A 43,362-nucleotide genomic window follows, 5' to 3' on the forward strand; every position below is an offset into this window, starting at 1 on the left:
TGTGGGTGTTGTGTGGTTTTTGGGTGGTGTGGTGGTTTGGGGGGGGGTGGGGGGGGGGGGGGGGGGGGGGGGGGGGGGGCCCCCCCCCGGGGGGGGGGGGGGGGGGGGGGGGGGGGGGGCGGGGGGGGGGGGGGGGGGGGTGGGGGGGGGGGGGGGGGGGGGGGGGGGGGGCGGGGGGGGGGGGGGGGGGGGGGGGGGGGGGCCCCGGGGGGGGGGGGGGGGGGGGGGGGGCCCCCCCCCCACAACGAAGCGCAGGCTCAGCGCTCGCTGCGCAGCATCTCCTTGGGCACGTACTTGCCGATCTCGAACTTGCCGATGGCCGCGCGGTGCACTTCGTCCGGGCCGTCGGCCAGGCGCAGGGTGCGCTGCATCGCGTACATGTAGGCCAGCGGGAAGTCGTTCGACACCCCGGCCCCGCCGTGGATCTGGATCGCCCGGTCGATCACCCGCAGCGCGACGTTCGGCGCCACGACCTTGATCTGCGCGATCTCGCTCTTGGCCACCTTGTTGCCGACGGTGTCCATCATGTACGCCGCCTTCAGCGTCAGCAGGCGAGCCATGTCGATCTCCATGCGCGAGTCGGCGATCTTGTCGACGTTGCCGCCCAGGCGCGCCAGCGGCTTGCCGAACGCGGTGCGGCTCACCGAGCGTTTGCACATCAGTTCCAGCGCGCGTTCGGCCATGCCGATCGAACGCATGCAGTGGTGGATCCGGCCCGGGCCGAGACGGCCCTGGGCGATCTCGAAGCCGCGCCCTTCGCCCAGCAGCACGTTTTCGTAGGGCACCCGCACATTGTCGAACAGCACCTCGGCATGGCCGTGGGGCGCGTCGTCGTAACCGAACACCGGCAGCGGACGGACGATCTTCACGCCAGGGGTGTCCACCGGCACCAGAATCATCGAGTGCTGGGCGTGACGCGGCGCATCCGGGTTGCTCAGGCCCATGAAGATCAGGATCTTGCAGCGCGGGTCGCAGGCGCCGGAGGTCCACCACTTCTTGCCGTTGATCACCCACTCGTCGCCGTCGCGCACGGCCCGGGCGGCCATGTTGGTGGCGTCGGAGGACGCGACGTCCGGTTCGGTCATGGCGAACGCCGAGCGGATCTCGCCGCGCAGCAGCGGTTCGAGCCAGCGCCGTTTCTGCTCTTCGTTGGCGTAGCGCACCAGCACTTCCATGTTGCCGGTGTCCGGCGCCGAGCAGTTGAAGGGCTCGGGGCCCAGCAGCGAACGGCCCATGATCTCCGCCAGCGGCGCGTATTCGAGGTTGGTCAGGCCGGCGCCCAGTTCCGATTCCGGCAGGAACAGGTTCCACAGGCCTTCGGCCCGGGCCTTGGCCTTGAGCTCTTCCATGATCGCCGTCGGCTGCCAGCGGTCGCCTTCGGCCACCTGGCGCTCGAACACGGCTTCGGCGGGGTAAACGTAAGTGTCCATGAACGCGGTCACGCGCTCACGCAGTTCCTGAACCTTGGGCGAATAAGCGAAATCCATGGGCACTACCTTTTGGTGAGAGGTTGTTCAGATCATGCATTCGATGCTAGAACAGCGCTGATAATTTACCTAGCCTATTCTCGGCATGTATAAACATTCATCACCGATATATGATCGGTTGATTTTCCGGGCCATCTACATAACAAGAGAAGCCGCGCAATGAATCTGAGCAAGGTCGACCTCAACCTTTTCATCGTCTTCGACGCGATCTACACCGAAGCGAACCTGACCCGCGCCGGGCAGATCGTCGGCATCACTCAGCCGGCGGTGTCCAACGCCCTGGCCCGCCTGCGCGAGACCTTCAACGACCCGCTCTTCGTGCGCACCGCCCAGGGCATGGTGCCCACGCCCATGGCGCAGAACATCATCGGCCCGGTGCGCAACGCGCTCTCGCTGCTGCGGGTGTCGGTGCAGGAAAGCCGGATCTTCAACCCGGCCCAGGCCGTCAAGACCTACCGCATCAGCATGACCGACCTCACAGAGGCCGTGATCCTGCCGCCGCTGTTCCAGCGCCTGCGGCGCCTGGCGCCGACGGTGGTCATCGAGAGCTTCTTGTCCAAGCGCCGGGAAACCACCAAGGAACTGGCGGCCGGACGCCTGGACTTCGCCGTCGACGCCCCGCTCAACACCGACCCGCAGGTGCGCCACGTCAAGCTGATGGAGGACCGTTACGTGTGCGCCATGCGCAAGGGCCACCCGCTGGCGGGCAAGGAAAAGGTCACCCTCGACGACTACCTGGGGCTGACCCACATCCACATCTCCAGCCGCCGCAACGGGCTGGGCTATGTGGACCTGGCGCTGGGCAAGATGGGCATCCAGCGCAAGATCGCCCTGCGTTCCCAGCATTACCTGATGGCATCCCAGGTTCTGCAGCAGACCGACATGGTCATGACCGTCCCGGAGCGCTTCGCCCGCCGCCATGACCTGCTGACGTTCAACCTGCCGGTCAACGATGTGCCGCCAGTGGAGACCCACCTGTACTGGCACGAAAGCACCGACCAGGATCCGGCCAACCGCTGGATGCGCGAGCAGATGATCGAGCTGTGCCAGCAGGTGACGGCGCAGGAGAAGAAGCTGGACAGCGTGTAGGGCTTTTCTGCGCGTCATCGTTCATCGCCAGCAGGCTGGCTCCCACATGGGCCTGTGTTGCGCACATGGCTGTGGGAGCCAGCCTGCTGGCGATGGGGCCGGGAAAGACACCGCACGAACCGCCCCTTGACGTATACGTCAACCTGCCATTAGCTTAGCGCCAAGTACCCCTTTTCGAGCGCTTCCATGAGCAGCCAGACCTACAGCATCTCCGACCTCGCCCGCGAGCTGGACATCACCACCCGGGCGATCCGCTTCTATGAAGAGCAAGGCCTGCTCAGCCCCGAGCGTCGAGGCCAGGAACGCATCTACTCGCCGCGCGACAAGGTCAGCCTGAAACTGATCCTGCGCGGCAAGCGCATCGGATTCTCCCTGGCCGAATGCCGCGAACTGATCGAGCTTTACGATCCCTCCAGCGGCAACACCAAACAGCTCAACAGCATGCTGGCGAAAATCAGCGAACGCCGCGCGCAGCTCGAGCAGCAACTGCTGGACATCGAACAGATGAAGCTGGAACTCGACACCGCCGAGGAACGCTGCGTGCAGGCGCTGGAGCAGACGCTCAAGAGTCAGCAGGCCGTTCAATAGCCCCATCCTATCCCCTGTAGGAGCCAGCCTGCTGGCGATGGCGGTGCGTCAGGCGACATTGACGTGGCTGAACCACCGCAATCGCCAGCAGGCTGGCGCCTACAAGGACTCTCGTAGACGCCAGACACAACCAACAGGTCAACGCCATGTCCCTCCCCTCCCAAGTACGCCTGATCGAAGTCGGCCCGCGCGATGGCCTGCAGAACGAAGCCCAGCCCATTAGCGTCGCCGATAAGGTGCAACTGGTCGACGCGCTCAGCGCCGCCGGCCTTGGCTATATAGAAGTCGGCAGTTTCGTGTCGCCCAAGTGGGTGCCGCAGATGGCCGGCTCCGCCGAGGTGTTCGCCCAGATCCGGCGCACGCCGGGCGTGACCTACGGCGCGTTGGCGCCGAACCTGCGCGGCTTCGAGGACGCCGTGGCGGCCGGGGTCAAGGAAGTCGCGGTGTTCGCCGCCGCGTCCGAAGCTTTCTCCCAGCGCAACATCAATTGCTCGATCAGCGAAAGCCTGGCGCGGTTCGCACCGGTCATGGAGTCGGCCAAACAGCATGGCGTGACCGTGCGCGGTTACGTGTCCTGCGTGCTGGGCTGCCCCTATGAGGGCGCGGTGGCACCGGAGCAGGTCGCGGCGGTCGCCCGTGAGCTGTACGCGATGGGCTGCTACGAAGTCTCCCTCGGCGACACCATCGGCACCGGCACGGCGGGCGCGACCCGCAGGCTGTTCGAGGTGGTGTCCGCCCAGGTGCCGCGGGAGAAGCTCGCCGGCCACTTCCATGACACCTACGGCCAGGCCATGGCCAACATCTACGCCAGCCTGCTCGAAGGCATCAACGTGTTCGACAGTTCCATCGCCGGCCTCGGCGGCTGCCCCTACGCCAAGGGCGCCAGCGGTAACGTCGCCACCGAAGACGTGGTGTACCTGCTCAACGGCCTGGGCATCGAGACCGGCATCGACCTGGACGCCTTGATTGCCGCGGGCCTGCAGATCAGTGCCGTGCTGGGCCGCCCGACCGGTTCGCGCGTGGCCAAGGCCCGCAGCGCACAGTGAGGGGCCACGGTGTTACCGCTGCGGCCCGGAATGCGGGCACGAGCGAGTAACACGGAAACAAATTGTCTGGCTTTGCCTGAGGGAAAAATCCTTCAAAAAATCTAAATCATTGAATTTAAAGTATTTTTAAAAGTTGGCACGGCAACTGCTATCTCTATGGCATAACAAGAATAAAAAAGTGGCAAACCAATAAAAACAAGACGAAACGACTCTGACATAACAAAAACAACACGGCAGAGACGCAGCTAACAGATTTTTTTGGAGAAGGTGTGCTTTTCAGGGTGCTCTTCGGAGTGACCCGCAACCGGGCAGAGAACAATAAAACTACCTTCAGGTAGCTCCCGTATCGGTTGGATCGCTTGGCGAGAAAGCAGATCAGCGCTCAAAAAAATACGTTTGCTCTTGATCCCGGATGGGGATCGCCAAAAAACGCAGCAAAGGGCCACGGTCACCAAAAACAACAACAGACCGCCCCTCAATAATAAAAAAGAGCACGCGACGACAAAATTAAAGGGGAGCTTCGGCTCCCCTTTGTGCTGTCTGCGATCCTGAAAACACCCCCGACGACCGATCCCCGCGCTCCCACACGGCGATGCGCGAAACAACGCCTGTGGGAGCCAGCCTGCCGGCGATGGCGTCAGCCCTGCCTCTCGCGCAACTCCTCGATGCTGATCTCGCGCATGCGGAACTTCTGGATCTTGCCCGTCACCGTCATCGGGAACTCCTCGACGAACCGGAAGTAACGCGGCGTCTTGAAGTGGGCGATGCGTTCCTTGCACCACGCCTGCAGCTCCTGCTCGGTGGCGCTGTGGCCGGGGTGGAACTTGATCCAGGCGACGATTTCCTCGCCGTAGCGCGAACACGGAATGCCGATGACCTGCACGTCCGCCACCGCCGGATGGGTGAAGAAAAACTCTTCGAGCTCGCGGGGGTAAATGTTCTCGCCGCCGCGGATGATCATGTCCTTGTTGCGCCCGGCGATACACACGTAGCCTTCGTCGTTCATGCTGGCCAGGTCGCCGGTGTGCATCCAGCCGGCGGAATCGATGGCTTCGGCGGTCGCCTGCGGGTTGTTCCAGTAGCCGAGCATCACGCTGTAGCCACGGGTGCACAGTTCGCCGATGGTGCCGCGCGGCACCGGGTTGCCCGCCTCGTCGATGATCTTGCTTTCGAGCTGCGGCTGGGTGCGGCCGACGGTGGTGACGCGCAGCTCCAGTTCGTCCGAGGGCCCGGTCTGCAACGACACCGGACTGGTCTCGGTCATGCCGTAGGCGATCTGCACCTCGCTCATGTGCAGGTCGCTGATCACCCGGCGCATCACTTCGATCGGGCAGGTGGCGCCGGCCATGATCCCGGTGCGCAGGGCCGACAGGTCGAGCTCCGTGCGCTGCGGCTGATCGAGCATGGCGATGAACATGGTCGGCACGCCGTACAGCGCCGTGGCTTTCTCTTCGGCGGCGGTGCTCAGCGTCAGCAGCGGGTCGAACGCATCGTTGGGGTAGATCATCGTGCTGGCGTGGGTGACGCAACCGAGGTTGCCCATGACCATGCCGAAGCAGTGGTACAGCGGCACCGGGATCACCAGCCGGTCGGCGGCGGTCAGGCCCAGGCTTTCGCCGACCATGTAGCCGTTGTTGAGGATGTTGTAGTGACTGAGGGTCGCGCCCTTGGGGAAACCGGTGGTGCCGGAGGTGTACTGGATGTTCACCGGCTGGTCGAAGTGCAGGCTGTCGCCGCGCTCGCGCAGTTGCTGCGCCGTGACCCCGCCGGCCAGGTCCGCCAGTTGCGACCACGGCAGGAACCCCGACGGCGGCTGCGCATCCAGGCTGATCAGCCCGCGCAGGTCCGGCAGGCGTTCGCTGCGCAACTGGCCGATGGACTGTTCGGCCAGCTCCGGCAGCAGGCCTTGCAGCATGCCGTGGTAGTCGGAGCTCTTGAACGCGCCGGCGCACACCAGCCATTGGCAGCCGGATTGCTTGAGCACGTATTCCAGTTCGCTGCTGCGGTAAGCCGGGTTGATGTTGACCAGGATCACACCGATCTTCGCCGTGGCGAACTGGGTGATGCACCACTGCGCGCAGTTCGGCGCCCAGATGCCGAGCCGGTCGCCGGCCTCAAGCCCCAGCGCCAGCAGGGCCCTGGCATGCAGATCCACCTCATCGGCCAGTTGCCGCCAGGTGTAGCGCCGCTGCTGATGGCGCACCACCAGCGCCTCGCCGTCCGGGTGATGCGCGACGGTTTCGTCGAACTTCTGACCGATGGTCATCGCCAGCAAGGCTTTGTCCTGGGAACCGCGGGTGTAGCTGCGCTGCGGGTTTGCACTGGGTTGATCCATGACGACCCCTATTGTCTTTTTTGTAGGAGCGTGGCGCTGGTGGCGAGAGGCTTGCGCAGCAGTCGCTAAACCAGCAGGCCAGCGATGCCAGACGCACCGCACAGCCTGCGATTTTGCGACCGCTTCGCGCTCGGGCGGGAGCAAGCTCCCTCACCACAAAGAGCGACGCCGGTCTTTCAGAACTGGCCCTACTCTCGCTCAAGTTGACGTTAACGTAAAGGGTGATTGACAGCCATTCGTCACAGGCTTACGTTAACGTAAAGGTGAGAGCCGATCCGCCGCCCTCCCCACCCGACAAAAAAGCCAAAAGGTGACCCATGAGCTATCCAACCCTGAACTTTGCCCTCGGTGAAACCATCGACATGCTGCGCGATCAGGTTCAGTCCTTCGTCGCTGACCAGCTCGCCCCGCGCGCCGCCCAGATCGACAGCGACAACCTGTTCCCCGCCGACATGTGGCGCAAGTTCGGCGACATGGGCCTGCTCGGCATCACCGTGCCGGAAGAGTACGGCGGCGCCGGCCTGGGTTACCTGGCGCACGTGGTGGCCATGGAAGAGATCAGCCGCGGCTCGGCGTCGGTGGCGCTGTCCTACGGCGCCCATTCCAACCTCTGCGTCAACCAGATCAACCGCAACGGCAACCACGAACAGAAGAGCAAATACCTGCCCAAACTGATCAGCGGCGAACACGTCGGCGCCCTGGCCATGAGCGAACCGAACGCCGGCTCCGACGTGGTCTCGATGAAACTGCGCGCCGACAAGCGCGGCGACCGCTTCGTCCTCAACGGCAGCAAGACCTGGATCACCAACGGCCCCGACGCCAACACCTATGTGATCTACGCCAAGACCGACCTGGAAAAGGGTCCCCACGGCATCACCGCCTTCATCGTCGAGCGCGACTGGAAAGGCTTCAGCCGCAGCAACAAGTTCGACAAGCTCGGCATGCGCGGCTCCAACACCTGCGAGCTGTTCTTCGATGACGTCGAAGTGCCGGAAGAGAACATCCTCGGCGTGCTCAACGGCGGCGTGAAGGTGCTGATGAGCGGCCTCGACTACGAGCGCGTCGTGCTCTCCGGCGGCCCGACCGGGATCATGCAGGCGTGCATGGACTTGATCGTGCCGTACATCCACGACCGCAAGCAGTTCGGCCAGAGCATCGGCGAGTTCCAGCTGATCCAGGGCAAGGTCGCCGACATGTACACCCAGCTCAACGCCAGCCGCGCCTACCTCTACGCCGTGGCCCAGGCCTGCGAGCGCAACGAGACCACCCGCAAGGACGCCGCCGGGGTGATCCTCTACACCGCCGAACGCGCCACGCAGATGGCACTGGACGCGATCCAGATCCTCGGCGGCAACGGCTACATCAACGAATTCCCGGCGGGCCGCCTGCTGCGTGACGCCAAGCTGTACGAAATCGGCGCCGGCACCAGTGAGATCCGCCGCATGCTGATCGGTCGCGAACTGTTCAACGAAACCCGCTAAACGGAGCTGTCCATGGCAATCCTGCATACCCAGCTCAATCCCCGTTCAGCGGAGTTCGCCGCCAACAGCGCGGCGATGCTCAAGCAGGTGGACGCCCTGCACACCCTGCTGGCCCAAGTGGCCCAGGGCGGCGGCGCGAAAGCCCAGGAACGCCACACCTCGCGCGGCAAGCTGCTGCCGCGCGAGCGGATCAACCGCTTGCTCGATCCGGGCTCGCCCTTCCTTGAGATCAGCCAACTGGCCGCCCACGCGGTGTACGGCGAAGACGTGCCCGCCGCCGGGGTGATCGCCGGGATCGGCCGGGTCGAAGGCGTCGAATGCATGATCGTCGCCAACGACGCCACGGTGAAAGGCGGCTCGTACTACCCGCTGACCGTGAAGAAACACCTGCGCGCCCAGGCCATCGCCCAACAGAACCGTCTGCCGTGCATCTACCTGGTGGACTCCGGCGGCGCCAACCTGCCGCGCCAGGACGAGGTGTTCCCGGACCGCGAACACTTCGGGCGGATCTTCTTCAACCAGGCCAACATGAGCGCCATGGGCATTCCGCAGATCGCCGTGGTCATGGGCTCATGCACCGCCGGCGGCGCCTATGTGCCGGCGATGGCGGACGAAGCGATCATGGTGCGCCAGCAGGCGACCATCTTCCTCGCCGGCCCGCCGCTGGTGAAGGCCGCCACCGGTGAAGTGGTCAGCGCCGAAGAACTGGGCGGGGCCGATGTGCACTGCAAGGTCTCCGGGGTGGCCGACCACTACGCCGAAAGCGACGAACACGCCCTCGCCCTCGCCCGCCGCAGCGTGGCCAACCTCAACTGGCGCAAGCTCGGCGAGGTGCAGCAACGCGCGCCGATCGCCCCGCTCTACGGCAGCGACGAGTTGTACGGCGTGGTGTCCGCCGACGCCAAGCAGCCGTTCGATGTGCGCGAAGTCATTGCGCGCCTGGTCGACGGCTCGGTGTTCGATGAATTCAAGGCCCTGTTCGGCACCACGCTGGTGTGCGGTTTCGCTCACCTGCACGGCTACCCGATCGCGATCCTGGCCAACAACGGCATCCTGTTCGCCGAGGCCGCGCAGAAAGGCGCGCACTTCATCGAACTGGCCTGCCAGCGCGGCATTCCGCTGCTGTTCCTGCAGAACATCACCGGGTTCATGGTCGGCCAGAAGTACGAGGCCGGCGGCATCGCCAAGCACGGCGCCAAACTGGTGACTGCCGTAGCCTGCGCCAAGGTGCCGAAGTTCACCGTGATCATCGGCGGCAGCTTCGGCGCCGGCAACTACGGCATGTGCGGCCGGGCCTACGACCCGCGTTTCCTGTGGATGTGGCCGAACGCGCGGATCGGCGTGATGGGCGCCGAACAGGCCGCCGGCGTGCTGGTGCAGGTCAAGCGCGAGCAGGCCGAACGCAGCGGCCAGGGCTTCAGCGCCGAGCAGGAAGCGGAGATCAAGCAGCCGATCCTCGACCAGTATGAAGAGCAAGGCCACCCCTACTACTCCAGCGCACGGTTGTGGGACGACGGCGTCATCGACCCGGCGCAGACCCGCGACGTGCTGGCCCTGGCCTTGTCCGCGTCGCTGAACGCGCCTATCGAACCGAGCCGCTTCGGCGTGTTCCGGATGTGATCGGGAGAACCTCATGAGCGACTTCAACACCCTCGAACTGCAGAGCGACCCGCGGGGTTTCGCGACCCTGTGGCTCAGCCGCGAAGAGAAGAACAACGCGTTCAACGCCGAAATGATCCGCGAGCTGATCCTGGCACTCGACAAGATCACCAGCGACGCCAGCCTGCGTTTTCTGCTGGTGCGCGGCCGCGGCAAACATTTCAGCGCCGGGGCGGATCTGGCCTGGATGCAGCAATCGGCCGAACTGGATTACCACACCAACCTCGACGACGCCCGGGAACTGGCGGAGCTGATGTACAACCTCGCCAAGCTGAAGATCCCGACGCTGGCCGTCGTGCAAGGCGCGGCGTTCGGCGGCGCGCTGGGCCTGATCAGTTGCTGCGACATGGCCATCGGCGCCGACGACGCGCAGTTCTGCCTGTCCGAAGTGCGCATCGGCCTGGCCCCGGCGGTGATCAGCCCGTTCGTGGTGCAAGCCATCGGCGAGCGTGCGGCGCGGCGCTACGCCCTGACCGCCGAACGCTTCGGCGGCCAGCGGGCCCGGGAGATCGGTCTGCTGTCCGAGAGTTACCCGGCCGGCGAGCTTGAGCAAAAGGTCGGACAGTGGGTCGACAACCTGCTGCTCAACAGCCCCGCCGCCCTGCGCGCCAGCAAGGATCTGCTGCGCGAGGTAGGCAACGGCGCGCTGACGCCGGCCCTGCGCCGCTACACCGAAAACGCCATCGCCCGCATCCGTGTCAGCCCTGAGGGTCAGGAAGGCTTGCGCGCCTTTCTGCAGAAACGTCCACCGAGCTGGCAAGCCGCAACCACCACCAAGGAGCCGCGTTGATGAGCGCACCTGTTCTCACCACCCTGCTGGTGGCCAACCGCGGCGAGATCGCTTGCCGGGTCATGCGCACCGCCAAGGCCCTGGGCCTGACCACCGTCGCCGTGCACAGCGCCACCGACCGCGAAGCCCGGCACAGCCGGGAAGCGGACATCCGCGTCGACCTGGGCGGCAGCAAGGCGGCCGACAGCTACCTGCAGATCGACAAACTGATCGCGGCGGCCAAGGCCAGCGGCGCCCAGGCGATTCATCCCGGCTACGGATTCCTTTCGGAGAACGCCGGGTTCGCCCGCGCCATCGAAGACGCCGGCCTGATTTTCCTCGGCCCGCCCGCCGCCGCCATCGACGCCATGGGCAGCAAGTCCGCCGCCAAGGCCTTGATGGAAACCGCCGGCGTGCCGCTGGTGCCGGGCTATCACGGCGAGGCGCAGGACCTGGACACCTTCCGCGAGGCCTGCGGGCGCATCGGCTATCCGGTGCTGCTCAAGGCCACGGCCGGCGGCGGCGGCAAAGGCATGAAAGTGGTCGAGGACGTCAGCCAGTTGGCCGAAGCCCTGGCCTCGGCCCAGCGTGAGGCGCAATCGTCGTTCGGCGACTCGCGGATGCTAGTGGAGAAGTACCTGCTCAAGCCGCGTCACGTGGAAATCCAGGTGTTCGCCGACCGCCACGGCAACTGCCTGTACCTGAACGAGCGCGACTGCTCGATCCAGCGCCGGCACCAGAAAGTCGTCGAAGAAGCCCCCGCTCCAGGCCTGAGCCCCGAGCTGCGCCGGGCCATGGGTGAAGCGGCGGTGCGTTCGGCGAAGGCCATCGGCTATGTCGGCGCGGGCACGGTGGAGTTCCTGCTGGATGCCCGCGGCGAGTTCTTCTTCATGGAAATGAACACCCGGCTGCAGGTGGAGCACCCGGTCACCGAAGCCATCACCGGGCTGGACCTGGTGGCCTGGCAGATCCGCGTCGCGCGGGGCGAAGCGCTGCCGATCACCCAGGACCAGGTACCGCTGAACGGCCATGCCATTGAAGTGCGGCTGTACGCGGAAGACCCTGCCAACGACTTCCTGCCGGCCACCGGTCGACTGGCGCTGTACCGCGAATCGGCTGAAGGGCCGGGGCGCCGCGTGGACAGCGGCGTCGAGGAAGGCGACGAGATTTCGCCGTTCTACGACCCGATGCTGGGCAAGCTGATCGCCTGGGGCGAAGACCGTGAACAGGCGCGGCTGCGCTTGCTGAGCATGCTCGATGAGTTCGCCATCGGTGGCCTGAAGACCAACATCGGTTTCCTGCGGCGGATCATCGCTCATCCGGCCTTCGCGGCGGCGGAGCTGGATACCGGGTTCATTCCGCGCTACCAGGAACAACTGCTGCCGGCGCCTTGCCCGTTGAGCGACGCGTTCTGGAGCGCGGCGGCGCAGGCATTCGCGCAAAGCCTGCCGGGCGCGGCACGGGCGGATGACCCGGCATCACCGTGGGCCTTGCACAGCGGTCTGCGGGCGGGCTTGCCGCAGGAGATCACTTTGCACTTGAGCTGCGAGGGGCAGGATCGGGCATTGACCCTCGGCGCCGCTGGCGACGCCAGGCTGACCGGTGAACAGCTGTCGATCGAGCGCGACGGCCTGCGCCGTCAGCACCGGGCAATTCGGCGTGGGAATGCGCTGTATCTGCAGTGGGACGGTGAACTGCGGCATATCGAAACCTACGACCCGATCAGCGCCGTCGAGGCCAGTCACAGCCATCACGGCGGCCTGACCGCGCCCATGAACGGCAGCATCGTGCGCGTGCTGGTCGAGGCCGGGCAAACGGTCGAGGCCGGCGCTCAACTGGTGGTGCTGGAGGCGATGAAGATGGAGCACAGCATCCGCGCGCCCCACGCCGGCGTGATCAAGGCGCTGTATTGCCAGGAAGGCGAGATGGTCGGCGAAGGCAGCGCGCTGGTCGAGTTGGAGGAGGCGTGAAATGAGGATCGATCCTACGCCTTGCGAGGATCGATCCGACTAGAACCTGACCGTTGCCTGAACCACGACCCCGATGATTCGGCACTCGTCAGTGAACAGGGCCTTCGGCCAAGTCGGATTGAGCGGCAGCAGGTAACGCTGGCCGCCCTCTTCGATCAGTTTGCGGAAGATCGCTTCGTCGCTGTCCGACCACTGGGCGATCACCAATTTACCGGGCACCGCCTCCAGGGCAGGGTCCACCAGGATCAGCATGCCTTCGGCAATGCTCGGCCCGCTGGGCGCCGTCATCGAGTCCCCTGACACCTTCAGCCAGAACGCAGCGCCGCAAGCGTGGTAGTCCGTCAGCTCGAAGCGGCGTTCGTCCTGGACGCCGGCATACGCGGGCCCCGCTTCGCGCACCTGCATCGGCTCCTGCCAGTCATTGACGGGATAGCGGAAGTAAGGGTTGTACTTTTGCGCCAGCGGCATTTCACCGTCGGCGTCCGGTTGCGGTTCGCGGATCACCAGCGCCACTTCGAGAAACTCCATTCCCAGCGCCTTGAGCACCCTGTTCATCTCGTTGACGCCCGGCTCCCGACGCTTGTTCAGCCAATGGCCGATACCGCCCTGGGACATGCCGACGCGCTCTCCGAGTTCGACTTGAGTGACCTTGAGCTCACTCATTTTGGCCTTGACCAATTCAATCCATTTATCCATGTGCGGCACCATACGTGGACGCCTTCGGCCGGCAAAACACATATTGTAGTATTTAAATTCTGGTCACAAATACGCGAGGTATTATGCTGGATCCACGGATTCGAAACGAACAGGGAGTGACCTCGCACCATGAACATCACCAGCAAAGACCTGCCCGATCTGCAGATCGACACCACGCTCACTTCACCTCAAGGGTGTGCCGCTGCGCAACGCGCATTGGACTACTACTTGAAACCGACTGTGTCGGAGCCGGACACCGAGGATCGTTTTTTCGGCGTCAACCGCAACCTCAGCACTGAGGAATCCCTGGTGCACGCGTCCGACCTCTTGCGCTGTGCGGCCGCCACGGCGATCAAGGCCACGGAAGGATTGCAGGGCATGAGCCGGGATCTGGCGTTTTCGGTGGTTCACATGGTGGACATGGCGCGGGCGATGGTCGATCACTCGCTCGATGGCGAAGGTCGCTGAGGAACGGCGTCCGGACGGACAGGAAAGAAATTTCCGATCGCGCAGATAAAATCATTTGACTTGCAAATGATAATGATTATTATTGGACGCAGCTGGTCGCGAGATCAGTCGATGGGCCAGAGACCTTAGGTCGGTCTTCTGGACTATCTCCTCATCAGGCTAATCACGGTTTTTGACCCGGCTTTTTGCCGGGTCTTTTTTTTGCCAGTTTTCTGGCTTGTGGCTTCAGGCTAATGAAGTCTTTGGGTGCTGCTAATTCGATGGCGCGGATAATATCAAAAGAACATCGATTAGCAAGCCGAACCCGGCTCCACCGGGCTTAAACAAAGACATTTAGCACTTGAGAATCAATCGCACAGCCACTAAGCTGCCTGCGCGTCATGGAGGACGCCCCCACCCGCAGACCCCGCAATTTCCCTCGGTCTCACCCCAGTCTTACGTGTAAAGTAGCCGCCATAAGAATCATATTCAGGAACCGATTATGACCGTGGCCAAATCCTCGTTCGACATCAGCGCCAACTTCGACAGCGGCAACATCCAGGTTATCGACATCAGCAACCCGCTCAATCCGGTTCTGGCGATCCGTCCGGACACCCGCAGCGCCCATTTCCAGTGGTTCCATTTCAAGGCCAGCGGCCTGCACGTCCACCAGGAGCACTGGTTCCGCCTGGTCAACGCCAGCCAATCCTCCTACAACAAGGCCTGGACCGGCTATCAGGCGGTCGCTTCCTACGACCACGTCAACTGGTTCCGCATTCCCACCCAATTCGAAGGCGACAGCTTGCGCTTCTGCCTCGAAGCCGAGCAGACCCACGCCTGGTTCGCCTACTTCGAACCCTACAGCCGCGGTCGTCACGACTGGCTGATCGACCAGGCCCTGACCAAGGCCGGTACCGAACTGCTGGCCACCGGCAAGAGCGTCGAAGGCCGCGACATCCAGTTGCTGCGCAAGGGAAACGGCGGCGAAGGCCGGCGCAAGATCTGGATCATCGCCCAGCAGCACCCCGGCGAGCACATGGCCGAATGGTTCATGGAAGGCGTGATCGAGCGTCTGGAGCGCCATGACGATCCGGTATTGAACGAACTGCTGGCCAAGGCCGATCTGTACCTGGTGCCGAACATGAACCCCGACGGGGCGTTCCATGGTCACCTGCGCACCAACGCCATGGGCCAGGACCTGAACCGCGCCTGGCAGAACGCCAGTCAGGAAATCAGCCCGGAAGTCCTGTTCGTGCAGCACCAGATGGAAAAGCATGGCGTCGACCTGTTCCTCGACATCCACGGCGACGAGGAAATCCCGCACGTGTTCACCGCCGGCTGCGAAGGCAACCCCGGCTTCACGCCGCGCCTGGAAAAGCTGGAGGAGGACTTCCGCAGTCACCTCAAGCGCACCACCAAAGACTTCCAGACCAAGTACGGCTACACCCGCGACGAACCGGGCCAGGCCAACATGACCCTGGCGTGCAACAGCGTAGGCCAGCGTTTCGACTGCCTGGCGCAGACCCTGGAAATGCCGTTCAAGGATCACGACGACAACCCGAACGCCCTCACCGGCTGGTCGGGCAAGCGCTCCAAGCAACTGGGCAAGGACGTGCTGACCGCCATCGCCGGGATCGTCGACGGCCTGCGCTGAGCCCCCTCCCCTTGCGCCAAAAAAAAGATCGCAGCCTGTCTGCGATCTTTTGCTTTCTGCCGCTTGCGCTCAACCGCGCCCGCGTCCACGCAGCATGCTGTCGAGCACGCCGTCGCGGCGCACCCAGCCGTGAAAGAGCGCGGCCGCCAGATGCACCAGCACCGTCAGGAACAACAGGTAAGCCAGATAGCCGTGGGCCTTGCGCAACAGCGCGAACACCTGCGCATCGGCCGGCAGGATCGAAGGCAGTTGCAGCGAGCGGCCCAGCATCACCGGATCGCCCGCGGCGCTGATCATCGCCCAGCCCAACAGCGGCAACACCAGCATCAGTCCGTACAGCAGGACATGGGACGCCTTGGCCGCCATCACCTGCCAGCCCGGCAGGTCTTCCGGCAACGGTGGCTGGCGGGTCGAGAACCGCACCAAGAGCCGCACCACCGCCAACGCCAGAATCGCGATGCCCAACGGCTTGTGCAGATGGATCAGCCACTCATGCCGCTGCGACACCGAAGCGACCATGCCCGCGCCGATGAACAGCATTGCGATGATCATCAGCGCCATCAGCCAGTGCAGCAGCCGCGCCAGAAACGCGAAATGGGTCGGTTGCTTGCTCATGGACGAGCCTCCTGTCGGGTGGCGGGCAATTGGCTGACTTCGCTGGTGCGGCGCAGGTAGGAATCGGCGTAGCCGGCCGAGCGGGCGGCCAGCAGCGGATCGTCGGAACCTTCGATGCCGGCGGGCAGCACCAACGGGTCGTAGTTGATGTCACGGCATTCGCCGCTCAGTTGCGGCTGCGTCTTCTCCAGCACCAGCGTGCCGGCGTTCAACACCTTGCGGCCGGCGGGCCAGGCCTTGCTCGCGTCGTTCACCGGGTCGGCCGGGTCGGCCAGCGTGATGTTCAATTGAAAGCGCAACGGCCCGGCGGCCAGGCGCTGCACCAGATCCTTCTCCAGAAAGTCCGCCCCCTCCGGAGCGGAGGCGCCGGCGGCGTCCTGGGCCTGCGGCGCCATGCTCCAGCGCACCGCCTGTTTCTTCCCGCCGGCATCGACCAGGTAGAACGCGTTGACGCTGTTGTAGGTTTCCGTGGCATAGCTGGCCGACGGCTTGGCCGTCTTCACCCAGGTCAGGAACGGCACCGTTTCCGGGTGGGCGGCAAAGAATGCCGGCACTTTCGAAGGGTCAGGCTTGCCGGTCGCCGGATCCGGCGACTGCGCCTGCAGCAACTGGTAGAACGCCTCGGGCGTGCCCACCGGGAACACCGGCATGCTGTTCATCCCGGTGCGCCATTGCTGACCGTTGGCCTGCTTGAAACGCAGGGCCAGGCTGCGGATCGGCACACTGCCGTCCGGCGCATAGGGGCTGCCCGCCGGCAGCGCGAAACGTCCGACCACAGGCGTGACCGGTTCGTTGAACACCTGCGCGGCGGAGAACGCCCGCGCTTCGCCGCTGCTTTCGAAATGTCCGATCACGCATACGCCCTTGGCGTGGTTGCGACGAAAGCCAGGATGGGTGCCGTTGTTCTTCTCCAGCACATCGACCAACGCCTTGGGCGTCAGGCGCTGCGGGTCGAAGCTGCCGTGCACGTAGGCAAACGCCCCGGCCACGGCGGCGACCACCACGGCGATGCCGGTCAAGCGCACCAGCAGGCTTGCGGCCCCCAACGGCGCACGTTGCGGCACGCCGGGTGGTGAAATGTCGGGTGAGCGGTCCGGCGAGTTGCGATCAACCATGAAAGGCTCCAGGGCCAGCGGCCACGAGTAGGAAGAATCAGCAAGACGCACCCCGTCGGGATTTATTCCACGACCCGGTTTTTATTTTTCCGGGCGTGGAATAACCTCCAGTCCCGGGCGTCTCCCTAGTCCACAGCGTAGCGACTAGCCAAACTTCATGAGTGACATCGACGAACAACTGCGAGAAATCATTCCCCGATTGCGACGTTTCGCCCTGTCGTTGACGCACAACGCCAGCAGCGCCGACGACCTGGTGCAGGCCAGCCTGGAGCGGGCCCTGTCGGGCTGGCGGGACAAGCGCCCGGACGGCGACCTGCGCGCCTGGCTGTTCGCGATCCTCTACCGTCAGTTTCTCGATGCCCACCGGCGTTCGCGGCGCTATGCCCGCATGCTCGAATTCTTCACCGGCCGCGACGACGCCGAACCTTCGGTGGAGCGCACGGTGATCGCCCGCTCCACCCTGCAGGCCTTCGACCGCCTGCCCGCCGAGCAGCGCGCCCTGCTGCTGATGGTGTCGGTGGAGGGCTTGAGCTACAAGGAGGCCGCCGAAGTCCTCGACGTCCCCATCGGCACCGTGATGTCACGCCTGTCCCGCGCCCGCCAGGCCTTGCGCCAGCTCAGCGACGGCGAAATCAGCAGCCCTTCCCTGCGGATACTCAAATGATCAGTCTGCCCCCCAGCGAGCGTGACCTTCACGCTTATGTCGACCGCCAGCTCAGCGACGCCGACCGGCAACAGATGGAAACCTGGCTCGCCAGCCATCCGGACGAAGCCGCACAAGTCCGCGCCTGGCAAACGGATGCCCAGCACCTGCGGGCGGCCCTGAGCGGCGCGCTGCGGCAACCGGCCAATGCGCAGCTCGATCCGTTGGCCGTCCGCCAGCGGCTCAAGCGCAACGCCCAGCGCCGCTGGGCCAGTGCCGCCGTCTTAATGCTCGCCGTGGGTGTAGGCGGCTTCGGCGGCTGGCAGGCCCGGCAAATGACCCTCGCCTACGTGCCCGCCCCCATGACCGACGCCTTGCAGGCCTATCGCCTGATCGCCCAGCAAGGCCTGCTGCCGGCGGACTACACCGTGGCCGGCGACGGCGGCATGCAGCAATGGCTCGACCGCTACTTCACCCGGGCCAATCGCCTGCCTGATCTGTCGGCGGCCGGTTTCCGGCCGGTCAGCGGCCGCTTGCTCAGTACCGACGAAGGCCCGGCGGCGATGGTGATGTACGAGGACGGCAGCGGTCACAAGGTGAGCTTCTACCTGCGTCCGCCAGGCCCGAAAAACACCTTCCTGCCCCGCGGCAGCCGCGACGACGGAGACCTGCGGGCCGACTACTGGTCCGGCGGCGGCTACAACTACGCGATGGTCAGCCCGACCGACACCCCGGCGGCACCGTTGCTCAAGCAGTCGCTGCCCTTCTGAGCCGAGCCCGGCGGCGTCTTGACCGGCGCCATCGCCAGCAGGCTGGCTCCCACAGGGATCGGTGGTGTCTGAGGAAATGGCAGATCACCGCAAATCCTGTGGGAGCCAGCCTGCTGGCGATCAGGCCGACACCGCAGCACCTGCCCCATCGCCGGCCAGCCCCCACAGAATCCCCCGCCTCAGAACCCCACATCCAGCACCACGTTGTCCAGATAGGTCCCGGCCGGCGGCGTGGTCTGGTCGGTGTAGATCTTCGCGTTGTAGTTGAAGACCTGGCTGCCGGTGCCCAGCCCGTTGCCGGGGTTGACCTCGGCATCGCTGCTGGCCCGGCGGGCGGCGCCGACGCTGCCCCAGCGGGTGGTGCCGGCGCTCTTGAAAATGTCGTAGGCCAGGTAGTTGCCGCTGGAGACCATCCGCCGCCGTCCGCCGACGCTGACCGGGTTCTGCCCGTCGCTCAGGCCCACGGTGTAGGCGCTGCCCTTGGTGCAGGCCAGGTTGATGGTCTGCCCGGTCACCGCGGCGAAGGCGCTGACCACCGGCGCGCTGCCGAAGGCGATGTTCGGCGCGGTGATGGTGCAGTCGTTGGCCACGGTGAGGTTCACCGTCAGCGTCGTGGTGCCGCTGGCGATGTCGCGCCCCAGGCAGAGGCCGCCGATGCCGATGCCGGAGCAGTAGTTCCAGTTCCAGAAGATGCTCAGGGTTTCGCTGTATGTCCCCGCCGCGACATTGCTGCCGATCGTGGTGCCGAAATACAACGGCACGGTCTTGGGTGTCGTCCCGTTGAGCAGGCCGAGGGCGTCGATGATGCCGTTGCGGGCGAAATCGTAGGCGGTTCCGCGGGTCAGCGGGTAACTGGTGCTGTTGTTGGCGTAGATCGTGTAGCCGATGACATCGCCGGTGGGCCCGAGCAGGCCGCTCTGGGTCGAGGTGACCGTGGCCCAGAAGTGGTCGTTGCTGGCCAGCAGCGACAGCAGGGATCCGGTGCAGCTCAGACCACCGTTCAACGTGGAGCCCGGCTGCGAGGTGGTGCGCACCGCGATCGAACTGACCGTGCCGAACGCCACCGGCGTGGTGCTGACCACCGAACACAGGGCATGGGCCATGCCCGGCAGCATCAGCGCCAGCCACAGGCCGATCCGCGCGCCGCTCATTGGCACACCAGCGGGCCGATCAACGGCACCTGTTCCTGATTCATGTCCACGCTGAACCGCACACGGCAGGCCTTGCCGTCCGCCAGCGTCACTTGCAGCGAGTTCTCTGCCGCCAGATTCTCCAGGTACACCAGCCCGTCCCAACCGACCACCGTACGGGCGCCGCTCTGCTCATGCAGCACACCGCTGCCCAGCGGCAGTTCGCGCTGCTGCGCGTCCACCAGCACGACGCTCGCGGCGACCACCCGGTCAAGCGCAAACTCCAGCAGATAACCGCTGCCCCGGCGCACGGCGATGCGTTGCTCGACGTTCGGGCTGCGCACGTTGGCCGGCAGGTTCAGCGGGTCGATTTCGTACTTGCCGCGGTAATAGGCGCTGCTCCAGGGCACCAGCAAGTGACCGTTGCGGTCGGTGCGGCCGACCTGCTGGTTTTCGTAGCGCACCGGAATGTCGGCGAAGCCGTCGGTGCTGACCACCACGAACGCATCGTCGATGCGGTTGGCGGCGAACACTTGATGGTCCATCCACACCAGCGAACCGCTGGCATCGGCCCAACGGGTTTCGACCTCGGACGTGCCGTACACGCCGGCCTGCAGCTGCACCGACTGCAGGCGCCAGGTCAGGTCCGCCTGCCGGTAGTCGGCGCCGTCGCCCTTGGCGTAGCCGAGGTTGAAGCCCACGCCGCCTTCGATCGGCACGGCACGGCTGTAGTTGACCCGCTGCTGCGACTGCCCGGTCTTGCTGCGCTCGCTGCTCACCGCCAGGCTGCCGTACAGATCGAACGGGATCACCAGTTGCGCCTGCACCGCCCAATTGCTGTCGCCGATCTCGCGGTTGGCCGACAGATAGAAACTGCTGTTGCGCCACAACGGCTTGCTCCAGGTCAGGTTGAGCAACCGGGTGCGTGTGTCGTCCGCCGCGCGGATGTCGAAGTACCCGGCGCCGAGGCTGCCCCAACGCTCCAGGTTGACGCTCAGGGTCGCCTGTTCGCTGCGCCGGCTCAGGCTGGTGTAGGGGCTGTCGACCACCGTCAGGTCGGCGTAGCGGTCGCGCCGTTGCAGCCGTTGCCAGGAAAAGCTGTAGCGTTGGCCGCTGTACTGGTAACCCAGACTGAATTGCTGGCCCGTGTCGCCGTCGAAACGGCTTTGGCTGACCGCCGTGTTGAGCACCCCGAAGTTCCCCAGCCGCAAGTTACCGCCGAGGCCGCCCAGCGCCAGCTCTTCGGCGGCCTCGGCATGGCTCTCCAACGTGAACAGGTCGCTGACGCCATAGCGCAGGCTGCCCGAGGTCACGCCCGGCCCGTAGCTGAAGTCCTTCAGGCCGTAATCGCGGCGCAGGGTGCCGGCGGACACCGAAAAATCGCTCAGGCCCTTTTGCAGCAGGCTGCTGGTCACATAGAACGGCACGGTGGTCGACACCTGGCGGCCCAGCGCATCGGTGGTCACCACCACAGCCTCGCCCGCGCCGTTGATGAACGGGACGTTGGTCAGGGTGTACGGCCCCGGCTGCAGCTCGGCGCTGCTGGACTTGAAGCCGTTGATGAACAGGTCCACCGACGACGGCACCGCCGCTTCGCCGGCGAACTGCGGCAGCGGGTAGGTCACAAGATCCGGGCGCACGGCGAAATCACGGGAGAACTGAACGCCGCCAAGCCGCACGGAACTGCTCCAGGGCAAGGCGCCGCTGACCACGTCGCCGGCCTCGTAGGTCAGCATCCGGTCGTCGTCGGAATAGCGCCAGGTGGTGTCGTAGCGCAGGTAGCCGTTGTCCAGCGTGCTGACCGCATCGCCCGACAGCGTGCGCCGGTACTGCCCCGTGTTGGACAGCGTGCCCCAGCTGTCGAACACCCGCACCTCGTTCCACGCCGCCAGGTAGGTGCCGGCGTCATCGGTATCGTTGAGGTACAGGTCGTAGTTGAACAGCGCACCGAAACTGCTCAGCGCCGGGGTGCGCGGATACACCTGGCGGTTGCCGATGAACTGCTCCGGCAGCCAGTCCGGCGGCACGTCGAGCGACAGCCGCTGGCTGGCGCTGTCGTAATCGCTGTGCAGCCCCGGCAAGCCGTCGAGGTCGACTTCGGCCCCCAGGCCTTCCGGCAGCCTCATGCCGGTCTCGCGCAACGTCGCGGCCGGCACGTACAAACGCCCGCCACGCTGCTCGACCCCCACCACCCGACCGGTGTTCATCCGGTTGACCACCAGATCCAGAAACAGCTGTGCATCACTCACGGCCTCCATGCCGCTGGGCGGCGGCGGCAGTTCGCCGGCCCCGGCCGGATCGATGAACACCAGGCAGCAGGCGCCGGTCATGAGCCACAACGGACGCCGGATACGGCGAGCCCATCCCGGACTCATTCGCGCTTCACGTCCATCAATGGACTGGTTCCTCCTGATGCCGCTACGTCCCGTAACGGTATTCACTCATCGTGGCGAGGGCGCTCGCTATTGCGCCGGGGCGATGCTCTGCACCTGCGCCGCGCCGTTGACCCGCACCTGCAGCGCCGGCTCCCCCGCCAGCGGCCCCGGCGCCGGCCAGCGCATCACGGCGCCGGGCAACACATAGCCCAGGAGCCCTTCGGCCAACGGCTTGCTCTGGCCGCCCTGACGGAGGGCGACATCGGTCAGGCGCGCATGCACCGCCCCTTGGTTGCGCACCTCCACATAGGGCCGGCCGTCCACCGCCACCGTGCGCCAGCTCAGTTGCGGCATGCCGATACCTTTGGGGTCACGCTGGCGGGTGCTGTCCTCCTTGCTCCACAACCCGGCACCGTAAGCGAACAGCGGCACCGAATAACGCATCTGAAAACGGATCGCCGCAGCGGTCTTGCCTTCTTCGGCGGCCGGCGGCCGGGCCGACGGGATTTCATCGATGATGATCCGGTAAGCCAGCTCCTGCCCCGGCGGCACGTCACGGGTGCGGGTCAGGCGCACCAGTTGCTTTTGCCCCGGCTCGATCTTCGCCACCGGCGGGCTGCCGATCACCTCCCGCTGATTGCGGTACTGTTCCTCGAATCCGCTCTGGCTCCAGCCGAACACGCGGATCTGCAGGGTGGCGACCTCATCGCCGCGATTCTCCAGCCACAACGCACTGGCCTGCTGATCGGCCTCCAGCACCGGGTCGATCGGCCAGATCAAAACCGAACTGGCCGCCTGCGCCTTGAGCGCCGCAACCAACGCCAACGCCGACATCCCCCCCGCCCAAAGCCGGTGCCGTGACGTGAATGCCCCCATGTAACCGCTCCTTGTCGACCGTCCGAACCTCGCCTCACCACGACAGCTGCACCTGCAGCACATCGCTGTACGTCCCTGCGGGCTGATTGCCCGGCAATTGCACCCGCCCGTAGATCGGCAGGCTGATGTTGTCGGCATCGCTGTAGGCCACCGCCACGCTTTGGCCGATGCCCAGGCTCTGGCTGTAGGCGGCATCGCGAAACAACGTGTAGGCCACCCGCGCGCTGCCGCTGTTGAGTTGCATGTTGCGTCCGCCGCTGCTGTACAGGCCGCCGTCGACGGTCATGTTCAGCGTCACCCCCGGCGTGCATTGCAACTGCACGCCCCCCGTCAGCGCCACCTGCACCGTGCCGGTGGCCAGGGCCGAACTCGAACCGAAGTTCAAGGCCCCGTAGTTAGACACCCCGCCCACCACCAGGCAGCCTGCCGTCACCGTGGCGCTGACCTGGAAGCTCTGGCTGGTCACCGCCGCCAGCGGCAACGGCAGGCCGCCTGCGCACAGCAGGACAAGCGCCGCCCAGCCATGCCGGCCCATGGGCTAGAACGTCAGTTCAACGGAAATGGTGTCGGTGTAGGTGCCCGCCGGCAGCCCGGCCTTGCCCACCGCCTGGCCGTAGATGTTCACGGTCTGTGCCACGCCGGTGCTGGCGGCGAGGTTGATGGTGCCGTCGATGGCCAGCAGCTGCGAATGCCCCGCGTCGGTGTACAGATCGTAGGGCACATAGTTGGCGACACCGTCGTACAGCGCCCGCGTCCCGCCCGCCGACTGCCCGTCGTGGGCGCCGGCGCGCACCTTGACCACCGGCGTGGTGCCGGCCGAGCAGAGGATCGACAGCGCCCCCCCGCCACCGCCCAGCACTTGCCCGCTGGCGGTGGTGAACAGGCTGTTGGCGGTGCCGAAGTTCAGGGCGCCGAAGTTCAGGCCGGTCGAGCCGCCGGCACCGTTCACCTGACAACTGCTGGTCAGGATCAGGCTGGAGGTGATCTGGCCGGTGACCGTGGTGGCCGCGCCGGCGCTGGAGGCCAGCGTCAGGCCGAGCAGCGACAGACCTATCCTTGATGCAAACGTACGCATGGTGTCCTTCCTCTACGGTTTACCAGTCGAGCGTCACCGTCAGGGTGTCGGTATAGACACCGGCAGGCAGCGCACGGGTGTTCGCCACCACCGAACCAAACACCGGGATGGGTATCTGCGCAGCGCTGGTGACAGCGAAATTGTGTTGCTGCCCGATGCTGTAGCTCTGGTGGCCCGAAGCATCGAGGAACAATTGATAGGGAATGGTCTGGCGGCCGTTGCTCAGGCGCCGGGTGTTGCCGTCGCCGTGGGCGCCGCCGTCGATGGTCACCGTGAAGCCGGTGACCGAAGGGTTGCAGGCGACATTGAGCCTGCCGCTGCCCTGCTGGTCGATGCTGGCCTTGAGCGGCGCACTCCAGGTCGGCCCCTGGCGGCCGAAGTCCAGCGAGCCGAAGCTGTCCGCCGGGCTGGCGGGACCGGAAACGTTGGTCACTTCGCAGCCGGCGATCAGAACCAGCCGTGCGTGGATCTGCCCGCCGATCACCGCCTGGGCATCCTCGGTGAGCAACAGCAACCCGCCTGCGGCAACTGCCAGCCAGTGCTTGCTTGTCATTGCGCGTGTCCCTACTCCTTCAGGAGGTTTCCATCACGGCGTCCGACCTTGAACGCCCTTCCCTTCGCACCCGCATCCGGCGGGCTCTTTACCGGTTGTCCTGTTGCCGGACGGCCACCTACCAGGTGACCGTCACCTTGACCAGATCCGAGTAGCGGCTGACCCGCGGCACCTGCGCCAGCCGGTCAATCCGCGCATACAACGGCAGCTCCACCGTGCCGCTGTCCGGCACCCTCCCACTGAGCGGGACATTCACCGCCAACGGCACCTGCCGTGCGGCATCCCGGTACAGGCGATAGGGAATGGGTTTGCCGCCCGCAGTCGCGGCCATGTAGCGCACTTCGCCGACACCGCCATGCAGGCCGCCGTCGACGCGGATCTGATAGGGTGTGTCCGGGTTGCACTCCAGGCGCGGCAGGCGCTGGTTGGCGAGCGCGGCACCCAGCGGCCCCGCCGGGTCGTCCAGGCGGGCGGTGCTGCCGAAATCCAGCACACCCAGTTGCCCGATGCCCGCATCGCGTTGCTGGCCGGTCAACAGGCACCCGCGTTGCACATCGACCCGCACTTCGACCTGCAGGTCGGCGGCATGCAGCGGGGTCGTCAGTGCCCAGACCACCATTGTTTTCAATGCCGCTTTCAAAGCGTCCTTCACGGCCCCGATCCCTGTACGCGACAGCGTGTCTGCCGCAGCTGTGTTTGAGGTTAGCAATGGACGACGATTCCGCCAGTCGATTGGATCCAGCGACCTGCCGGGATTTGTTTCGAAAGGTTGACGAACGGCCGGCAGGTACGGCGCCAAAAAACTGTACCTGCCGCACAATGCTGTCCAACTTCGGCCGCCAGGCCGATAAAGCGTGGTGGAAGGAAAACTACCCGTCTGGTTACACTACGCCGCCGCGCTCGGGGAGCCGGCCTGACGACGGAGTAACCCCCACTGTGTCCGCCCAACCGCCCGAACGCCCGCGCCTGAGCCACCGCTGGTCGGCATTGCGTCGCCTGTTCGGCAAGGGCGCCCTTGCCGGCGCCGGTCATTGCGCCGGCGCCCAGGCGATCCGCGACTACTTCCGGCACAAGGCCCATGGCCAGGGCTACACCCTCAGTCACAGCCAGCAGCGGGTCATCGACTGCATGGCCCGGCAAGCGGGCCTGCTGCTCGGCACGACCGCCCAGACCCCGCCCAGCCTTTACCTGCACGGCGCCGTGGGGCGCGGCAAGAGCTGGCTGCTCGACGGCTTTTTCCAGGCACTGCCGATCGAACGCAAGCGGCGCCTGCATTTCCATGAGTTCTTTGCGCAACTGCACCAAGGCATGTTCCGGCACCGCGCGCAGGACGATGCCCTGGCCACGACCCTGGACGAACTGCTGTCAGGCTGCCAGGTGGTGTGCTTCGACGAGTTCCATGTGCACGACATCGGCGACGCGATGCTCATCACCCGTTTGTTCAAAGCGCTGTTCGAGCGCGGAACCGTCCTGCTGGTGACCTCCAACTACCCGCCCGAAGGCCTGCTGCCCAACCCGCTGTACCACGTCCGGTTCAAGCCGGTGATCGACCTGATCAATGCGCGCATGCAGGTCATGGAAGTCGGCGGCCCCCACGATTACCGCAGCCAGGCGCGTCAGCATGCGCATCAGGTGTTCACCCAGGGCCATTACGTCTGGCCGGCCACCCCTGCGCAACGCGAACGCCTGAACCTGCCGCAGCGCGATGCCCCGTCACAGCCGTTGGCCGTGGGCGCCCGGCAGCTCCGGGCACGGCTGTGCGAGCAGCGCCGGGTCGGTTTCACCTTCAGCGACCTGTGCGAGCAGCCCACGGCGGTCATGGACTACCTGGAACTGTGCCGGCGCTTCGACCACTGGATCATCGACGACCTGCCGGAGCTGGGCGAATGCTCCATCGCGGCCCAGCAGCGCTTCATCAACCTGATCGACGTGCTCTACGACCAGGACAAGCACCTGACGCTGCTGGGGCGCTTGCCCCTGCGCGAAAGCCTCGGCGGCCATGCCATCGACCTGGCCCGCACCCGCAGCCGGCTCGGGCAACTGTCGGAAGTGCACGAGCCCGCCTGAGCGCCGCAGATTCCCTTGTGTGAGCGGACGTGCCCGCGAAGACGGCGGCACATCCGGCATCGATGCGCCAGACAGGGCGCCATCGCCAGCAGGCTGGCTCCCGCAGGGAACCGCCTGGGCCGCAAAGACTGCGCCGAACCCGATCTGCCGTTATCATGTCGCCCACCTCAGGCGCCCGCGCGCCCTTTCTTCAAAAGCGGATCCGTTCATGCACACCCTTGCTCAATTACGCGCCGGCCAGCTGTCGGGCATCACCCGGCTGGACCTTTCCGAAGGCCTGACCGAATTCCCCCGCGAAATCTTCGAGCTGGCGGACAGCCTTGAAGTGCTCAACCTCAGCGGCAACGCCTTGAGCAGCCTGCCGGACGACCTGCACCGCCTGCACCGCCTGCGGATCCTGTTCTGCTCCGACAACCACTTCACCGAGTTGCCGGCCTGCATCGGCCGCTGCGAAACGCTGTCGATGGTCGGCTTCAAGGCCAACCGCATCACCCATGTGCCGGGCGCGGCGTTGCCGCCGAAGCTGCGCTGGCTGATCCTCACCGACAACCGCATCGAATCCCTGCCCAACGAACTGGGCGAGCGGCCCTACCTGCAAAAACTATTGCTGGCCGGCAACCGCCTGACACACCTGCCGCCGTCCATGCAGGCCTGCCATCGGCTGGAACTGATCCGCATCGCCGCCAACCGCTTCACCGAGCTGCCGCAATGGCTGCTGACCCTGCCGGCCCTGACCTGGCTGGCCTATGCCGGCAATCCGCTGGAGACCGAGGCGGATTCGGCCGCCCTGGAGGCAACGCCGGTGATCGAGTGGTCGGCGCTGCGGCTTGAACACAAGCTCGGCGAAGGGGCTTCGGGGGTGATTGTCCGGGCGGGTTGGCTGCGCGACGGGCAGCCGGACACGCCTGTGGCGGTCAAGCTCTACAAAGGCGAAATGACCAGCGACGGCTCGCCGCTGCATGAAATGAACGCCTGCATCACCGCCGGCCTGCACCCGAACCTGATCTGCGTCGAAGGGCGCATCGGCCACCATCCGGACGGCTCGCAAGGGCTGGTGATGCAACTGATCGATCCGAGCTACCGCAACCTGGCCGCGTTGCCGAGCCTGGCGTCCTGCTCGCGGGACGTGTATGCCGACGACTGCCGCTTCCCTGCCGACGTCGCCTTGCGCATCGCCTGCGGCGTTGCGTCGGCGGCGGAACACCTGCACGCACACGGGATCACCCACGGTGACCTCTATGGGCACAACATCCTGTTGAACGATCAGGGCGATTGCCTGCTGGGGGACTTCGGTGCGGCATCGTTCCATGCCACCGAGGACAACCTGGAGACCCGCGCGCTGCAACGCATCGAAGTGCGGGCGTTCGGGATCTTGCTGGGTGAGTTGCTGGAACGGATCGACTCAGGGTTGAGCGATGAACGGCGCGTGGCGCTCCAGGCGCTGGAGCAGCGCTGCTGCCAACCGGACGTGCTGTCGCGGCCAGGCTTCAGCGAAGTGACGGCGCTGCTGGGCAAGCTGTGACACTTGCCCTGCGGCGAGGGAGCCAGCTCCCTCGCCGCCGGCTGATCAGCCGGCCAGGCCGACGAACATGTCCTGCACGTCGTCGTGGTTGTCGAGGCCTTCCAGGAACGCTTCGACTTCGGCCATCTGTTCGGCGCTCAGGCCGCTGACCGGGTTCTTCGGCTGATAGCCCAGCTTGGCCGACAGCACGGTGAAGCCTTGCTCCGGCAGGGCCTTCTGCACGGCGTCGAGGTCGGTCGGATCGGTCAGGAACAGGGTCGCGCCCTCTTCACCCGGCTCGAAATCCTGGGCACCGGCTTCGATGGCGGCCATTTCCGGATCGGCGTCCGGGGTGTCCGGCGACGCTTCGATCATGCCGACATGGTTGAAGTCCCACGAGACCGAGCCGGAAGCACCGAGCTGGCCCTTGCGGAACGCCACGCGGATCTCCGCGACGGTGCGGTTGACGTTGTCGGTGACGCACTCGACGATCAGCGGCACCTGGTGCGGGGCGAACCCCTCGTAGGTCACGCGATGGTACTGCACGGTTTCGCCCAGCAGGCCCGCGCCCTTCTTGATGGCGCGATCCAGGGTCTCCTTGGGCATCGAGGCTTTCTTGGCCTGTTCGACCACCAGACGCAGGTGTGCGTTGGTGGCGGTATCGGCACCGTTGCGGGCAGCGATGGTGATTTCCTTCACCAGTTTGCCGAAGATCTTGCCCTTGGCGTTGGCTGCCGCTTCTTTGTGTTTAACCTTCCACTGTGCGCCCATTACTCACTCTCTTGATCTGTGGCGCCGAGACATCTATTGGCCGACGCAGGGGGCCAAGTTTATACGGCCTAAAGTCGGCAATCGACCAAAAAATCCATCGGCGGAATCGACATCTTCACCATTGCTTGTAGGGCGATTCGGAAAAGCCGGTTTGTCATGTCCATTCGGCGCTGCGGTTTCGTACCCTTTCATGCCCGTATCGCCCGACAGAATCGCCCCCATGCACAACGACAAGGAAAGTCCCTTCACCCTGACACTGGCCGATGGCGCCCTGACGCTGCCGGTGCTGCGGTTCAGCGGCCGGGAGGCGCTGAACCAGCCCTACCGTTTCGAGGTTGAAGCCCTCGGCCTGGCCCCGGCCCTGACACCCGCCGCACTGCTGCATCAGCCAGCCTTTCTGCGGCTCAGGGACGATCACGGAATCCACGGCGTCATTCACAGCGTCGGCTGCGAGCATCAGACCCTCCATCAGAAGGCCTATCGGCTGGTGCTGGTGCCGAACCTGCAGAGGCTCGATCAAACGGCCCGTCGCCGGGTGTTCGTGAACCGCAGCGTACCGGCGATCATCGAACAACTGCTGGTGGAGCATCACCTGTCGGCAGACGGTTACCGGATGGCGATGACAACGGGGCAGTATCCGCCGCGCCCGTTCTGCATCCAGTACGAGGAAACCGACCTGGCGCTGCTGCGGCGCCTGTGCGAGGAAGAAGGCATTCACTTTCACTTCGAACACCGGCGCGACGGCCATGTCGCCGTGTTCGCCGACGACAGCCTGAGCCTGCCGCAGACGCCGGTGACCGTGGCGTTCAACGCACAGGCCGATGCCCCGGCTCCGGCCATTGGCGCCCTGTTCCAACGCCATGACGCGGTGGGCCCGCCGATGCCGCAATCCGCCCCTCACCGGGGTCAGGACAGCCCTGCCGACGACGCCGCCAACCAAACGGTGCCGTCCCTGCCCGTCACGGCGGACAATCGTTCACCGGAAGCGGTCCATGCCGACCAACGCAGCCGGCGTCGCCTGCAGCGCCAGCGCTGCCGCTACCGTTGCGCCCAGGGCCGCAGCAATGCGACCGAACTGCGCAGCGGCCACCTGCTGCAAGTGGCGGATCACCCGATCAACACGTTCAACGAACAGTGGCTGATCACCGAATTGCGCCATCAGGGCCAACAGCCTTCGATTCTGCAGCCCACGCCCATGCCCCATCGCTATCACAACGACTTCACCGCGCTGCCCTGGTCGACCGAGTACCGCCCGCCCCAGAAGCAGGCCCGCCCGCAGATACCGGGGTATCAGCCGGCCCAGGTCGTCGGCCTGTCCGCAGGGCCGGCGCAACTGGACGACCAGGGCCGCATGGCCGTCCGCCTGTGGCCCTCGCAGCCCCAGGGTGACGGAACCGAAACCCTGTGGCTGCCGATCGCCTCGGCCGGGGCCCATGAGCGGATCGCCCGCGAGCACCTGCCCCGCGCCGGTAGCCAGGTCTGGGTGAATTTCCTCGACAGCGATCCGGACCGGCCGATTCTGTTTCTGGAGGCCGGCCAACGGCCCTTGCCCTGCGAGCCGCCGGCTCCGGCCGATGAGCGGTTGCTGGACTGGCTGCTCAACCGCGCCGAACCTTCCTGAGCCCGACGCGGGAACGGATGCCGTCGCTCAGACAGGCGCAAGCCCCAGAAAGGCCTGAATCAGGCGCAGCTCCCGCCGTCGCTCCAGGCAGCCGATCATGTGCCGGTTCGCCAGTCCCTCTCCGGCGATCGGGACCGCCGCCACCCGCGGGTCATGGCTGAGCTCCACCGATGACACCACGCCGACCCCCAGATCCGCCGCCACCGCTTCGGTCACCGCCTCGCGGCTGTCCAGTTCCAGCAGCACCCGCGGACGGACCGAAGCCTGTGCACAGGCCCCGTCGAAGGTACGCCGGGTGATCGAGCCCGGTTCGCGCAGCACCATGATGACTTGATCCAACGCCGTGAGCGCCACCTCGGCGCCCCCTGCCCAGGGGTGGCCGGCCGGCACCAACGCGCAGATCCGCGACTCGCTCAGCGCCTGCAGGTGCAGGCCCCTTCGCGGCTCGACCTCGGTCAGCACCGCCACGTCGGCATGTTCGGACAGCAAGGCGGCCAGGGTTTCCTGGGCGTTGCCCAGGCGCAGGTTCACCGTGATCCCCGGATACCGCTCGCGCAGCCTGGCGAGCATCGGCATGACCAGGTGCGGGCCGTCCGCCGCCACTTCCAGGCGTCCGGTGAGCAATTGCCGGTTGGCCTCCAGCATCACCTGCGCCTCTTCCGCGAGGCTGAACATGGCCCGGGTGATCGCCGCCAGCCGGGTGCCCTCTTCGGTCAGCTCGACCCGCCGTGCGGTTCGGCGCAACAGGGTGATCTGGTAGTGCTCCTCCAGCGCCTTGATATGCCCGGTGACCGCCGGCTGACTGATGAACAACCGTGCGGCGGCCCGGGTGAAGCTGCCTTCCCGGGCCACGGCGTCGAAGGCGCGGAGCTGGAACAGGTTCATGAATAACTCTCACTGATGATTCGGATAACAACAAACAATTTGATTGATGATCAGCCGAATTGCAACGTATGCCCCGTAGCGTCACCCCACAGCACCGCCGCGAGGACATTCCATGAGTACTGCCGCCCCGATCCTGCTCACCCCAGGCCCGTTGACCACCTCGGCCCGCACCCGCCAGGCCCTGCTGGTCGACTGGGGTTCCTGGGACGAGGGCTTCAACCGGTTGACCGCCAGCCTCTGCGAACAACTGCTGGCCATCGTCAACGGCGCCGCCACGCACCACTGCGTACCCCTGCAAGGCAGCGGCACGTTCGCCGTCGAAGCCGCCATCGGCACGCTGGTGCCCCGCGACGGCAAGGTGCTCGTGCTGATCAACGGCGCCTACGGCAAGCGTCTGGCGAAGATCTGCGAAGTCCTCGGCCGTCCGTTCAGCACCTTCGAGACCGCCGAAGACGAACCGACCACCGCCGACGACGTCGACCGCCTGCTGCGCGCCGACGGGGACATCACCCACGTGGCGCTGATCCACTGCGAAACCAGCACCGGCATCCTCAACCCGCTCGCGGACATCGCCGACGTCGTGCACCGGCACGGCAAGCGCCTGATCGTCGATGCCATGAGCTCGTTCGGCGCCTTGCCGGTGGACGCGCAGCAGGTGCCGTTCGACGCGCTGATCGCCGCCTCCGGCAAATGCCTGGAAGGCGTGCCGGGGATGGGGTTCGTGTTCGTCCGCAAGGAATCCCTGGCCGCTGCCGCCGGCAATTGCCACTCCCTGGCGATGGATCTGGCCGACCAGCACGCTTACATGATGAAGACCGGCCAGTGGCGCTTCACCCCACCGACCCATGTGGTCGCGGCGCTGCACGAAGCCCTGCTGCAATACAACGAAGAAGGCGGCCTGCCGGCGCGTCATGCGCGTTACGCCGCCAACTGCCGGGCGCTGCTGGACGGGATGGCCGGGCTGGGCCTGCGCAGCTTCCTGCCCGCCGCGATCCAGGCGCCGATCATCGCCACCTTCCATGCGCCGAAGGATCCGCGCTATCAGTTCAAGGCGTTCTACGAACGGGTCAAGGCCAAGGGCTACATCCTCTATCCCGGCAAGCTGACCCAGGTCGAGACGTTCCGCGTCGGCTGCATCGGCCACGTCAGCCCGGCGCAGATGCGCGAGGCCGTCGCCGCCGTGGGCGAGGCGCTGCGCGAAATGGAAGTCTTCGACATCTGAACCACACCGAACGAGCGAGCCTGCTCCTGCCTTTGAACCGCATCGCCCACACAGGATTCCCAGCATGAATTACACCGCCCCCACCCGCCTGCAAGCCGCCATCCTCGACTGGGCCGGCACCGTGGTCGACTTCGGCTCCTTCGCCCCCACCCAGATCTTCGTCGAGGCCTTCGCCGAGTTCGACGTCCAGGTCTCCATCGAAGAGGCCCGCGGGCCGATGGGCATGGGCAAGTGGGATCACATCCGCACCCTGTGCGATATGCCGCAGGTCGCCGAGCGCTATCGCAAAGCGTTCGGCCGCACCCCGACCGACGACGACGTGACGGCCATCTACAACCGCTTCATGCCGTTGCAGATCGAGAAGATCGCCGAACATTCGGCCCTGATTCCCGGCGCGCTGGAGACCATCGCCCACCTGCGCGGGCAAGGGATCCGGATCGGCTCCTGCTCCGGTTATCCGAAGCAGGTGATGGACAAGGTCGTGGCCCTGGCCGCCGCCAACGGCTACGTCGCCGACCATGTGGTGGCCACCGACGAGGTGCCCAACGGCCGTCCGTGGCCGGCCCAGGCCCTGGCCAACGTGATTGCGCTGGGCATCGACGACGTCGCCGCCTGCGTGAAGATCGACGACACCGTGCCGGGCATCCTCGAAGGCCGCCGCGCCGGGATGTGGACCGTGGCGCTGACCTGCTCCGGCAACGCATTGGGGCTGGACTACGCAGGCTTCCGCGCCCTGGACAGCGACACGCTGGCCGGCGAGCGCAAGCGCATCCACGCCCTGTTCGAGGGTTCGCGCCCGCACTACCTGATCGACACCATCAGCGACCTGCCGCCCGTGATCGCCGACATCAACCGGCGTCTGGCCAACGGCGAGATGCCGCAGGGCAACTGATCCCGCCGCGCTGCGCAGGCAAAAACCGCCGGTGTCCCCGTGACATCGGCGGTTTTTTTTGGGCAACCCCCTGATTCAGCTCAGTGAAAGCGTTTTCATGTTCAGGCAAATCCATCTAAAGGGGATTACAGTTAAAGCAGGCCGTCGCTCAAGAACGGTACGTTTCGACCCTGATCCGTGAGGAAACACCGTATGCCCTGGACAAGTTCCGAATCACGCTACAGCACTGTATCAGTCCTGTTGCATTGGTTGATGCTGGTGCTGTTGGTGCTGGTGTACGCCAGCATGGAGTTGCGCGGCTTCTTTCCCAAGGGCAGCGGTGGACGCACACTGATCCGCGAAGTGCATTACATGCTCGGCCTGACCGTGTTCGTGCTGGTGTGGTTCCGCCTGCTGGCCCGCAGCCTGGGCCCGGCGCCGAAGATCTTTCCGGCATCGCCGCAATGGCAGACCGCCCTCGCCCGGCTGATGCACTGGGCGCTGTACCTGTTCATGATCGCCATGCCGATCCTCGGCTGGCTGATCACCAGCGCCGAGGGCCATCAAGTGATGTTCTACGGCTTCGACCTGCCGCTGCTGGTGCACGAAGACAAGACGTTCGCCAAGCAGGTGGAGCACTGGCATGTGCTGATCGGCAACATCGGCTACGGGCTGATCGGCCTGCATGCGCTGGCGGGGCTCTATCACCACTATGTGGTGGGCGACAACACGCTGCTGCGGATGATGCCCAAGCGCGGCTGATCGCCGCCGGGCGACGGCTTCGTTCGAAAGCGCTCAGCGCACCGCCAATCCCCTGCGCCCCTGCAATCCGCCGGTGTGGACGAACACCAGCCGCGCACCGGCGGGAAACCGGCCTTCCTCAACGGATTGCCTGAGCGCGAACAACGCCTTGCCGGTGTACAGCGGTTCCAGCGGAACGCCGCAGGCCTGCTCCGTCTGTTCGATGAACGCCAGCAAGGCCGGATCGACCTTGGCGAACCCGCCTCGGCTGGCATCGATCAGTTCATAGGCGGGGCCGTCCAGCCCGGCCTCCCGGACGATCGCCTCGACCTGCTGCGCCACGCCGTGGTCGTCCGGCACCGCCAGCGCGCCATGCACCGGCCTGTCGCCCGCCTCCGCCAGCACCAGCCCCGCCAACGTGGTGCCGGTGCCGCAGGCCAGCCACCAACCGTCATGGCCGTCCCACCCCAGCGAAGCCAATTGCGCATCGACCTGATCCTTGAGCGCGGCACAGCCCCGTGCACCTGCCAGTCCCCCGCCGCCCTCCGGCACCGGATGCAGCGTCGGATACTGCGCCCGCCAAGGCTGCCAGAACCCCGGCTCATGCCGGGCCCGGTAACCGCCGTAGCCGAGCCAGTGCAGCTGCATGCCGAAGGCTTGCAGATCGGTCACGGTGGGCGTGTCCTGCGGATGCCCGCGCAGCAGGCCGACCGTGGCGAACCCCAGGCGCTTGCCTGCGGCGGCCAAGGCATGCAGATGATTGGAATGGGCACCGCCGAGGCTGATGATGCCTTCGGCGCCGGCATGGTCGGCGGCCTTGAGGTGTTCGATGAGCTTGAACCACTTGTTGCCGCTGATCAGCGGATCGATCCGGTCCAGGCGCAGGACTGCCGCCTCGATGCCGGCGCGGTCGAGCCAGTCGAGCCGAAGCCTTTCGAGCGGGGCCTGGGCGAGCCAGTCGGAGGGGGGAAGAAACATCGGTGCCGGTTCCGGAGGAAGAGCCGGCATCTTAAAGCAACTGTCTGGATCCTGCCGCGCGGCGTCCTGCTGACGCCTTCGCGGACAAGCCCGCAAGGCCTTGCGGTGAACACAGCGGCTGCATTCACCCGGGATCCCTGTGGGAGCCAGCCTGCTGGCGATGGCGCCAGCCCGGTCAACCCTTGCGCTGACCCTCAGACCGCTATCGCGAGCAGGCTCGCTCCCACAAGAACAGCGCCGCGTCGGTCAGATCTCGGCCGCCAGGCGCGAACCCTGGTTGATCGCCCGCTTGGCGTCCAGCTCCGCCGCCACATCGGCGCCGCCGATCAGGTGCACGTTCTGCCCCGCCGCCAACAGACCGTCGTGCAGCTCGCGCAGCGGATCCTGGCCCGCGCAGATCACCACGTTGTCCACCGCCAGCACCTGCGGCTCGCCGGTTTCGCCGATGCGGATGTGCAGGCCTTCGTCGTCGATCTTCAGGTATTCGACGCTGTTGAGCATCTGCACCCGCTTGTTCTTCAGACCGGTGCGGTGAATCCAGCCGGTGGTCTTGCCCAGGCCGTCGCCGACCTTGGACTTCTTGCGCTGCAGCAGGAACACTTCGCGCGCCGGCGCATGGGGCGCGGCCTTGACCCCGGCTACGCCGCCGCGGGCCTCCAGGTGCGCATCGATGCCCCACTCCTTCCAGAACGCGGCACGGTCCTGGCTGGTGGCCACGCCCTCGTGCACAAGGAATTCCGACACGTCGAAACCGATGCCGCCGGCGCCGATCACCGCGACGCGCTTGCCGACCGGCTTGCGCTCAAGCAGCACATCCAGGTAGCTCAGCACCTTGCCGTTGTCGACGCCCGGAATCGCCGGCACCCGCGGCGCAATGCCGGTGGCCAGGATGATCTCGTCGTAGCCGCCGTCCACCAGTTGCGCCACATCGACGCGGGTGTTCAGGCACAGCTCGACATGGGTGGTCTGCAGCTTGCGCTTGAAGTAGCGCAGGGTCTCGTAGAACTCTTCCTTGCCCGGCACACGCTTGGCGACGTTGAACTGGCCGCCGATCTCACTGGCCGAATCGAACAGCGTCACCTGATGCCCGCGCTCAGCGGCCACGGTGGCGGCCGACAGCCCGGCAGGCCCCGCGCCGACCACGGCGATTTTCTTGAGCTGCTGCACCGGCAGATAGTTGAGCTCGGTTTCGTGGCAGGCGCGCGGGTTGACCAGGCAACTGGTGAGCTTGCCGCCGAAGGTGTGATCCAGGCACGCCTGGTTGCAGCCGATGCAGGTATTGATCTCGTCGGCACGGCCTTCGGCGGCCTTGTTGACGAAGTCCGGGTCGGCCAGGAACGGACGCGCCATCGACACCATGTCGGCGTCGCCCTCGGCCAGGATCTGCTCGGCGACTTCCGGGGTGTTGATGCGGTTGGTGGTGATCAGCGGAATGCTCACCGAACCGCGCAGCTTGGCCGTGACCTTACTGAACGCGGCGCGCGGCACCTTGGTGGCGATGGTCGGGATCCGCGCCTCGTGCCAGCCGATGCCGGTGTTGATGATGGTCGCGCCGGCCTGCTCGATGGCCTTGGCCAGCATAACGATCTCTTCCCAGGTGCTGCCGCCCTCGACCAGGTCGAGCATCGACAGGCGGAAGATGATGATGAAGTTCGGGCCGACCGCCTCACGCACCCGGCGCACGATCTCCACCGGCAGGCGCATGCGGTTCTCGTAGCTGCCGCCCCAGCGGTCGGTGCGGTGGTTGGTGTGGGCCGCCAGGAACTGGTTGATGAAGTAGCCTTCGGAACCCATGATTTCCACGCCGTCGTATTCGGCGGTCTGGGCCAGCACCGAGCAGGTGACGAAATCGCGGATCTGCTTCTCGATGCCTTCCTCGTCCAGCTCCTTGGGCTTGAACGGGTTGATCGGCGCCTGGATCGCGCTCGGCGCGACCTGCTTCGGGCTGTAGGCGTAACGGCCGGCATGGAGGATCTGCATGCAGATCTTGCCGCCCGCCTCGTGCACGGCGCGGGTGACGATGCGGTGCTTGAGCGCCTCTTCCTCGGTGGTCAGCTTGGCTGCGCCGGAGTACACCCCGCCCTCGTCGTTCGGGCCGATGCCGCCGGTGACCATCAGGCCCACGCCGCCACGGGCACGTTCGGCGAAGTACGCGGCCATGCGCTCGAAGCCGCCCGGCTTCTCTTCAAGGCCGGTGTGCATCGAGCCCATGAGGGTGCGGTTGCGCAACGTGGTGAATCCCAGGTCCAGCGGGGCCAGCAGGTGCGGATAGTGAGCGGCGGTCATCGGTAACTCCACAGCGAGCGATCACGGAAAAGTGCGGGAGCTCTGCGTCCCCCGTCAGTCATGCTCGACAGACTAAGAGTCGCATCCCTGTCACTCAATGACCGTAACTGACAAGTTATTGATCCAAATGCGCAGCGGTCCTTGGCAAGCGCCGGCAGGCGCCCTACCCTAGTCGTCTACTCAGTACCCGGCTGTCGTTGGTCTTCATGCGCAAACTTCTGTACCTGACCTTTTCCATGGCCATCGTCGCCGCCATCGCCTGGTACGCGATGTGGACCGCCGACCGCCCGATGGGCCATTACCTGTCGGACCTGCGCATCCGCCTGGCGGTCGATCAGGGCACGCCCGCCGACCGCGGCAACCTGCTGGGGATCCAGCCGGAGCTGTTCCCCACCGACTATCAGAGCACCGAACGCCTGCACCGCAAGCTGGCCGCTTATCTGCAACAGGCCCAGGACCGCGGCCTGCTCAATGAGAAGACCGTGGTGGTGCTGCCCGAGCATGTCGGCACCTGGCTGATGATCAGCGGCGAGAAGGACGAGCTGTACCAGGCCGCCACCCTCGCCGAGGCCATGAACTGGCTGGCGGCGAGCAATCCCTTGCAGTTCGCCCGCGCCTGGCTCAGCGCCCGGGGCGACAGCCGGCTGGACGACGCCCACCTGCGCATGAAGTCCAGGGCCATGGCCAAGGATTACCAGGCCCTGTTCGGCGGCCTGGCCAAGGAATTCCGCATCACCCTGGTGGCCGGTTCGATCGTGCTGCCGGAGCCCAGCGTCATCGACGGTCAGCTCAAGGCCGGCAGCGGCGCGCTGTACAACAGCAGCGTGGTGTTCGGCCGCGACGGCGCACCGCTCGGCCAGCCCCAGCGGCAGCGGCGCCCGATCTTCGACCAGAACGAAACCGCGGCCTCGCAGGCCCCGTCACCGGTCAATGTGGTCGACACCCCCGCCGGCCGCCTCGGGGTGCTGATCGGCAACGACAGCTGGTATCCGGACAACTACCGCAGACTCGACGAACAAGGTACGCAACTGGTGGCGGTGCCCGCCTTTGTCGTCGGCCACGGCGCCTGGGATCTGCCTTGGCGCGGCTATCAGGGGCCGGACGCGCCGGCCTCGGTGGCGCTCAAGCCCGGCGAAGTCAGCGAAGGCCAGGCCTGGCACCGGCTGACGCTGACCGCACAATCGCCCGGCAGCCGCGCGGTGGCCGGCATGAGCGTGTTCCTGCGCGGTCAGTTCTGGGACAAGCCGGCCACCGGCCAAAGCTTCCTGAGCAGCAACGGCCAACAGTTCACCGACGGCGACGCCCGGGGCGCGCGCCTGCTCAATCTCTGGCTGTAGCCATGAAGCCGCAGCCGATGCGCCTCGGGGATCTGTCGGTGGGCTTCGTCCACAGCCTGGCCGACGCCATGCGCAGCCATGGCGTCGATCCGCAGCCCCTGCTCGAACAGTACGGCCTGGATCCCGCCCGCCTCGCCGAGGCCGGCGCACGCTTGTCGATTCCGCGCTACATGCGGCTGGGCCACGGGGCCATCCAGTTGACCGGCGATGCGGCGCTCGGCCTGCGCATGGGACGGCTCAGCCGGCTCAGCCAGGCCGGCCTGGCCGGTGTCACCGCGGCCCAGGCCCCGACCGTGCGCGAGGCCGCCCGCTGCCTGATCCGCTTCGAAGCGCTGTACGGCTCCAACTACCGCGGCCAGTCGAGTTTCCACGAAGACACCGACGGCGCCTGGCTGCGCTTCTACTCGATCAGCCCGTACAACGCCTACAACCGCTTCGTGGTGGACTCGATCATCGCCGGCTGGCTGCAGCAACTGTCCAGCGTCAGCCCCGAACCGCTGCGTGCGGAGCGGATCGAGATCGAGTTCGACGCACCGGAATACCGTGAAGCCTACTCGCAGTTCGGCGACTGCCCGATCCAGTTCGGCGCCCAGCAGAATCAGCTGCGCCTGAGCCTGGACAGCCTCGCCCGGCGCAATCCGGAACACTGCCCGAGCACCTGGCGGCACCTGCTGCAATTGTGTGAAAGGGAGTTGGAGCAGTTGACCCGCACCCGCAGCCTGCGTGAACGCATCACGCAACTGCTGGGGCCGTTGCTCAATGGCGGCCGGGAACCCGACCTCGAAGAAGTGGCGGCACGCCTGAAGCTGCCGACCTGGACCTTGCGCCGCAAGCTTGCCGAGGAAGGCACGCAGTTTCGCGCCATTCTCAACGACACCCGCCGCGACCTGGCCATGACCTACATCCGCGACACCGAACTGGCGTTCGGGGAAATCGCCTACCTGCTGGGCTTTGCCTCAGCCGAGGCGTTCCAGCGTGCCTTCAAGCGCTGGACCGGCCAGACGCCCGGAGAGTTCCGCCGCAGTCACCGGAAGACGGCCTGAAGCGCCGGCAGACGCCTCAGAGCTCGGTGGCGTCTTCGGCCGGTTCCGGCGAGTCCAGCTCAAAGGCCTGAGACTCGAGCAGCTCTTCCTGATAGTCATCCATCGTGCGATCCCCACCTGCTGAAAAAAGGTCTGAAGAACAGACCCGTGCGCCGAGCATAAAGTGCCCGCATGAAGGAAAAATGAAACACCGCCTTCATGAAACAAACGTAGCAGCCAACGGGGAATTTATCGCGGTTTTTGCAACGCCGTCGCAGGAGCGGGCCAGCCCGCTCCTGCACGTATCACTGGCCGGTGGCGGGCAGCGCCGAAATCGGCTCGGACGGTGGCGCCAGATCGGCCGGGTTGGCCGGCGGCGTGATGGCTTCCGTGGTGGATGCAGGCTCCGCCGCTGCCGGCGCCGGGGCGGCCGGAGTGGCCGGTGCCGGTTCGACCGCCGGGGTCACAGGCTGAGCACTGACGGGCGTCGCCTCGGCCGGTGCTGGCGTCGCTTCGGCGGGGGCCGGGGCAGCCTGCACTGCAGGCGCCGCTGCCGCTGCCGGCACGGCCTCTGCCGCCGGCGCTGCCTTGGCCTCAGGCACACCGAGGTCGGTCTTCGGCTTCTCGGTGATGTGCGCCGCCTTCTTGGCGTCCGCCGGCAGGAACAGCTCGACCAGCGTGAAGAAACGCTCGTAGAACTTCTGCGACGACACGGTTTCGCTGGCCACCTTCACCATCGAGTCGTCCGACGAGCCGATCGGCATCGACACCGAACCCAGCACGCCCACACCGAGGCTGGCGGAGTTGTTGGTCTTCTTCAGCGCGTAGCGGTCCTGCAGGGCGTTGGCGAACACCGTCGCATGATGGCCGACGCTGCTGTCTTCGGCGCACACGACGTTGAAGCTGATTTCCAGGTGGCTCTCGCCGGTCTGCTGGAAACTCTTGTGGCCGCTGACCAGTTTCGGGTCGCTGCTGGTGATGATGTAGCCCTGGCTGAGCAACGCACGGCGCGCCGCTTCGCAACTGGCGGTGTCGCTCACCGGATAGTTGCGCGAGAACGTGCCTGAGTCGTCGAAGTTCTCATGCTCGTAAACGGGCTTGTCCTTGGAGCAGCCGGCAGCGGCGGTCAGCAACAGCGCCAACCCGAAGAAACGCACGGGTATTGAATTCAACATTGAACATCCTGAGGGAAAAACGGTCCGGGGCGTATTGTGCATCAGATCGCCACCCCGCGGCGCATGGATTAGTGTCTTGATTCGGTTACAACTGTACCGGTCATGGATGGCGGGAAAAAGTCGCACCGACAAACGTTCGATGAAAGAACTGTCATCCGCCGTCCGCCGGAAACGAAAAGGCCCCGGATTTTCATCCGGGGCCTGGCGTTTTTCGCTCAACCGAACATCAGTAGCGCGTGATGTCCGCCTGGCTTTCGAGCTGCTTGCGGTAGGCCGCGAAGTCTTGCTGGCCTTCACGCGAAGCGAGGAAGCGACGGTACTGCGCCTTCTCTTCTTCAGTCGGCGCAGCGGCTTCGTTCACCCCGTTCAGGCGCACGATGGTCACGCCGCCATCAGGCAGGGTGATGCTGCTGAAGGTCGGCTTGTCCTTGGCAGCCGGCTTCGGCATGCGGAACAGCGCTTGCAGCACCGCCGGATCCACACCTTCCTGAGCGCGGGTGGCCGCTTCGGTCACTTTCCAGCTCTGACCGTCCACTGCCTTGTCGAGCGGCGCCTTGCCGTCGCGCAGGCTGGCGATCAACTGATCGGCGCGGGTCTTGGCGGCAGCGCTGGCATGCTCCTTGGCCAACTGGGTGCGGATGGCCGCGGCCACGCTTTCCAGCGGCAGTTGAGCAGGCTTGAGGTGCTCTTTGGCGCGCAGCACGATCACGGTTTCCGGATCCAGCTCGATGGCGGTGCTGTTGGCGCCGTCATCCAGCACTTCGGTGCTGAACGCGGCCGTCACCACGGCACGGTTGGCGGCAACGCCTTCGCCACCCTCACGACCGAACGGCTTGGAGGTGTGCACGGTCAGCTTCAGGTCCTGCGCCGGCTGGGCCAGGTCGGAGGACTCGAACGAGGAGTCTTCCAGTTGCTTGGTCGCCTCGACGAAACGCTGCTCGACCTGCTGGGCCTTGAGCTCGCGGGTCAGCTTGTCCTTCAGGCTCGTCAGCGTCGGGACTTCCGGCGCCTCGACGCCCAGCAGCTTGATCAGGTGGAAACCGAAGTCGGTGCGAACCGGTGCGGACACCTGATCCTTGGCCAGCGAATACAGGGCCTTTTCGAACGCCGGGTCGTAGACGCCGGGACCGGCATAACCCAGGTCGCCGCCGTTGTTGGCCGAACCCGGATCCTGCGAGAACTCCTTGGCCAGCGCTTCGAACTTCTCGCCCTTGGCCAGGCGGGCCTGGATGTCTTCGATCTTCGCCTTGGCCTGGGCCTCGGTGGTCTTGCCGTTGACTTCGATCAGGATGTGCGCCGCACGACGCTGTTCCGACAGGTTGGCGATCTCTTTCTGATAGGCCGCCTGCAGGTCTTCGTCCTTGACGGCGACCTGGTCGAAGAACGACGCCTTCTTCAGTTCGAGGTAATCGATGACCACCTGATCCGGGGTCATGAATTCCTTGGCGTGCTCGTCGTAGTAAGCCTTGACCTCATCATCGGTCAGCTTGACGGCTGCCGGGTCGGCCTTGACGTTCAGCGCCGCGAAATCGCGGGTCTGCTTCTCCAGGCGGGCGAACGCCAGCACCTGGGCATCGGTGACGAAGCCGCTGCCGGCGACACCGGCGCGCAGTTGGCCGATCAGCATTTCCTGGGCCAGCATCTGGCGGAACTGCATGCGGCTGTAACCCAACTGACGGATCACCTGGTCGAAGCGCTCGGAACTGAACTTGCCGTCCACCTGGAACTCGGGCGTCTGCAGGATCACCTGATCCAGCGCGGCTTCCGAGAACGCGAACTTCGACTGTTCAGCGCCTTGCAGCAGCAGCTTGCGGTCGATCAGGCCCTTGAGGGCCGACTCGCGCAGCATTTTCTCATCGAGCAGGGAAGCGTCGAAATCCTTGCCCAGCTGTTGCATCAGCTGACGGCGTTGCATGTCAACGGCCTGGCTCAGCTCGTTCTGGCTGATTTCTTCGCCATTGACCTTGGCCGCCTGATTGTTGTGAGTGGCGGCCTTGAAAATGGCGTCGAAACCGGTCAGAGCCATCAGTACGACGATGACTCCGATAATGGTCTTGGCAATCCAGCCTTGTGAATTGTCCCTGATATTCTGCAGCATGCGTCCCCCAGAAACGGTTGAACTTCAGATTATGGCAACCGTGGAGCGTGGGTAGAATCCGGATAGAAGAAAGGCGCATCCGAGGATGCGCCTTCTCGAAACTGGCGGAGCGGACAGGGCTCGAACCCTCGATCCCGGCGTGGCAGGCAATGCTTCGGCTCGCCTGCCCTACCGCCCCGCTGCCAAGTCAGGCATGACCCCGACCCGGATGGGTAAAAACCTGAGTCGAACTCAGTTGACAGCTTCTTTCAGGGCTTTACCGGCTTTGAAACCTGGCTTTTTAGCAGCTGCGATCTGCAGCGTCTTGCCGGTCTGTGGGTTACGGCCAACGCGAGCCGGACGATCGGTCACGGAGAAAGAGCGGGCCGATCAGCAGCAGGTTGAACAACTGGGTGACGATCAGGGTGAAGATGG

37 protein-coding genes and 1 pseudogene are annotated in these 43,362 nt (G+C 65.6%); 19 read left to right on the forward strand and 19 right to left on the reverse strand.

What is annotated here, in order from left to right; genetic code table 11:
* Positions 1-257 precede the first annotated feature (257 nt).
* The gene (locus ACIP0B_RS17290; RefSeq protein ID WP_400834101.1) at positions 258-1,487 is read right to left on the reverse strand and encodes an acyl-CoA dehydrogenase; all 1,230 of its coding nucleotides are present in this window, start codon (positions 1,485-1,487) and stop codon (positions 258-260) included.
* A gap of 159 nt (positions 1,488-1,646) precedes the next feature.
* On the opposite strand from ACIP0B_RS17290, the gene ACIP0B_RS17295 reads away from it, so the two are divergent.
* From ACIP0B_RS17295 to ACIP0B_RS17305, 3 genes are all read left to right on the forward strand, one after another.
* Entirely contained in the window at positions 1,647-2,576 is a 930-nt protein-coding gene (locus ACIP0B_RS17295; RefSeq protein WP_085579719.1) for a LysR family transcriptional regulator, read from the forward strand.
* A gap of 186 nt (positions 2,577-2,762) precedes the next feature.
* Positions 2,763-3,164 (forward strand): MerR family DNA-binding transcriptional regulator, encoded by a 402-nt coding sequence (locus tag ACIP0B_RS17300; RefSeq protein ID WP_085579717.1) that lies wholly within the window; start codon positions 2,763-2,765, stop codon positions 3,162-3,164.
* A 146-nt stretch (positions 3,165-3,310) separates the two neighbouring features.
* A complete protein-coding gene (locus ACIP0B_RS17305; RefSeq protein ID WP_400834106.1) occupies positions 3,311-4,210 on the forward strand; it encodes a hydroxymethylglutaryl-CoA lyase in 900 nt (299 codons plus the stop codon).
* Positions 4,211-4,847: 637 nt separating this feature from the next.
* Here ACIP0B_RS17305 and ACIP0B_RS17310 read toward each other — a convergent pair.
* Positions 4,848-6,545, reverse strand: a complete 1,698-nt coding sequence (locus tag ACIP0B_RS17310; RefSeq protein WP_400834109.1) for an AMP-binding protein — start codon at positions 6,543-6,545, stop codon at positions 4,848-4,850.
* A 317-nt stretch (positions 6,546-6,862) separates the two neighbouring features.
* On the opposite strand from ACIP0B_RS17310, the gene ACIP0B_RS17315 reads away from it, so the two are divergent.
* Genes ACIP0B_RS17315 through ACIP0B_RS17330 form a run of 4 tightly spaced genes read left to right on the forward strand, consistent with a single transcriptional unit; the run spans position 6,863 to position 12,424 of the window.
* Positions 6,863-8,026: an isovaleryl-CoA dehydrogenase gene (locus ACIP0B_RS17315; RefSeq protein ID WP_400834112.1), complete on the forward strand. Its 1,164-nt coding sequence runs from the start codon at positions 6,863-6,865 to the stop codon at positions 8,024-8,026.
* Between the two features lie 12 nt (positions 8,027-8,038).
* Positions 8,039-9,646 (forward strand): carboxyl transferase domain-containing protein, encoded by a 1,608-nt coding sequence (locus tag ACIP0B_RS17320; RefSeq protein WP_400834115.1) that lies wholly within the window; start codon positions 8,039-8,041, stop codon positions 9,644-9,646.
* Between the two features lie 13 nt (positions 9,647-9,659).
* Positions 9,660-10,475 (forward strand): gamma-carboxygeranoyl-CoA hydratase, encoded by an 816-nt coding sequence (locus ACIP0B_RS17325; protein ID WP_400834118.1) that lies wholly within the window; start codon positions 9,660-9,662, stop codon positions 10,473-10,475.
* On the forward strand, positions 10,475-12,424 hold the full coding sequence (locus ACIP0B_RS17330) for an acetyl/propionyl/methylcrotonyl-CoA carboxylase subunit alpha (RefSeq protein WP_400834121.1): 1,950 nt from the start codon (positions 10,475-10,477) through the stop codon (positions 12,422-12,424). The genes ACIP0B_RS17325 and ACIP0B_RS17330 overlap by 1 nt, the downstream gene beginning before the upstream one ends.
* 39 nt (positions 12,425-12,463) lie before the next feature.
* Here ACIP0B_RS17330 and ACIP0B_RS17335 read toward each other — a convergent pair whose 3' ends face one another.
* Positions 12,464-13,120 carry a LexA family protein gene (locus ACIP0B_RS17335; protein ID WP_400834123.1) on the reverse strand — a complete coding sequence of 219 codons (657 nt, stop codon included), beginning with the start codon at positions 13,118-13,120 and terminating at the stop codon, positions 12,464-12,466.
* A gap of 129 nt (positions 13,121-13,249) precedes the next feature.
* Here ACIP0B_RS17335 and ACIP0B_RS17340 point away from each other — a divergent pair, with 129 nt between their 5' ends.
* Together ACIP0B_RS17340 and ACIP0B_RS17345 are read left to right on the forward strand one after the other, a co-directional pair.
* Entirely contained in the window at positions 13,250-13,588 is a 339-nt protein-coding gene (locus ACIP0B_RS17340) for a DUF6124 family protein (RefSeq protein WP_400834126.1), read from the forward strand.
* A 481-nt stretch (positions 13,589-14,069) separates the two neighbouring features.
* Positions 14,070-15,221, forward strand: coding sequence for a M14-type cytosolic carboxypeptidase (locus ACIP0B_RS17345; protein WP_400834129.1), 1,152 nt, complete (start codon positions 14,070-14,072; stop codon positions 15,219-15,221).
* A gap of 69 nt (positions 15,222-15,290) precedes the next feature.
* On the opposite strand, the gene ACIP0B_RS17350 is transcribed toward ACIP0B_RS17345, so the two are convergent.
* Positions 15,291-15,836 (reverse strand): cytochrome b, encoded by a 546-nt coding sequence (locus tag ACIP0B_RS17350; RefSeq protein WP_400834132.1) that lies wholly within the window; start codon positions 15,834-15,836, stop codon positions 15,291-15,293.
* The gene (locus tag ACIP0B_RS17355; protein ID WP_400834135.1) at positions 15,833-16,951 is read right to left on the reverse strand and encodes a catalase family peroxidase; all 1,119 of its coding nucleotides are present in this window, start codon (positions 16,949-16,951) and stop codon (positions 15,833-15,835) included. Before ACIP0B_RS17355 ends, ACIP0B_RS17350 begins: the two co-directional genes overlap by 4 nt.
* A 157-nt stretch (positions 16,952-17,108) precedes the next feature.
* On the opposite strand from ACIP0B_RS17355, the gene ACIP0B_RS17360 reads away from it, so the two are divergent.
* Both ACIP0B_RS17360 and ACIP0B_RS17365 read left to right on the forward strand, forming a co-directional pair.
* On the forward strand, positions 17,109-17,615 hold the full coding sequence (locus tag ACIP0B_RS17360) for an RNA polymerase sigma factor (protein ID WP_400834138.1): 507 nt from the start codon (positions 17,109-17,111) through the stop codon (positions 17,613-17,615).
* A complete protein-coding gene (locus tag ACIP0B_RS17365; RefSeq protein WP_400834141.1) occupies positions 17,612-18,364 on the forward strand; it encodes an anti-sigma factor family protein in 753 nt (250 codons plus the stop codon). Before ACIP0B_RS17360 ends, ACIP0B_RS17365 begins: the two co-directional genes overlap by 4 nt.
* A gap of 179 nt (positions 18,365-18,543) precedes the next feature.
* On the opposite strand, the gene ACIP0B_RS17370 is transcribed toward ACIP0B_RS17365, so the two are convergent.
* The 7 genes from ACIP0B_RS17370 to ACIP0B_RS17400 form a co-directional block, all read right to left on the reverse strand.
* Positions 18,544-19,515, reverse strand: coding sequence for a spore coat protein U domain-containing protein (locus tag ACIP0B_RS17370; RefSeq protein WP_400834143.1), 972 nt, complete (start codon positions 19,513-19,515; stop codon positions 18,544-18,546).
* Positions 19,512-21,869, reverse strand: a complete 2,358-nt coding sequence (locus ACIP0B_RS17375; RefSeq protein WP_400834146.1) for a fimbria/pilus outer membrane usher protein — start codon at positions 21,867-21,869, stop codon at positions 19,512-19,514. The genes ACIP0B_RS17370 and ACIP0B_RS17375 overlap by 4 nt, the downstream gene beginning before the upstream one ends.
* Before the next feature lie 87 nt (positions 21,870-21,956).
* Complete coding sequence (locus ACIP0B_RS17380; protein WP_400834149.1) at positions 21,957-22,745, reverse strand: molecular chaperone; 789 nt, start codon at positions 22,743-22,745, stop codon at positions 21,957-21,959.
* Between the two features lie 34 nt (positions 22,746-22,779).
* Entirely contained in the window at positions 22,780-23,280 is a 501-nt protein-coding gene (locus tag ACIP0B_RS17385; RefSeq protein ID WP_400834152.1) for a spore coat U domain-containing protein, read from the reverse strand.
* A gap of 3 nt (positions 23,281-23,283) precedes the next feature.
* The gene (locus ACIP0B_RS17390; protein ID WP_400834155.1) at positions 23,284-23,820 is read right to left on the reverse strand and encodes a spore coat U domain-containing protein; all 537 of its coding nucleotides are present in this window, start codon (positions 23,818-23,820) and stop codon (positions 23,284-23,286) included.
* A gap of 19 nt (positions 23,821-23,839) precedes the next feature.
* Positions 23,840-24,373, reverse strand: coding sequence for a spore coat U domain-containing protein (locus ACIP0B_RS17395; RefSeq protein WP_400834158.1), 534 nt, complete (start codon positions 24,371-24,373; stop codon positions 23,840-23,842).
* Positions 24,374-24,491: 118 nt separating this feature from the next.
* On the reverse strand, positions 24,492-24,992 hold the full coding sequence (locus ACIP0B_RS17400) for a spore coat U domain-containing protein (protein WP_400834199.1): 501 nt from the start codon (positions 24,990-24,992) through the stop codon (positions 24,492-24,494).
* 317 nt (positions 24,993-25,309) lie between these two features.
* Between ACIP0B_RS17400 and zapE the strand changes: the two genes are divergently transcribed.
* Together zapE and ACIP0B_RS17410 are read left to right on the forward strand one after the other, a co-directional pair.
* Positions 25,310-26,440, forward strand: a complete 1,131-nt coding sequence (gene zapE, locus ACIP0B_RS17405) for a cell division protein ZapE (protein ID WP_400834161.1) — start codon at positions 25,310-25,312, stop codon at positions 26,438-26,440.
* 208 nt (positions 26,441-26,648) lie between these two features.
* Entirely contained in the window at positions 26,649-27,962 is a 1,314-nt protein-coding gene (locus ACIP0B_RS17410; RefSeq protein WP_400834163.1) for a leucine-rich repeat-containing protein kinase family protein, read from the forward strand.
* Between the two features lie 45 nt (positions 27,963-28,007).
* On the opposite strand, the gene ACIP0B_RS17415 is transcribed toward ACIP0B_RS17410, so the two are convergent.
* Positions 28,008-28,712, reverse strand: a complete 705-nt coding sequence (locus ACIP0B_RS17415) for a YebC/PmpR family DNA-binding transcriptional regulator (protein WP_085630602.1) — start codon at positions 28,710-28,712, stop codon at positions 28,008-28,010.
* 220 nt (positions 28,713-28,932) lie between these two features.
* Between ACIP0B_RS17415 and ACIP0B_RS17420 the strand changes: the two genes are divergently transcribed.
* Positions 28,933-30,333, forward strand: a complete 1,401-nt coding sequence (locus tag ACIP0B_RS17420) for a type VI secretion system Vgr family protein (RefSeq protein ID WP_400834166.1) — start codon at positions 28,933-28,935, stop codon at positions 30,331-30,333.
* Between the two features lie 27 nt (positions 30,334-30,360).
* Here the strand turns inward: ACIP0B_RS17420 and ACIP0B_RS17425 are convergent, their stop codons facing one another.
* Positions 30,361-31,218, reverse strand: a complete 858-nt coding sequence (locus tag ACIP0B_RS17425; protein ID WP_400834169.1) for a LysR substrate-binding domain-containing protein — start codon at positions 31,216-31,218, stop codon at positions 30,361-30,363.
* Positions 31,219-31,330: 112 nt separating this feature from the next.
* Here ACIP0B_RS17425 and ACIP0B_RS17430 point away from each other — a divergent pair, with 112 nt between their 5' ends.
* From ACIP0B_RS17430 to ACIP0B_RS17440, 3 genes are all read left to right on the forward strand, one after another.
* Positions 31,331-32,440: a 2-aminoethylphosphonate--pyruvate transaminase gene (locus tag ACIP0B_RS17430; protein ID WP_400834172.1), complete on the forward strand. Its 1,110-nt coding sequence runs from the start codon at positions 31,331-31,333 to the stop codon at positions 32,438-32,440.
* 64 nt (positions 32,441-32,504) lie between these two features.
* Positions 32,505-33,332: a phosphonoacetaldehyde hydrolase gene (gene phnX / locus ACIP0B_RS17435; protein ID WP_400834175.1), complete on the forward strand. Its 828-nt coding sequence runs from the start codon at positions 32,505-32,507 to the stop codon at positions 33,330-33,332.
* A gap of 192 nt (positions 33,333-33,524) precedes the next feature.
* Positions 33,525-34,073: a cytochrome b gene (locus ACIP0B_RS17440; RefSeq protein ID WP_400834178.1), complete on the forward strand. Its 549-nt coding sequence runs from the start codon at positions 33,525-33,527 to the stop codon at positions 34,071-34,073.
* A 33-nt stretch (positions 34,074-34,106) separates the two neighbouring features.
* Here ACIP0B_RS17440 and ACIP0B_RS17445 read toward each other — a convergent pair whose 3' ends face one another.
* Both ACIP0B_RS17445 and ACIP0B_RS17450 read right to left on the reverse strand, forming a co-directional pair.
* A complete protein-coding gene (locus ACIP0B_RS17445; RefSeq protein WP_400834181.1) occupies positions 34,107-35,030 on the reverse strand; it encodes a 1-aminocyclopropane-1-carboxylate deaminase/D-cysteine desulfhydrase in 924 nt (307 codons plus the stop codon).
* Positions 35,031-35,276: 246 nt separating this feature from the next.
* Positions 35,277-37,316: an FAD-dependent oxidoreductase gene (locus tag ACIP0B_RS17450; protein WP_400834184.1), complete on the reverse strand. Its 2,040-nt coding sequence runs from the start codon at positions 37,314-37,316 to the stop codon at positions 35,277-35,279.
* 206 nt (positions 37,317-37,522) lie between these two features.
* Between ACIP0B_RS17450 and ACIP0B_RS17455 the strand changes: the two genes are divergently transcribed.
* The gene (locus ACIP0B_RS17455) at positions 37,523-38,653 is read left to right on the forward strand and encodes a carbon-nitrogen hydrolase family protein (protein ID WP_400834187.1); all 1,131 of its coding nucleotides are present in this window, start codon (positions 37,523-37,525) and stop codon (positions 38,651-38,653) included.
* A 2-nt stretch (positions 38,654-38,655) separates the two neighbouring features.
* Positions 38,656-39,696, forward strand: a complete 1,041-nt coding sequence (locus ACIP0B_RS17460) for an AraC family transcriptional regulator (protein ID WP_400834190.1) — start codon at positions 38,656-38,658, stop codon at positions 39,694-39,696.
* A gap of 284 nt (positions 39,697-39,980) precedes the next feature.
* Here the strand turns inward: ACIP0B_RS17460 and ACIP0B_RS17465 are convergent, their stop codons facing one another.
* The 3 genes and pseudogenes from ACIP0B_RS17465 to ACIP0B_RS17475 all read right to left on the reverse strand — a co-directional run.
* Positions 39,981-40,850, reverse strand: coding sequence for a DUF2242 domain-containing protein (locus ACIP0B_RS17465; RefSeq protein WP_400834193.1), 870 nt, complete (start codon positions 40,848-40,850; stop codon positions 39,981-39,983).
* Between the two features lie 226 nt (positions 40,851-41,076).
* A complete protein-coding gene (locus ACIP0B_RS17470) occupies positions 41,077-42,948 on the reverse strand; it encodes a SurA N-terminal domain-containing protein (protein WP_400834196.1) in 1,872 nt (623 codons plus the stop codon).
* 231 nt (positions 42,949-43,179) lie between these two features.
* Positions 43,180-43,308, reverse strand: a pseudogene (locus ACIP0B_RS17475) (HU family DNA-binding protein); the annotation flags it as partial.
* Positions 43,309-43,362: the final 54 nt, after the last annotated feature.

It is taken from the genome of Pseudomonas sp. NPDC089534 (assembly GCF_044749305.1).
GTDB classification, from domain to species: Bacteria; Pseudomonadota; Gammaproteobacteria; order Pseudomonadales; family Pseudomonadaceae; genus Aquipseudomonas; species Aquipseudomonas ekonensis.

Coding starts and splice junctions, on each gene's coding strand:
- ACIP0B_RS17290 (WP_400834101.1), bottom strand. CDS start 1,487: ATGGATTTCGCTTATTCGCCCAAGGTTCAGGAACTGCGTGAGCGCGTG.
- ACIP0B_RS17295 (WP_085579719.1), top strand. CDS start 1,647: ATGAATCTGAGCAAGGTCGACCTCAACCTTTTCATCGTCTTCGACGCG.
- ACIP0B_RS17300 (WP_085579717.1), top strand. CDS start 2,763: ATGAGCAGCCAGACCTACAGCATCTCCGACCTCGCCCGCGAGCTGGAC.
- ACIP0B_RS17305 (WP_400834106.1), top strand. CDS start 3,311: ATGTCCCTCCCCTCCCAAGTACGCCTGATCGAAGTCGGCCCGCGCGAT.
- ACIP0B_RS17310 (WP_400834109.1), bottom strand. CDS start 6,545: ATGGATCAACCCAGTGCAAACCCGCAGCGCAGCTACACCCGCGGTTCC.
- ACIP0B_RS17315 (WP_400834112.1), top strand. CDS start 6,863: ATGAGCTATCCAACCCTGAACTTTGCCCTCGGTGAAACCATCGACATG.
- ACIP0B_RS17320 (WP_400834115.1), top strand. CDS start 8,039: ATGGCAATCCTGCATACCCAGCTCAATCCCCGTTCAGCGGAGTTCGCC.
- ACIP0B_RS17325 (WP_400834118.1), top strand. CDS start 9,660: ATGAGCGACTTCAACACCCTCGAACTGCAGAGCGACCCGCGGGGTTTC.
- ACIP0B_RS17330 (WP_400834121.1), top strand. CDS start 10,475: ATGAGCGCACCTGTTCTCACCACCCTGCTGGTGGCCAACCGCGGCGAG.
- ACIP0B_RS17335 (WP_400834123.1), bottom strand. CDS start 13,120: ATGGATAAATGGATTGAATTGGTCAAGGCCAAAATGAGTGAGCTCAAG.
- ACIP0B_RS17340 (WP_400834126.1), top strand. CDS start 13,250: ATGAACATCACCAGCAAAGACCTGCCCGATCTGCAGATCGACACCACG.
- ACIP0B_RS17345 (WP_400834129.1), top strand. CDS start 14,070: ATGACCGTGGCCAAATCCTCGTTCGACATCAGCGCCAACTTCGACAGC.
- ACIP0B_RS17350 (WP_400834132.1), bottom strand. CDS start 15,836: ATGAGCAAGCAACCGACCCATTTCGCGTTTCTGGCGCGGCTGCTGCAC.
- ACIP0B_RS17355 (WP_400834135.1), bottom strand. CDS start 16,951: ATGGTTGATCGCAACTCGCCGGACCGCTCACCCGACATTTCACCACCC.
- ACIP0B_RS17360 (WP_400834138.1), top strand. CDS start 17,109: ATGAGTGACATCGACGAACAACTGCGAGAAATCATTCCCCGATTGCGA.
- ACIP0B_RS17365 (WP_400834141.1), top strand. CDS start 17,612: ATGATCAGTCTGCCCCCCAGCGAGCGTGACCTTCACGCTTATGTCGAC.
- ACIP0B_RS17370 (WP_400834143.1), bottom strand. CDS start 19,515: ATGAGCGGCGCGCGGATCGGCCTGTGGCTGGCGCTGATGCTGCCGGGC.
- ACIP0B_RS17375 (WP_400834146.1), bottom strand. CDS start 21,869: ATGAGTCCGGGATGGGCTCGCCGTATCCGGCGTCCGTTGTGGCTCATG.
- ACIP0B_RS17380 (WP_400834149.1), bottom strand. CDS start 22,745: ATGGGGGCATTCACGTCACGGCACCGGCTTTGGGCGGGGGGGATGTCG.
- ACIP0B_RS17385 (WP_400834152.1), bottom strand. CDS start 23,280: ATGGGCCGGCATGGCTGGGCGGCGCTTGTCCTGCTGTGCGCAGGCGGC.
- ACIP0B_RS17390 (WP_400834155.1), bottom strand. CDS start 23,820: ATGCGTACGTTTGCATCAAGGATAGGTCTGTCGCTGCTCGGCCTGACG.
- ACIP0B_RS17395 (WP_400834158.1), bottom strand. CDS start 24,373: ATGACAAGCAAGCACTGGCTGGCAGTTGCCGCAGGCGGGTTGCTGTTG.
- ACIP0B_RS17400 (WP_400834199.1), bottom strand. CDS start 24,992: ATGGTGGTCTGGGCACTGACGACCCCGCTGCATGCCGCCGACCTGCAG.
- ACIP0B_RS17410 (WP_400834163.1), top strand. CDS start 26,649: ATGCACACCCTTGCTCAATTACGCGCCGGCCAGCTGTCGGGCATCACC.
- ACIP0B_RS17415 (WP_085630602.1), bottom strand. CDS start 28,712: ATGGGCGCACAGTGGAAGGTTAAACACAAAGAAGCGGCAGCCAACGCC.
- ACIP0B_RS17420 (WP_400834166.1), top strand. CDS start 28,933: ATGCACAACGACAAGGAAAGTCCCTTCACCCTGACACTGGCCGATGGC.
- ACIP0B_RS17425 (WP_400834169.1), bottom strand. CDS start 31,218: ATGAACCTGTTCCAGCTCCGCGCCTTCGACGCCGTGGCCCGGGAAGGC.
- ACIP0B_RS17430 (WP_400834172.1), top strand. CDS start 31,331: ATGAGTACTGCCGCCCCGATCCTGCTCACCCCAGGCCCGTTGACCACC.
- phnX (WP_400834175.1), top strand. CDS start 32,505: ATGAATTACACCGCCCCCACCCGCCTGCAAGCCGCCATCCTCGACTGG.
- ACIP0B_RS17440 (WP_400834178.1), top strand. CDS start 33,525: ATGCCCTGGACAAGTTCCGAATCACGCTACAGCACTGTATCAGTCCTG.
- ACIP0B_RS17445 (WP_400834181.1), bottom strand. CDS start 35,030: ATGTTTCTTCCCCCCTCCGACTGGCTCGCCCAGGCCCCGCTCGAAAGG.
- ACIP0B_RS17450 (WP_400834184.1), bottom strand. CDS start 37,316: ATGACCGCCGCTCACTATCCGCACCTGCTGGCCCCGCTGGACCTGGGA.
- ACIP0B_RS17455 (WP_400834187.1), top strand. CDS start 37,523: ATGCGCAAACTTCTGTACCTGACCTTTTCCATGGCCATCGTCGCCGCC.
- ACIP0B_RS17460 (WP_400834190.1), top strand. CDS start 38,656: ATGAAGCCGCAGCCGATGCGCCTCGGGGATCTGTCGGTGGGCTTCGTC.
- ACIP0B_RS17465 (WP_400834193.1), bottom strand. CDS start 40,850: ATGTTGAATTCAATACCCGTGCGTTTCTTCGGGTTGGCGCTGTTGCTG.
- ACIP0B_RS17470 (WP_400834196.1), bottom strand. CDS start 42,948: ATGCTGCAGAATATCAGGGACAATTCACAAGGCTGGATTGCCAAGACC.